The 55,392-nt window shown below is 70.4% G+C and carries 59 protein-coding genes and 2 tRNA genes (2 of these 61 running past the window's edge); 19 read left to right on the top strand and 42 right to left on the bottom strand.

What is annotated here, in order from left to right; translation table 11 throughout:
- The 3 genes from ettA to FS769_RS16905 form a co-directional block, all read right to left on the bottom strand.
- On the bottom strand, positions 1-1,622 hold the 5' portion of the coding sequence (gene ettA, locus FS769_RS15615; RefSeq protein ID WP_144835008.1) for an energy-dependent translational throttle protein EttA. Its footprint begins 58 nt before the window's first position; the window shows 1,622 of its 1,680 coding nt (coding positions 1-1,622); the start codon lies at positions 1,620-1,622; the stop codon falls past the left edge of the window.
- A 59-nt stretch (positions 1,623-1,681) separates the two neighbouring features.
- Positions 1,682-2,188 carry a DUF6993 domain-containing protein gene (locus FS769_RS16910; RefSeq protein WP_186325585.1) on the bottom strand — a complete coding sequence of 169 codons (507 nt, stop codon included), beginning with the start codon at positions 2,186-2,188 and terminating at the stop codon, positions 1,682-1,684.
- Positions 2,189-2,279: 91 nt separating this feature from the next.
- A complete protein-coding gene (locus FS769_RS16905; protein WP_186325584.1) occupies positions 2,280-2,798 on the bottom strand; it encodes a single-stranded DNA-binding protein in 519 nt (172 codons plus the stop codon).
- Positions 2,799-3,003: 205 nt separating this feature from the next.
- On the opposite strand from FS769_RS16905, the gene FS769_RS16900 reads away from it, so the two are divergent.
- Positions 3,004-3,261 carry a hypothetical protein gene (locus FS769_RS16900; protein WP_186325583.1) on the top strand — a complete coding sequence of 86 codons (258 nt, stop codon included), beginning with the start codon at positions 3,004-3,006 and terminating at the stop codon, positions 3,259-3,261.
- A 5-nt stretch (positions 3,262-3,266) separates the two neighbouring features.
- On the opposite strand, the gene FS769_RS15600 is transcribed toward FS769_RS16900, so the two are convergent.
- Positions 3,267-4,685 (bottom strand): PLP-dependent aminotransferase family protein, encoded by a 1,419-nt coding sequence (locus FS769_RS15600; protein WP_144835004.1) that lies wholly within the window; start codon positions 4,683-4,685, stop codon positions 3,267-3,269.
- Positions 4,686-4,746: 61 nt separating this feature from the next.
- Here FS769_RS15600 and FS769_RS15595 point away from each other — a divergent pair, with 61 nt between their 5' ends.
- Positions 4,747-5,355, top strand: coding sequence for a YitT family protein (locus FS769_RS15595; RefSeq protein WP_144835003.1), 609 nt, complete (start codon positions 4,747-4,749; stop codon positions 5,353-5,355).
- Positions 5,356-5,475: 120 nt separating this feature from the next.
- On the opposite strand, the gene FS769_RS15590 is transcribed toward FS769_RS15595, so the two are convergent.
- On the bottom strand, positions 5,476-5,685 hold the full coding sequence (locus tag FS769_RS15590; protein ID WP_144835001.1) for a methyltransferase: 210 nt from the start codon (positions 5,683-5,685) through the stop codon (positions 5,476-5,478).
- A gap of 104 nt (positions 5,686-5,789) precedes the next feature.
- On the opposite strand from FS769_RS15590, the gene FS769_RS15585 reads away from it, so the two are divergent.
- Positions 5,790-5,862: transfer RNA gene (locus FS769_RS15585), tRNA-Arg, on the top strand.
- 514 nt (positions 5,863-6,376) lie between these two features.
- On the opposite strand, the gene FS769_RS15580 is transcribed toward FS769_RS15585, so the two are convergent.
- Complete coding sequence (locus FS769_RS15580) at positions 6,377-6,712, bottom strand: hypothetical protein (RefSeq protein ID WP_144834999.1); 336 nt, start codon at positions 6,710-6,712, stop codon at positions 6,377-6,379.
- 61 nt (positions 6,713-6,773) lie between these two features.
- Between FS769_RS15580 and orn the strand changes: the two genes are divergently transcribed.
- The 3 genes from orn to FS769_RS15565 all read left to right on the top strand — a co-directional run bounded on the left by orn (position 6,774) and on the right by FS769_RS15565 (position 8,396).
- Entirely contained in the window at positions 6,774-7,400 is a 627-nt protein-coding gene (gene orn, locus FS769_RS15575; RefSeq protein WP_144834997.1) for an oligoribonuclease, read from the top strand.
- Between the two features lie 36 nt (positions 7,401-7,436).
- Positions 7,437-7,512, top strand: a tRNA-His gene (locus tag FS769_RS15570).
- Between the two features lie 194 nt (positions 7,513-7,706).
- Positions 7,707-8,396: an SDR family oxidoreductase gene (locus FS769_RS15565; protein WP_144834995.1), complete on the top strand. Its 690-nt coding sequence runs from the start codon at positions 7,707-7,709 to the stop codon at positions 8,394-8,396.
- Here the strand turns inward: FS769_RS15565 and FS769_RS15560 are convergent.
- Positions 8,377-8,823 (bottom strand): helix-turn-helix domain-containing protein, encoded by a 447-nt coding sequence (locus tag FS769_RS15560; RefSeq protein WP_144834994.1) that lies wholly within the window; start codon positions 8,821-8,823, stop codon positions 8,377-8,379. The genes FS769_RS15565 and FS769_RS15560 overlap by 20 nt on opposite strands.
- 197 nt (positions 8,824-9,020) lie before the next feature.
- Here FS769_RS15560 and FS769_RS15555 point away from each other — a divergent pair, with 197 nt between their 5' ends.
- From FS769_RS15555 to FS769_RS15545, 3 genes are read left to right on the top strand one after another with little or no spacing between them, the layout of a single operon-like run.
- Complete coding sequence (locus tag FS769_RS15555; protein WP_260979789.1) at positions 9,021-9,368, top strand: metallopeptidase family protein; 348 nt, start codon at positions 9,021-9,023, stop codon at positions 9,366-9,368.
- Positions 9,359-9,667, top strand: a complete 309-nt coding sequence (gene clpS / locus FS769_RS15550) for an ATP-dependent Clp protease adapter ClpS (protein ID WP_260979784.1) — start codon at positions 9,359-9,361, stop codon at positions 9,665-9,667. Before FS769_RS15555 ends, clpS begins: the two co-directional genes overlap by 10 nt.
- Positions 9,664-10,146, top strand: coding sequence for a DUF2017 domain-containing protein (locus FS769_RS15545; RefSeq protein ID WP_260979783.1), 483 nt, complete (start codon positions 9,664-9,666; stop codon positions 10,144-10,146). The genes clpS and FS769_RS15545 overlap by 4 nt, the downstream gene beginning before the upstream one ends.
- A 19-nt stretch (positions 10,147-10,165) precedes the next feature.
- Here the strand turns inward: FS769_RS15545 and FS769_RS15540 are convergent, their stop codons facing one another.
- The 6 genes from FS769_RS15540 to gatC all read right to left on the bottom strand — a co-directional run bounded on the left by FS769_RS15540 (position 10,166) and on the right by gatC (position 15,916).
- Positions 10,166-10,759 carry a hypothetical protein gene (locus FS769_RS15540; RefSeq protein ID WP_144834988.1) on the bottom strand — a complete coding sequence of 198 codons (594 nt, stop codon included), beginning with the start codon at positions 10,757-10,759 and terminating at the stop codon, positions 10,166-10,168.
- Positions 10,734-11,054, bottom strand: a complete 321-nt coding sequence (locus tag FS769_RS15535; RefSeq protein WP_076675934.1) for a hypothetical protein — start codon at positions 11,052-11,054, stop codon at positions 10,734-10,736. Before FS769_RS15535 ends, FS769_RS15540 begins: the two co-directional genes overlap by 26 nt.
- A 63-nt stretch (positions 11,055-11,117) precedes the next feature.
- Entirely contained in the window at positions 11,118-12,374 is a 1,257-nt protein-coding gene (locus FS769_RS15530) for a DNA polymerase IV (protein WP_144834986.1), read from the bottom strand.
- Positions 12,375-12,570: 196 nt separating this feature from the next.
- Entirely contained in the window at positions 12,571-14,088 is a 1,518-nt protein-coding gene (gene gatB, locus FS769_RS15525; RefSeq protein ID WP_144834984.1) for an Asp-tRNA(Asn)/Glu-tRNA(Gln) amidotransferase subunit GatB, read from the bottom strand.
- Positions 14,088-15,620 (bottom strand): Asp-tRNA(Asn)/Glu-tRNA(Gln) amidotransferase subunit GatA, encoded by a 1,533-nt coding sequence (gatA, locus tag FS769_RS15520; RefSeq protein WP_144834982.1) that lies wholly within the window; start codon positions 15,618-15,620, stop codon positions 14,088-14,090. The genes gatB and gatA overlap by 1 nt, the downstream gene beginning before the upstream one ends.
- Positions 15,617-15,916: an Asp-tRNA(Asn)/Glu-tRNA(Gln) amidotransferase subunit GatC gene (gatC, locus tag FS769_RS15515; RefSeq protein ID WP_058231460.1), complete on the bottom strand. Its 300-nt coding sequence runs from the start codon at positions 15,914-15,916 to the stop codon at positions 15,617-15,619. Before gatC ends, gatA begins: the two co-directional genes overlap by 4 nt.
- An 83-nt stretch (positions 15,917-15,999) precedes the next feature.
- On the opposite strand from gatC, the gene FS769_RS15510 reads away from it, so the two are divergent.
- On the top strand, positions 16,000-17,679 hold the full coding sequence (locus FS769_RS15510) for a long-chain-fatty-acid--CoA ligase (protein ID WP_144834980.1): 1,680 nt from the start codon (positions 16,000-16,002) through the stop codon (positions 17,677-17,679).
- A 131-nt stretch (positions 17,680-17,810) separates the two neighbouring features.
- Positions 17,811-18,308, top strand: coding sequence for a hypothetical protein (locus tag FS769_RS15505; RefSeq protein ID WP_144834978.1), 498 nt, complete (start codon positions 17,811-17,813; stop codon positions 18,306-18,308).
- Positions 18,309-18,442: 134 nt separating this feature from the next.
- Here FS769_RS15505 and ligA read toward each other — a convergent pair whose 3' ends face one another.
- From ligA to FS769_RS15490, 3 genes are all read right to left on the bottom strand, one after another.
- Positions 18,443-20,914, bottom strand: a complete 2,472-nt coding sequence (gene ligA, locus FS769_RS15500; RefSeq protein ID WP_260979782.1) for an NAD-dependent DNA ligase LigA — start codon at positions 20,912-20,914, stop codon at positions 18,443-18,445.
- A gap of 169 nt (positions 20,915-21,083) precedes the next feature.
- Positions 21,084-22,181, bottom strand: a complete 1,098-nt coding sequence (gene mnmA / locus FS769_RS15495; protein ID WP_144834977.1) for a tRNA 2-thiouridine(34) synthase MnmA — start codon at positions 22,179-22,181, stop codon at positions 21,084-21,086.
- A gap of 9 nt (positions 22,182-22,190) precedes the next feature.
- Positions 22,191-23,387: a cysteine desulfurase family protein gene (locus FS769_RS15490; RefSeq protein ID WP_144834975.1), complete on the bottom strand. Its 1,197-nt coding sequence runs from the start codon at positions 23,385-23,387 to the stop codon at positions 22,191-22,193.
- Positions 23,388-23,433: 46 nt separating this feature from the next.
- Here FS769_RS15490 and glgX point away from each other — a divergent pair, with 46 nt between their 5' ends.
- From glgX to glgB, 3 genes are all read left to right on the top strand, one after another.
- On the top strand, positions 23,434-25,524 hold the full coding sequence (glgX, locus tag FS769_RS15485; RefSeq protein WP_144834973.1) for a glycogen debranching protein GlgX: 2,091 nt from the start codon (positions 23,434-23,436) through the stop codon (positions 25,522-25,524).
- Positions 25,525-25,607: 83 nt separating this feature from the next.
- On the top strand, positions 25,608-27,677 hold the full coding sequence (locus FS769_RS15480; RefSeq protein ID WP_144835055.1) for an alpha-1,4-glucan--maltose-1-phosphate maltosyltransferase: 2,070 nt from the start codon (positions 25,608-25,610) through the stop codon (positions 27,675-27,677).
- Positions 27,674-29,812, top strand: coding sequence for a 1,4-alpha-glucan branching protein GlgB (glgB, locus tag FS769_RS15475; protein ID WP_144834971.1), 2,139 nt, complete (start codon positions 27,674-27,676; stop codon positions 29,810-29,812). Before FS769_RS15480 ends, glgB begins: the two co-directional genes overlap by 4 nt.
- 121 nt (positions 29,813-29,933) lie before the next feature.
- Here glgB and FS769_RS15470 read toward each other — a convergent pair whose 3' ends face one another.
- Together FS769_RS15470 and FS769_RS15465 are read right to left on the bottom strand one after the other, a co-directional pair.
- A complete protein-coding gene (locus FS769_RS15470; RefSeq protein ID WP_144834969.1) occupies positions 29,934-30,881 on the bottom strand; it encodes a tetratricopeptide repeat protein in 948 nt (315 codons plus the stop codon).
- The gene (locus tag FS769_RS15465) at positions 30,878-32,656 is read right to left on the bottom strand and encodes a glycosyl transferase (protein WP_144834968.1); all 1,779 of its coding nucleotides are present in this window, start codon (positions 32,654-32,656) and stop codon (positions 30,878-30,880) included. The genes FS769_RS15470 and FS769_RS15465 overlap by 4 nt, the downstream gene beginning before the upstream one ends.
- Before the next feature lie 171 nt (positions 32,657-32,827).
- Here FS769_RS15465 and FS769_RS15460 point away from each other — a divergent pair, with 171 nt between their 5' ends.
- Positions 32,828-33,901, top strand: coding sequence for an AI-2E family transporter (locus FS769_RS15460; protein WP_144834966.1), 1,074 nt, complete (start codon positions 32,828-32,830; stop codon positions 33,899-33,901).
- A 9-nt stretch (positions 33,902-33,910) separates the two neighbouring features.
- Here the strand turns inward: FS769_RS15460 and FS769_RS15455 are convergent, their stop codons facing one another.
- From FS769_RS15455 to rpsB, 9 genes are all read right to left on the bottom strand, one after another.
- A complete protein-coding gene (locus FS769_RS15455; RefSeq protein WP_144834964.1) occupies positions 33,911-34,633 on the bottom strand; it encodes an alpha/beta hydrolase in 723 nt (240 codons plus the stop codon).
- The gene (locus tag FS769_RS15450) at positions 34,633-34,920 is read right to left on the bottom strand and encodes a hypothetical protein (protein WP_144834962.1); all 288 of its coding nucleotides are present in this window, start codon (positions 34,918-34,920) and stop codon (positions 34,633-34,635) included. The genes FS769_RS15455 and FS769_RS15450 overlap by 1 nt, the downstream gene beginning before the upstream one ends.
- Before the next feature lie 9 nt (positions 34,921-34,929).
- Positions 34,930-35,658: a transglycosylase SLT domain-containing protein gene (locus FS769_RS15445; RefSeq protein WP_313959276.1), complete on the bottom strand. Its 729-nt coding sequence runs from the start codon at positions 35,656-35,658 to the stop codon at positions 34,930-34,932.
- Positions 35,659-35,707: 49 nt separating this feature from the next.
- Positions 35,708-36,283, bottom strand: coding sequence for a DivIVA domain-containing protein (locus FS769_RS15440; RefSeq protein WP_144834960.1), 576 nt, complete (start codon positions 36,281-36,283; stop codon positions 35,708-35,710).
- Complete coding sequence (locus FS769_RS15435) at positions 36,280-37,329, bottom strand: phosphatidate cytidylyltransferase (RefSeq protein WP_144834958.1); 1,050 nt, start codon at positions 37,327-37,329, stop codon at positions 36,280-36,282. The genes FS769_RS15440 and FS769_RS15435 overlap by 4 nt, the downstream gene beginning before the upstream one ends.
- Positions 37,330-37,334: 5 nt before the next feature.
- Positions 37,335-37,889, bottom strand: a complete 555-nt coding sequence (gene frr, locus FS769_RS15430) for a ribosome recycling factor (protein ID WP_144834956.1) — start codon at positions 37,887-37,889, stop codon at positions 37,335-37,337.
- Between the two features lie 77 nt (positions 37,890-37,966).
- Positions 37,967-38,683 (bottom strand): UMP kinase, encoded by a 717-nt coding sequence (gene pyrH / locus FS769_RS15425; protein ID WP_186325582.1) that lies wholly within the window; start codon positions 38,681-38,683, stop codon positions 37,967-37,969.
- Positions 38,684-38,831: 148 nt separating this feature from the next.
- The gene (tsf, locus tag FS769_RS15420; RefSeq protein ID WP_144834952.1) at positions 38,832-39,659 is read right to left on the bottom strand and encodes a translation elongation factor Ts; all 828 of its coding nucleotides are present in this window, start codon (positions 39,657-39,659) and stop codon (positions 38,832-38,834) included.
- Between the two features lie 153 nt (positions 39,660-39,812).
- Complete coding sequence (rpsB, locus tag FS769_RS15415; protein ID WP_144834950.1) at positions 39,813-40,715, bottom strand: 30S ribosomal protein S2; 903 nt, start codon at positions 40,713-40,715, stop codon at positions 39,813-39,815.
- Between the two features lie 314 nt (positions 40,716-41,029).
- Here rpsB and FS769_RS15410 point away from each other — a divergent pair, with 314 nt between their 5' ends.
- On the top strand, positions 41,030-41,527 hold the full coding sequence (locus FS769_RS15410; RefSeq protein WP_144834948.1) for a murein hydrolase activator EnvC: 498 nt from the start codon (positions 41,030-41,032) through the stop codon (positions 41,525-41,527).
- A gap of 23 nt (positions 41,528-41,550) precedes the next feature.
- On the opposite strand, the gene FS769_RS15405 is transcribed toward FS769_RS15410, so the two are convergent.
- The 10 genes from FS769_RS15405 to FS769_RS15360 form a co-directional block, all read right to left on the bottom strand.
- The gene (locus FS769_RS15405; protein WP_144834946.1) at positions 41,551-42,180 is read right to left on the bottom strand and encodes a DUF3060 domain-containing protein; all 630 of its coding nucleotides are present in this window, start codon (positions 42,178-42,180) and stop codon (positions 41,551-41,553) included.
- 55 nt (positions 42,181-42,235) lie between these two features.
- A complete protein-coding gene (locus FS769_RS15400) occupies positions 42,236-43,192 on the bottom strand; it encodes a tyrosine recombinase XerC (RefSeq protein ID WP_144834944.1) in 957 nt (318 codons plus the stop codon).
- A 75-nt stretch (positions 43,193-43,267) separates the two neighbouring features.
- Positions 43,268-44,425, bottom strand: coding sequence for a DNA-processing protein DprA (gene dprA, locus FS769_RS15395; RefSeq protein ID WP_144834942.1), 1,158 nt, complete (start codon positions 44,423-44,425; stop codon positions 43,268-43,270).
- Complete coding sequence (locus FS769_RS15390) at positions 44,422-45,945, bottom strand: YifB family Mg chelatase-like AAA ATPase (RefSeq protein WP_144834941.1); 1,524 nt, start codon at positions 45,943-45,945, stop codon at positions 44,422-44,424. Before FS769_RS15390 ends, dprA begins: the two co-directional genes overlap by 4 nt.
- Positions 45,942-46,304 carry a YraN family protein gene (locus FS769_RS15385; protein ID WP_144834939.1) on the bottom strand — a complete coding sequence of 121 codons (363 nt, stop codon included), beginning with the start codon at positions 46,302-46,304 and terminating at the stop codon, positions 45,942-45,944. Before FS769_RS15385 ends, FS769_RS15390 begins: the two co-directional genes overlap by 4 nt.
- Before the next feature lie 93 nt (positions 46,305-46,397).
- On the bottom strand, positions 46,398-46,721 hold the full coding sequence (locus FS769_RS15380) for a DUF2469 family protein (protein WP_055836674.1): 324 nt from the start codon (positions 46,719-46,721) through the stop codon (positions 46,398-46,400).
- Between the two features lie 89 nt (positions 46,722-46,810).
- Entirely contained in the window at positions 46,811-47,464 is a 654-nt protein-coding gene (locus FS769_RS15375; RefSeq protein WP_144834937.1) for a ribonuclease HII, read from the bottom strand.
- Positions 47,461-48,210, bottom strand: coding sequence for a signal peptidase I (lepB, locus tag FS769_RS15370; protein WP_144834935.1), 750 nt, complete (start codon positions 48,208-48,210; stop codon positions 47,461-47,463). The genes FS769_RS15375 and lepB overlap by 4 nt, the downstream gene beginning before the upstream one ends.
- 142 nt (positions 48,211-48,352) lie before the next feature.
- A complete protein-coding gene (gene rplS, locus FS769_RS15365; RefSeq protein ID WP_144835051.1) occupies positions 48,353-48,700 on the bottom strand; it encodes a 50S ribosomal protein L19 in 348 nt (115 codons plus the stop codon).
- 161 nt (positions 48,701-48,861) lie between these two features.
- On the bottom strand, positions 48,862-49,353 hold the full coding sequence (locus tag FS769_RS15360) for an MFS transporter permease (protein ID WP_230704745.1): 492 nt from the start codon (positions 49,351-49,353) through the stop codon (positions 48,862-48,864).
- 112 nt (positions 49,354-49,465) lie between these two features.
- On the opposite strand from FS769_RS15360, the gene map reads away from it, so the two are divergent.
- Entirely contained in the window at positions 49,466-50,248 is a 783-nt protein-coding gene (map, locus tag FS769_RS15355) for a type I methionyl aminopeptidase (RefSeq protein WP_144834933.1), read from the top strand.
- A gap of 173 nt (positions 50,249-50,421) precedes the next feature.
- On the opposite strand, the gene trmD is transcribed toward map, so the two are convergent.
- Genes trmD through rpsP form a run of 4 tightly spaced genes read right to left on the bottom strand, consistent with a single transcriptional unit; the run spans position 50,422 to position 52,406 of the window.
- Complete coding sequence (trmD, locus tag FS769_RS15350; protein ID WP_144834931.1) at positions 50,422-51,111, bottom strand: tRNA (guanosine(37)-N1)-methyltransferase TrmD; 690 nt, start codon at positions 51,109-51,111, stop codon at positions 50,422-50,424.
- A 1-nt stretch (position 51,112) separates the two neighbouring features.
- Positions 51,113-51,757 (bottom strand): ribosome maturation factor RimM, encoded by a 645-nt coding sequence (gene rimM / locus FS769_RS15345; RefSeq protein WP_144834929.1) that lies wholly within the window; start codon positions 51,755-51,757, stop codon positions 51,113-51,115.
- On the bottom strand, positions 51,757-51,987 hold the full coding sequence (locus FS769_RS15340; protein ID WP_144834927.1) for an RNA-binding protein: 231 nt from the start codon (positions 51,985-51,987) through the stop codon (positions 51,757-51,759). Before FS769_RS15340 ends, rimM begins: the two co-directional genes overlap by 1 nt.
- A 5-nt stretch (positions 51,988-51,992) precedes the next feature.
- Entirely contained in the window at positions 51,993-52,406 is a 414-nt protein-coding gene (gene rpsP, locus FS769_RS15335) for a 30S ribosomal protein S16 (RefSeq protein ID WP_144834926.1), read from the bottom strand.
- Between the two features lie 233 nt (positions 52,407-52,639).
- On the opposite strand from rpsP, the gene FS769_RS15330 reads away from it, so the two are divergent.
- Entirely contained in the window at positions 52,640-53,803 is a 1,164-nt protein-coding gene (locus tag FS769_RS15330) for a glutamate--cysteine ligase (protein WP_144834924.1), read from the top strand.
- A gap of 48 nt (positions 53,804-53,851) precedes the next feature.
- Complete coding sequence (locus tag FS769_RS15325) at positions 53,852-54,583, top strand: SGNH/GDSL hydrolase family protein (protein ID WP_144834923.1); 732 nt, start codon at positions 53,852-53,854, stop codon at positions 54,581-54,583.
- Positions 54,584-54,595: 12 nt separating this feature from the next.
- Here FS769_RS15325 and ffh read toward each other — a convergent pair whose 3' ends face one another.
- Positions 54,596-55,392, bottom strand: partial view of a signal recognition particle protein gene (gene ffh / locus FS769_RS15320; protein ID WP_144834921.1) — the 3' portion only. The gene runs 748 nt beyond the window's last position; only the last 797 of its 1,545 coding nucleotides appear in the window; its start codon lies off the right edge, out of view; the stop codon is at positions 54,596-54,598.

The following is a 55,392-nucleotide window of genomic DNA, read 5'->3' as shown; positions in this document are numbered from 1 at the left end:
AGACGCTCGACCTTGTTCGCCTCGTAGGCTTCGAAGTTGCCCTCGAACCAGTGCCACTGGTCGGGGTGCTCCTCGGTGCCCTCGTAGGCGAGGATGTGCGTCGCGATGCGGTCGAGGAACCACCGGTCGTGCGTGATGACTACGGCGCAACCGGGGAACTCGAGCAGCGCGTTCTCGAGCGAGCTCAGGGTCTCGACGTCGAGGTCGTTGGTGGGCTCGTCGAGCAGAAGGAGATTGCCGCCCTCTTTCAGCGTCATCGCCAGGTTCAGACGGTTGCGCTCACCACCGGAGAGCACGCCGGCCTTCTTCTGCTGGTCGGGTCCCTTGAAACCGAACTTCGAGACGTAGGCGCGCGAAGGGATCTCGGTCTTGCCGACGGTGATGATGTCGAGCCCGTCGGACACGACCTCCCACAGCGTCTTCTCGGGGTCGATGTTCGCGCGCGACTGGTCGACGTAGCTGATCTTCACGGTCTCGCCGATCTTCAGCGATCCGCCGTCAAGGGGCTCGAGGCCGACGATCGTCTTGAACAGTGTCGTCTTACCGACACCGTTGGGGCCGATCACACCGACGATGCCGTTCGGCGGCAAGTTGAAGCTCAGGTTGCTGATGAGCGAGCGGTCGCCGAAGCGCTTCTCGAGCTTCTTGGCGTCGATCACGATTCCGCCGAGACGCGGACCCGCGGGGATCTGGATCTCATCGAAGTCCAACTTGCGCGTGCGCTCGGCCTCGGCGGCCATCTCCTCGTAACGGGCGAGGCGGGCCTTCGACTTGACCTGTCGACCCTTGGCGTTGGAGCGCACCCACTCGAGTTCTTCCTTGAGGCGCTTGGCGAGCTTGGCGTCCTTCTTGCCCTGGACTTCGAGCCGCTGGCCCTTCTTCTCGAGGTAGGTCGAGTAGTTGCCCTCGTAGGGGTACAGGTGGCCGCGGTCGACCTCGGCGATCCATTCCGCGACGTTGTCGAGGAAGTACCGGTCGTGGGTGATCGCGATGACCGCACCCTTGTAGGCCTGCAGGTGCTGCTCGAGCCAGAGCACGCTCTCGGCGTCGAGGTGGTTGGTGGGCTCGTCGAGGAGTAGCAGGTCGGGCTTCTGCAGCAGCAGCTTCGCGAGTGCGACGCGGCGGCGCTCACCACCCGAGAGCGGCACGACCGAGGCGTCGCCCGGGGGCGTGCGCAGGGCGGCCATGGCCTGCTCGAGCTGGGAGTCGAGGTCCCATCCGTCGGCGGCGTCGATCTCCTCCTGCAGCGTGCCCATCTCGGCGAGCAGCGCGTCGAAGTCGGCGTCGGGGTCGGCCATGAGGGCGGAGATCTCGTTGAAACGATCGAGCTTGGGCTTGATCGCCACGCCGTCCTGGATGTTCTCGAGCACGGTCTTGCTGTCGTCGAGCTCGGGCTCCTGCATGAGGATGCCGACCGTGAAGCCGGGGCTCAGGCGGGCCTCGCCGTTGGAGGGGGTGTCGAGACCGGCCATGATCTTGAGGATCGTGGACTTACCGGCGCCGTTCGGGCCGACCATGCCGATCTTGGCACCGGGCAGGAACGACATCGTGACGTCGTCGAGGATCAGCTTGTCGCCCACAGCCTTGCGGGCGCGGACCATGGAGTAGATGTATTCGGCCATATCCGTTCCAGTCTAGGGGCGGTGACGCCGCGCACCGACGAGAGCGGGGGCCGCCCCGCTCACCAGTTGATGGCGCGCGTCTGTCCGATCAGGCATCCACCCGACGACAGGGCGGGCAGCACCGAGGTGACGGGGTTGCCGATCGACGGTCCGACCTGGCCGACCAGGCACTCGTCGCCCAGGCGCACCGAGAAGGTGATGCTCTCGGCGGGGTTGCCCACCGTCGTCGCGTCGGCGGTGACCTGCATCGCCGACTTGTCGAAGCCGGCAGCCACCAAAGCGTCGATGTAGGCACGACCCGAGACCTGATCGGGACCCGACCAGACCGACTGCACGGTCTGCGTGAACCGCGGCAGCTCGGCGGCGGCAGCGCTCGCGGACGTGGAGGCATCGGCCGAAGGAGCCGACGAGGACGTGCTCCCGTCGGTCGGTGCGGCGCTGGCGACCGGAGGTGCGGCGTCCGGCGTGGTCACGGCCTCGGGTGCGGGCGACGCGGTGCAGCCGGCGAGACCCAGCGCGGCCGCGAGGGCGAGGACGGCGACAGGACGAGCGAGAAGGCGAGCCACGCGGTCGAGTCTACGGATACGCCCGAGCGACCCCGTCCGTGCCTTCGTCGTCGCCGCCGCCTCGCCGCCGTCCCCGTCGCCGCCGCAGCCCTCAGAACGGGCCCGCACCCCCCTCCGCGCTCACGAGCGCCGGCTGCCTCGATTCGCCGGCATCGGACGGCGTGCTCTCCACCTCCGCGCCCGGAACCGCCCAGCCGTCGGCGTCGGTTGCGCCGGTCGGCGTGTGCGCCGACGGTTCGACCGCCGCTTGCGGGCGCGGCGTGCGCGTGAACTGGGAGGTCCCCCAGCGCAGGTCGTGGCCGATGGCATCGACGACGACGTCGGCGCTCACCCCTCGTTTGGTCTCGTTCTCCCACTCGCGCACCCGCAGTCTCCCCGTGAGGATCACCCGCTGCCCCTTGCGCAGAGAGGTGAGCGCGTGCGCGCCCAGGTCTCCGAAGACCGAGACGTTGTAGAAGTTGGTGTGGCCGTCCACCCACTCTCCGCGCTCCCGGTCGAGCTTTCGCTCGCCCACCGCCAGCCGGAACGCGGCGATGGTCTCGCCCCCGCGTGTCGCCCGCTGGTCCAACTCGCCCGTGATGTTCCCCACCAGGGTGATGTGATCGCTCATGCGTGTGTCCTCTCGTCGTGGTGTGCGCTCCGGCACCCGTGTGCCCGACGGGTGCCGGAGCCACGGCAAGACTGACGGGAACGACGAGGGCGCCGCCGAGGGAAACCGCCGATCTGTGGATAACCCGAACGATCCGTCCAGCGGGGAGAAGCGTCCATCGACCGCGCGACGAGCGATGTCGGAGGTCCGGTCTACCGTGACGGCCATGAGCACCGCACTCTGGAACGACCTCGCCCCGGCACCGCGCCCGGCCGGGTGGGGCGCGGCGACCCACGTCGCCGCGGGCCTGTGGCGCATCGCCGATCCGCGCGGCATCGTCGTGGGCCACATCCGCGCGATCGCGGCCGACGGCGGCTGGCGGTACGCGGCCGAGCGCTTCCACACGGCCTCGGGCAGCTTCCGCAGACTCGGCGAGTTCTGGTCGTCGAGCGACGCCGTCGAATGCCTGCGCTACGCGCGATGACCGCGTCAGACGACGGTGGCGAAGTCCTCGCGCGGAGCAGCCGTCCGTCCCCCGCGCACGTCGTCCCACGCGTCGCGCAGAATGCGCGCGGCCTGTTCGAGAGCGGCGGGGGCTGCGGTGAAGGGCACGCGCAGGTGGCGATCGTGGCCGCCCTCCACAGCGAACCGCGATCCCGTCGACAGTGCGAGCCCGCGGGCCCGGGCGTTCATCACGAGAGGGGTGCTCAGCGGGTCGCCGAGGCCGACCCACAGCGAGACGCCGCCGCTGACATCGGGCACCTGCCACTCCGGCAGCAGTGTCCGCAGCCCCGCCACCAAGGTGTCGCGTCCGGCGCGCAGCAGTTCTCCCCGTTGGCGAGCGATCTCGTCGAGTCGCGGCACGATGCGCGCCGCGATCGCCTGTTCGATCTCGGGAGTTCCCAAGTCGTGCACGGGTCTGCCGCTGGCCAGGCGGCGCACGATCTCGGGCGCCGCGCGCACCCATCCCACGCGCAGACCTCCCCACACCGTCTTGCCGAGGGATCCGACCCGCACGATCCGGTCATCGTCGCCGAACGGCGCGGATCCCGAGCTGCGGTCGATGTCGAGCTGGGCGGTGGTCTCATCGAGCACGAGCACGGTGCCCGCCGATCGCGCCCCCGCGAGGAAGGCGTCCGACTCCGAGGCGGTCATCGTCCGACCGGTCGGGTTCTGGAAGTCGGGCATGAGATAGGCGAGCGTGGGCAGCGCGCGGGCGAAGCTCTGTTCGGCGCGCTCGAGATCCCACCCCGACGCAGGGTCCACCGGCACACCGATCAGGCGAGCGCCGACGCGGCGGAACGCGTCGGCCGCGTGCGGGTAGGTCGGCGTCTCGAGCATGACCCGGTCGGCGCGGCCCACAAGGACCGACGCGATCAGGTGGATCGCGCTCTGCGCGCCCGTCGTCACGAGGATCTGGTCGGGTGTGGTCGCGAGCCCTCGTTGGGCGTAGTGGTCAGCGATCGCCTGTCGAAGACCGAGGTCACCCACGACGTCGTATCCGATGCGTGCGACCAGCGCCGGCGCATCCTGCATCACCTCCTGCACGATCGCCGGAAGGCCGGGCCACGCGGCAGGGCTGGCCTGTTGCAGGTCGATGGCCACGTCGTCGGTGTCGTGCCGACCGGGGTCCGTGCGCCGCAGGGGCAGGGTCACGCTCCCGCTTCCGCGCAGACTCTCGATGTGTCCGGAGTCGCGCAGACTGCGATACGCGGCCGCAACCGTCGTCCGGCTGAGGTGCAGGGCGGCGGCGAGCTCGCGTTCGGCGGGCAGCGCCGTCGAGGGAGCGAGCCTGTTGTCGAGGCAGAGCAGGCGGATGCTGTCCGCCAGCGCCTCGTACGCAGGACCATTTCCCCGCCACCCCCCGAGGGCGGATGCGAGGGTACGAGCCGAGATGCGCGAGTCCATGCGGCCAGATTATCGCAATTGGCCTTATGGCTTGTCTCCAATCGCGTGATTGGATCTCTTCATGGCATCCCGCATCACCCGTCTCTTCGTCGGCTTGGTCCTCTACGGCGTCGGCTGCGCCTTCACCATCGCCGCCGGCCTCGGGGTCGACCCGTGGACCGTGTTCGCCGAGGGTGTCTCCCGCGTGACGGGGATCGGCATCGGATGGGTGACCAACATCATCGGACTGTGCGTCCTGCTGCTCTGGATCCCGCTGCGTCAGAAGCCCGGGGTCGGCACGGTGGCCAACATTCTGTTGGTGGGCACGAGCATCCAGCTCGCCCTGGGGGTCCTCCCCCACCCCGACGTGCTGTGGCTGCAGGTGCTCATGCTCGTCGCCGGCGTCGTGATCGTGGCCTTCGCATCCGGTCTGTACATCGGAGCCCACTTCGGCCCCGGGCCGCGAGACGGACTGATGACCGGCATGCACGCGCGCTTCGGCTGGCCGATCTGGGCGTGCCGCCTGTCGGTCGAGGGCTCCGTCCTCGTGCTCGGATGGCTCCTGGGCGGCACCGTGGGCATCGGCACCGTCGTCTTCGCGCTTGGGATCGGCCCCCTCGTGCACATCGCGATGCCCTTGCTCGCCGCCCCGAAGCCCGCGCCCCGGGCGACCCGCGCGGCGCGAATCTGACGCGCGCACGAGGCGACACCGTCCGCACCCCACGCGGGCAGGCGGCGACACCTGCCGCGCCTGTCGCAGGCAGGGGTACGCCCCGCCCGGCGACAACGGCACGGACGGGGCGCCCGTCTCTCAGTGCTCCCGGAACTCCGGCCGGTCGCTGCCGGGCTTGAGGTGCGAGTGAAGGGCGCTCTTGGCGATCTCCATCGTGGGGTAGACGCCCAGCCGCTCGTTCTTGCCCGCCATGTGGACGCTGAAGCCCTCGGCATCTCGTTGGATCTTCCCGACGACGCCCGCCGGGCCGTAGGCCACCCAGAGGCGCTTGGTCACGGTGTCTGACATGAGTGCTCCTTTGCTCTCGTTGCCGGGAGGGTACGCCCGCCGCGGCGGTGTCCGCCAGGGGCTGGCGCACGCGCCGGAGCGCCGAGCGATATCCTGGTCGCCGACCCCCAGTAGCTCAGTGGATAGAGCAGCGGCCTTCTAATCCGCCGGTCACACGTTCGAATCGTGTCTGGGGGACGTTGTCCCACATCGAGCCTGAGGAGGCTCCGCGCGGTGAACAATCGTCGCACTCTCATCAAGCGCCTGTTGGTCACCTGCGGCATCGTCGCATGGGTCGGTGGCATGGTCCTCGGCTATCTGTCCGAAGGGCCGTGGCGCACGGTCGGGTTCGCGCTCCACATCGCCGGCCTCGCTGTGGTTTTCGCGACATGCTTCTAAAACCCGCCGGTCGTACCGCGCGAGGAGCAATCCAGCGCCCGTGGTGGCTGAGCGCTTCTCAGACGGGGTCAATCGGTGAGCTCTGACACCACGCGGTGCTTCAGAAGCTAGAGCCCCTGGTCATCCGCGCCATTGTCGTGCGGCATGCCTCGCTCCGCAGCAGCACGGCGCGACAGGAAAAGCACAGCCCGGCGGCAGCTCCGGCGCACAGCGCAGCCAGTCACCAACCTGCGCCCGCGAAGGCGATAGTGGCCGCTCCCAAGGGGATCACACCGGCGGTGAAGAGCAGCGACGCCTTGTCCATGGGCCGAGACTACTGTTCACGCCTGTCGACCTCGTGGTCGAGCCGCCGTCCCGGCGCGATCGCCCGGACGTCAACGATCCGGTCACCGGGCTGAGTCCGCCGGCCAATCTGTTGCAGCGCCCAGACGAACAGGACGAGCTCCATGATGACCAGGAAGCCACCCACGAAAACGACCGGGGTGACTGCATTTCCCGCCGCAATCCGGAAGATGAGGAGCGCCGTCATGATCGTGAATGCGAGGCCGTGGAAAACCGCCGACAGAACCAGAGACCGTCGTCGCCTTTTGGGCTCCACCTGCTGGGTGATATCGCGCACCATCGCAGCATAGGTCGCGACGCCGGTCACACGTTCGAATCGTGTCTGGGGGACCAGATCCGATGTCGTACCCCGTCAGTAGGATGTGGGGATGGTAAACGCCTCCGAGAACGACCGGCTCGTCTGGATCGACTGCGAGATGACAGGCCTCGACCTGGCCGTCGACGAACTGGTCGAGATCGCCGTCGTCATCACCGATTTCGAGCTGAACGTGCTCGACCCCGGGTTCCAAATCGTCATCAAGCCCGACGCCTCGGCCCTCGCCAACATGGGCGAGTTCGTCACCGAGATGCACCGTTCGTCGGGCCTGCTCGACGAGATCCCCCACGGCGTGAGCCTCGCAGACGCCGAGTTCCAGGTGCTCGAGTACATCCAGCGCTTCGCTCCGACCGAGGGCAAGGCGCCGCTGGCTGGCAACACGATCGGCACCGACCGCATGTTCCTCGCGAAGTACATGCCGCGCGTCGACCGCTGGCTGCACTACCGCAACGTCGACGTTTCGAGCATCAAAGAACTGTCGCGCCGCTGGTACCCGCGCGCCTACTTCCAGGCTCCGAAGAAGAACGGCGGGCACCGCGCCCTGGCCGACATCCTCGAGTCGATCCGCGAGCTCGCCTACTACCGCGCCGCGGTCTTCGTGCCGCAGCCGGGCCCCACGAGCGACGAAGCGAAGGCCGTCTCGGCCTCGGCCGTGTCGTCGTTCGCACTGGACGTATGACATAATCGTTCAGTTGTCTGCTGCGGCAGACACATGGTGGCTATAGCTCAGTTGGTAGAGCACCGCGTTGTGGTCGCGGGGGCCGCGGGTTCAAGTCCCGTTAGCCACCCCAACCCCACGAAGGCCCGGAGAGCATCGCTCCCGGGCCTTCGTCGTTCCCCGCCCATCGGCTTCTCCCCCCGACGGTGATCCGGGCGTCTCAGGTACCTCGATGTGCCTTTTGTACCCGTCCGCGCACCCGCGCACACTGGCTCCCGACACCTCCGGCGCCGCTACGCGGCGCCATCCACGAACGGGAGAACACGCATGCCCACCATCGCGATCATCGGCGCCGGACCCGGACTCGGGCTCGCCCTCGCGAGACGATTCGGAGCCGAAGGGTTCGACGTCGCCCTCATCGCCCGCAACGCCGCCAAGCTCGACGGTCTCGTCGCGCAGCTCGCGGCCGAGGGCGTCACGGCGGCGGGGTTCGCCGCCGATGTCCTCGACCGCCCGGCCCTGCGGTCGGCCCTCGCCGCGGCGCGCGACCGGTTCGGCGCCATCGACGTGCTCGAGTACTCCCCCGCCGACGCCTCGGCCGGCCCCCTCGCCCCGGTCGACATCCGCGCCACCACCGCGCAGAACGTGCAGCCGCAGATCGAGTACTACCTCTACGGCGCGATGACGGCGACCGACGAAGTGCTCCCCGAGATGCTGGCGACGGGCGCGGGCGCACTGTTCTTCACCACGGGAGCAGGTTCGCTCTACCCGGTGCCGCGGTACGGAAACGTGACGGTCGGCGGGGCGGCCCTCCGCAACTGGGCGCTCAACGTGGGCACCTCGCTGGCGGACTCGGGCGTCTTCGTCGCCCACGTGGCGATCGCGCTCATGATCGCCGACGAGCAGCCGTCGTTCGGAGGCCCCTTCCTCCCCGCGCGCGACATCGCGGAGCGCTACTGGGAGCTCTACGTCGACCGGTCGACGAACGAGCTGATCGTCACGACGCCGGAGCGATGACAGGCCCCGGCCGGGAGCGCGCACGCCGAGCGCCCTCTCGGCCGACGCCGCCCTCAGCGTGGGCTGCACGACTGGCCGCGACGGCCTCGTGATTCGTCGCAGCCCACACGGCCATCGCCCGGACGGCGGCACCCAGCGAGCGTCCGAGGTCGGTGAGTTCGTACTCCACGCGCGGCGGTACCTCGGCGTACGCCGTTCGGGTGAGCAGGCCGTCGCGCTCGAGGGCCTTCAGCGTCACGGTGAGCATGCGTTGCGAGATGCCCGGAATGCTCGCGTGCAGGTCGGAATAGCGCAGCGACTGCTCGCCGAGCGTGCTGACCACGAGCATCGTCCACTTGTCGCCGATGCGGTCCAACACCTCGCGGATGAACCCGCTCTCGGCGGGCCAATCACGGCAGATTCCGCTGATCGCCCGCTTCGCCGCCATGGCGACCCCCTCCGTCGTCGTCCCTCACGAGCCTAACCGCACGATCGGTGCGTAAGGCGGCCGATCTCCGGCGCATCGGCCTCCCGCGCCCGTAGAATCGAAGCCGGATGCCATGGCTCGCGCCCGCGGCATCCGCTGGAACGGCCGAAGACCCCGGGAGGCCCGCCGTGCACGACGACGTCGACGCGCCCGCGACTCTGCAGCTCGATGCTGACGCATTCGAGGCGCTGGTCGTCGACGAGCTCGATCGGCTTCCCGACGACATGGTCGACGGCCTCGACAACGTCGTGTTCGTCGTCGAGGACCGCCCGGAAGACGGATCGCTCGATCTGCTCGGGCTATATGACGGCTGGGCCCTCACCGAACGGGATCGTTACGGCGTCGGCGAGCTCCCCGACCGCATCATCCTGTACCGCGAACCGCATCTCGCGGTGTGCGACGACGAGACCGCGCTGCGCGACGAGATCCACACGACCCTCGCCCACGAGATCGCGCACTTCTACGGAATCGACGACGACCGATTGCACCAATTGGGGTGGGCGTGATGGCTCCGCTCGCGACGCCCGATCTCGACATCGAGCGCGATCGGCAGACGACCCCGGAGCCGCCGACGTCGTGGCAGACCGTCGTCTGGAACGACCCGGTGAACCTCATGAGCTACGTGAGCCACGTCTTCCGCACCTACTTCGGGTTCGACACTCCGACCGCCCACCGCCTCATGCTCGCTGTGCACCACGACGGTCATGCCGTCGTCGCACGCGGTCCGCGCGAGGTCATGGAGGCTCACGTGCAAGCCATGCACGACTTCGGCCTCTGGGCCACCGTCAGGAAGGACCCCTCGTGAGCGAGCGGATCGTCGTGCTCGAGATCAGCGGTCTCGAAGCCCTCCACCTCGCCGGGATCGTGGGCCAGTTCCGCGACCTGCTGGCCGACTCGCGGGCTGACGACGACCCCGCCGTCGCGCGGCTGCTCCCCGACGCCTACCCCGACGACGAGGCCGCGAGTCGCGAGTTCCGCCGGCTGACGGGAGGCGACCTGCTCGAGAGGCGGGCTCAGGATGCCGCGGTGCTCCTGCAGACGCTCGGCCTCGACGGCGGCGATCGCTCAGCCGAAGACGATCCCGACGCGACGATCACCATCGCGCTCGGCGAGACCGAGGCCCTCGCCTGGATGCGGACGCTGTCGGCGCTGCGCCTCGTGCTGGCCACGCGCCTCGGCATCCGGACCGAAGACGACCATCACCCCGACGACCCGCGCTTCGGGGTGTACGACTGGATCGGCTATCGCCTCGACGGGCTGATGACGGCGCTCGACCGACGCTGAGACGCTCCCCGGCGGGGCATCACGGCAGGCGCACCCGGAGCCCGGCGCGGGCCGCGGGGTCGTGCGCGGCGAGGTGCGCGTCTTCTTGCGCAGCCCACCGATCCCAATGCGGGCGGTAGGTCTCGCCATCACGTGCGAGTGCCCGCGTACGCCGGGAGTCGGTCGGGGCCTCGACCCACACGGTGAGGTCGGCCAACCGGGCGACCTCGGGAGTCAAGAGGCCCGACCCCTCGACGACCAGTGGGAGGGACGGGTCGATGGCGTATGCCTCGGCACGCTCGTCGAGCTCCCAATCCCATCGCTCCCACACGCCGAGCAGTCCACGCGCGTGCGGGAGCAGGATCGTCTCGCGAGCGTAGTCAGCGCCCGCGGCGAGGCCGTCCCACCCGGGATACACGTCGTCGAGGGCGACCATCTGCACGCGCCCGCGCCCCGGCCACGCGGCCACGAGGCGACGGGCGAGCGAACTCTTGCCGGCTCCGCTGCGACCGTCGATGACGACGACAGGGTTCGACGCGCCGATCTCGACGACGCGCGCCGACAACGCGGCCACGGCCGCGGTGAGAGCGTCGTCGAGGGGGTCCGCGTTACTTCTTGAGGGCGCGGATGACACGGCTGAGGGCGCGACCGGCCACCCACACGAACGGGATGCCGACGGCGAGCAGCGACACGAGGTTCGGGTCGAACCGCAGGTCGTCTCCGCGACGGATGTAGGCGCCGAGCGGAAGCGTGTATCCGCCGCCCCCGCCGCCACCGTTGCCCTGCTCGTCGGAGCCGCCGCCGTACCCGGCCCAGGTGAGGGCGACGGGGACGATGCGAACGCCGTCGACGTCCTGCTGCTCGCCGTAGGCGGAGGTGACGCCGAAGCTGGTGGCCTGCTTGCCGAGTTCCAAAGCGATGTTGGGCATGGCTCCACCGTAGCGGCCCGGCGTCGGAGCGCCGAGGGGCGTTGCGCGACCGCGGTCCGCGTGTCAGTGGTCGTACGAGGGCCGGGGGTTGGTGGGGAGGGCTCCCCCGCCGCGCGACGGCCCGAGCAGCGAACCGCGAGTGACGGCGCCCCGGCCGAAGCGCGTCGTGGCGTCGTCGAGTGCCCCCTCGACGCGGCGCCACTCGGCGTCGTCGTCCCACAGGGTGGCGGCCATCGCCGCCGGCTTGAGCTTCTCTCCGCGCACACCGACCAGGCGCACGGCCTGGCGTCGGTCGATCGCGTCGAACAACTCGATGGCGGCGTCGCCGATGCGCTGGCCGACCGAGGTGGGTTCGGGCAGCGTGCGTGAGCGGCTCAGGGTGGTGAAGTCGGAGAAGCGCACCTTGATCGAGATCGTCGCCGCCTCGTACTGCTGCGTGCGCAGGCGCGCGCCCACGCGATCGGCGAGCCGGCGGAGTTCGACGTGCAGCGTGCGGGTGTCGGAGATGTCGGTGTGGAACGTCTCTTCGTGGCCGACGCTCTTCTCGGAGCGCCCCGTGTGCACCTCGCGGGCGTCGATACCGCGCGAGAGGTGCCAGATGCGCTCGCCCATCGCGGGACCGAGAACCCGATCGAGCGCGGGACGCGGGGTGTCGAGGATGTCGGAGATGAGCCGGATGCCGCGGGACTCCAGCGCCTCGGCGGCCTTGGGCCCCACCCCCCACAGCGCGCGCACCGAACGTGGGCGCAGGAACGCCTCGGTGTCGGCCTCGGCCACCACGAGCAGCCCGTCGGGTTTGGAGATCGTGGAGGCCATCTTGGCGACGTGCTTGGTCGCCGCGACGCCGATGCTGCAGGTCAGCCCCGTCTCGGCCTTCACCCGGGCGCGCAGGTCGCGGGCGATGGTCCCCGGGCTCCCCCACAGCCGCCGCGCACCGCGGACGTCGAGGAAGGCCTCGTCGATCGAGAGCGGTTCGACCAGCGGGGTGACGTCGTGGAAGATCGCCATGACCTGCCGAGACATCTCGGTGTAGCGGTGGTACGGCGGGTTGACGACGATGGCGGTGGGACACATGCGCAGCGCGATCGCCACCGGCATGGCCGACTTCACGCCGTAACGGCGGGCCTCGTACGAGGCGCTCGAGACGACACCACGCCCCTCCGACCCGCCGATGATGAGCGGCTTGCCGGCGAGCGACGGATCGTCGAGCACGGCGACCGAGGCGAAGAACGCGTCCATGTCGACGTGCAGGATGCCGGTGCCCGTGTCATCGGCGTCGGGGCGCGAGACGATGCGCCCCGTTCCGTCACCTCGTCCCATGGCATCCATTCTCCCCCGGACCTCCGACATCGGCCCCGCGGCGCGAGCTCAGCGATCCGCACGAGCTCAGCCCGCGTCGCGCGAAACCGACTGAGCGTGCGCGGATCACCGAGGTTGTGACCCACCTCGGACCGGAAACGACGGATGCCACGGCCCCACCCCTCGCGGGGCGCGGTGCCGTGGCATCCGGTGTCGATTACAGAGCGGCGGCGCGCTCCAGCACGAGTTCGCGCACGCGCGCGGCGTCGGCCTGGCCCTTCATGGCCTTCATGACCGCGCCGATCACGGCACCGGCGGCCTGCACCTTGCCGTCGCGGATCTTCGCGAGCACGTCGGGCTGGGCGACGAGGGCTTCGTCGATCGCCGCGATGAGCGCCCCGTCGTCGGAGACCACGGCCAGACCGCGGGCGTCGACGACCTCTTGGGGGGTGCCCTCTCCGGCGATGACGCCCTCGAGCACCTGGCGCGCGAGCTTGTCGGTGAGGGTGCCGGCGTCGATCAGCTTCTGCAGAGCGGCGACGTTCTCGGGCGACACGAGGTCGGCGGCGTCGCGCTCCTGCGCGTTGGCGACGCGGGTGATCTCACCCGTCCACCACTTGCGGGCCGAGGCCGGAGCGGCTCCTGCGGCGATCGTGTCGGCCACCGCGTCGAGCAGGCCGCCGTTGGCGACGTCCTGGAACTCGAGGTCGGTGAAGCCCCACTCGCCCTTCAGACGGCGACGGCGCGCAGCGGGCGGCTCGGGGAGCGCGGCGCGCAGCTCCTCGATCAGCTCGGGTGCGGGCACGACCGGCAGCAGGTCGGGCTCGGGGAAGTAGCGGTAGTCGTCGGCATCCGACTTCGGACGGCCCGGAGAGGTGCGACCGGTGTCCTCGTGCCAGTGACGGGTCTCTTGCGTGATCGTCCCGCCCTTGGCGAGGATCGCGGCCTGACGCTGGATCTCGTAGCGCACCGCGCGCTCGACCGAACGCATGGAGTTCACGTTCTTGGTCTCGGTGCGGGTGCCGAGCTTCTCCTGGCCGCGGGGGCGCAGCGACACGTTCGCGTCGCAGCGGAGGTTTCCGCGCTCGAGCTTGGCCTCCGAGATGCCGAGGCCGCGCACGATGTCGCGGATGGTCGCGACGTACGCCTTCGCCAGTGCGGGGGCGGAGTGCTCCGCACCGAAGATCGGCTTCGTGACGATCTCGACGAGCGGCACGCCTGCGCGGTTGTAGTCGACCAGCGAGTACTCCGCGCCCTGGATGCGACCGGTCGCCCCGCCCATGTGGGTGAGCTTGCCGGCGTCTTCTTCCATGTGCGCGCGCTCGATCGGCACGGTCACAAGGGTGCCGTCTTCGAGCTCGACCTCGACCGAGCCCTCGAAGGCGATCGGCTCGTCGTACTGCGAGATCTGGTAGTTCTTGCCGAGGTCGGGGTAGAAGTAGTTCTTCCGCGCGAAGCGGCTCGACGGCGCGATCGAGCAACCGAGGGCGAGGCCCAGGCTGATCGACGAGCGGATCGCCTCGGCGTTCACTACGGGCAGGGCACCGGGAAGACCCATGTCGACGGGAGCGACGAGCGTGTTCGGCTCGGCACCGTGGTGGGCCTCGTTCGCCGGGTTGGGCGCGGCCGAGAACATCTTGGTCGCGGTGTTGAGCTCGACGTGCACCTCGAAGCCGAGGACGGGCTCGAACATTCCGAGTGCCTCGTCGAAGTCCATGAGTGCGTCTTTCGCCATCAGAGCGTTCCTTCCGGTCCCTGAGCCTGTCGAAGGGAGGGAGCCTTGTCGAGCAGCGGGCCGCCCCACTGGTCGACGAGCAGCGCTTCGAGGGCTGCGCCGACGCGGTAGAGGCGGGCGTCCTCGCGGGCGGGGGCGAGGAATTGGATGCCGACGGGCAGGCCGTCTTCCTCGGCGAGACCGCTCGGCACCGAGATGCCGGGCACGCCCGCGAGGTTCGCGGGGATCGTGGTCACGTCGTTGAGGTACATCTGCAGCGGGTCGTCGATCTTCTCGCCGAGGCGGAAGGCCGTGGTCGGCGCCGAGGGCGTCGCGATGACGTCGACCTGCGAGAACGCGGCGTCGAAGTCGTGCTGGATGAGCGTGCGGACCTTCTGCGCGCTGCCGTAGTAGGCGTCGTAGTATCCCGCCGACAGGGCGTAGGTGCCGAGGATGATGCGGCGCTTGACCTCGGGACCGAAGCCCGCGTCGCGCGTCGCCGCCATCACGTTCTCGACCGTCGCGGCCCCCTGCGGGTTCACGCGCATGCCGAAGCGCACCGAGTCGAACTTCGCGAGGTTGCTCGAGGCCTCGGCGGGGAGGATCAGGTAGTACGCGGCGACGCCGTACTCGAAGTGCGGGGCGCTGATCTCGATGATCTCGGCGCCCTGCGCCTCCATGGCTGCCAGCGATGCGCGGAACGAGTCCGACACGCCCTTCTGGAAGCCGCGGTCGTCGAGCTCGCGGATGACGCCGACCTTGAGTCCCTTGAGGACCTCGCCGGTCGCGCCCTCGCGGGCGGCGGCGGCGAACGAGGGCCACGCGTCGGACAGCGAGGTCGAGTCGTTCGCGTCGTGACCGCCGATGACGTCGTGAAGAAGACCCGCGTCGAGCACGGTGCGCGTGACCGGGCCGACCTGATCGAGGCTGGATGCCAAGGCGATCGCGCCATAACGGCTCACGCCGCCGTACGTGGGCTTGACGCCGACCGTGCCGGTGACGTGCGCGGGCTGACGGATCGAGCCACCCGTGTCGGAGCCGAGGGCGAGCGGCGCCTCGAACGCGGCGACGGCCGCGGCCGATCCACCACCGGAGCCGCCGGGGATGCGGTCGAGGGCCCACGGGTTGCGGGTGGGGCCGTAGGCGGAGAACTCGGTGGAGGAGCCCATCGCGAACTCGTCCATGTTGGTCTTGCCCAGCGGCACGAGGCCCGCGGCGCGCGAGCGCGCGACGACCGTGGCGTCGTAGGGCGACATGTAGCCCTCGAGGATCTTTGACCCGCTGGTGGAGGGCATATCGGTGGTGACGAGCACGTCCTTGACCGCGAGCGGAACGCCGGCGAGCTCGTGCAGCTGCTCTCCCGCCGCGCGGCGGCGGTCGATGTCGGCCGCGACCTCGAGGGCATGGTCGCTCACGTGCAGGAACGCGTGCACGTCGCCGTCGACGGCGGCGATGCGGTCGAGGTGGGCCTGCGTGGCCTCGACGCTCGAGACCTCGGACGAGGCGAGCTTGGCGGCGAGATCCGCCGCTGTCAGGCGGGTGAGGTCGGTCACTGCTCTTCTCCCAGGATCGCGGTCACGCGGAATCGGCCGTCGGCCTGGTCAGGGGCGTTCTGCAGCACCTGCTCGCGCGTGAGCTGCTGCTGCACGACGTCGGGGCGGAAGACGTTCTCGAGCGGGATCGGGTGGCTCGTGGCGACGACGTCGGGCGTGGCCACCTCGGACACCTTCGCGATGTTGTCGACGATGGCATCCAGCTGGCCGGTGAGGCTCTGGACCTCCTCGTCGCTCAACTGGATCCGGGCGAGCACACCGAGATGGCGCACGAGATCAGGAGTGATTTCAGACACCCCCCGAGTCTAGTTCGCGCCGTCACCCGCTCCCGTCGCGCACCCACCCTCGATGAGCGGTCCGGGCGTCTTAGGCTGACGGGGTGACGAGCTTCGATCCCCCGCGGCCCTGGACCTCGAGTTATGCACCGGGAGTCCCCGAAGACCTGGAACCCCAGAGCGGATCGCTCGTCGACATCGTCGACGCGTCGGTGCGCGACTACCCCGACGCCCCCGCCCTGCAGTTCTTCGGCCGTGAGACGACGTATGCCGAGATGACGGCCGACATCGTGCGCGTCGCGGCCGCGCTGAAGGAACGCGGCGTGGAGGCGGGCGACCCGGTGGCCATCGTGCTGCCCAACTGCCCGCAGCACATCGTGGCCTTCTACGCGGTGCTGCGTTTGGGCGCCGTGGTCGTCGAGCACAACCCGCTCTACACCCCGCGGGAGCTGCGCAAGCAGTTCGAGGACCACGGCGCGAAGCACGCGATCGTGTGGAGCAAGGTCGTCGCCACCGTGCAGGAGTTCCCCGCCGATCTGCGCGTCGACACGCTCGTCTCAGTCGACGTGACCACGGCCATGCCTCTGCGCACGCGTCTCGCCCTGCGCCTGCCGGTGGCGAAGGCCCGCGAGGCGCGCGCAGCGCTGACCGAGAAGACGAAGAACGCCGTCGAGTGGTCCGACCTGGTGCGCCACGCTCCCCTGCCCGAGAGCCACCCCCGCCCGGCCGCCGATGACCTCGCGATCATCCAGTACACGAGCGGCACGACCGGCACACCCAAGGGTGCGATGCTCACGCATGCCAACCTGCTGGCGAACGCGGCGCAGGCGCGCGCCTGGGTGCCTTCGATCGTGCGCGGCGAGGGCTGCGTCGTCTACGCCGTGCTGCCGATGTTCCACGCGTACGGGCTGACCCTGTGCCTGACGTTCGCGATGTCGATGGGCGCGCGTCTCGTGCTCTTCCCCAAGTTCGACCCCGACCTCGTGCTGGCGGTCACCAAGAAGCACCCGGCGACGTTCCTCCCGCTCGTGCCGCCCATCGCCGAACGCCTGTTGGCGGCGGCCACGGCGCAGGGCGTGTCGCTCGCGGGCACCGACGTCGCCATCTCGGGTGCGATGGCCCTGCCGCACGATCTCGTCGTGCCCTTCGAGGAGGCCACCGGCGGCTACCTGGTCGAGGGCTACGGGCTGAGCGAGTGCTCCCCCGTGCTCATGGCCAACCCCGTCGCCGACAACCGCGTCGCGGGAACCGTGGGCCTGCCCCTGCCGGGGACCGAGTGCCGCGTGGTCGACCCCGACGATCCCACGACCGACGTGGAACGCGGCGAACTGGTGGTGCGCGGGCCGCAGGTGTTCTCGGGGTACTACGGCAAGCCCGAAGAAACCGCGTCGGTGTTCGTCGACGGCTGGTTCCGCACCGGAGACATCGTCACGATCGACGACGCCGGTTTCGTGCGCATCGTGGACCGCATCAAAGAGCTGATCATCACGGGCGGCTTCAACGTCGCGCCGACCGAGGTCGAGAACGTGCTGCGCCAGCATCCCTCGGTCGCCGAGGTGGCCGTGGTCGGCCTCCCGGATGAGCACTCGGGCGAAGAGGTCGTGGCCGCGGTCGTGCCGACGACGCCGGGCGAGTTCGACGCCGAGGCCGTGCGGGCATTCGCCCGCGGCATCCTGACGCCCTACAAGGTGCCGAAGCGTCTCATCGTGGTCGACGAATTGCCGCGCTCGTTGATCGGGAAGGTCCTCCGGCGGCAGGTGCGCGATCAGCTGCTGAGCGACTGAGCCGACGCCCTGCACCGAATCCCTCCCCTGACGCAAGGGGCAGGGGTCGAATGGCGGGGGGCCGACGGATGTCACTACGGTGGGGCCATTCCGGACTGACTCGCGCCCGGAAGTGACCTTGGGGGAATCACATGATCAAAACGCGTACGTCTTTCGCGCTCGTCGCCGCATCGGCGTTGCTGCTGCTGACCGGGTGCTCGGGTGGCGGCGACTCGAACGCCAACGAGGCCGACACCAACGACACCGCCGGAACGAGCGAGGCCAGCTCGTCGGCACAGGCGTCGAGCGCTCCCGCTCCCGCCGGCGACCAGTCGAAGGCCGATGCCTGCCAGATCGTGCAGGAGCAGTTCCAGGCGGTCAGCCAGGCCGGAAGCTCGATCGACACGTCCGACCCGCAGGCCACGCTGACGCAGTTCCGCGAGCTCGCGACGCAGGTCGACACCGAGTTCGGCGGGATCACCAACGAAGAGGTCGCCCCGGCGGCCCAGAAGGCGAGCGGCGCGCTCAACGAGTACGCCACGTTCCTCGAGGGCCTCATCGCCGATCCCAACACGGCGAGCGGCCTCAGCGACCAGGTGACCGCTCTGCAGGAGAGCTTCACCGACGCGGCGACGGTGTGCGCCGGCTGACCAGCTGACGACACCGAGGGCGGGGCAGGAGAGCGATCTCCTGTCCCGCCCTCGTTCTCTGTTCCGGGCTGTGAGTCGCCGCGGGCCGGTTCGTCGGTGGCCCGCCGCCGTCGGTCGTCACGGCGCGTCGGTCGTCACGGCGCGTCGGTCGTCGCGGCCCCGTCGGTTTCCGTCGCGTCGTCGGCCGCTACGTCGTCCACCACTCCGGCGTCGGAGTCTGGCGCACCACCGTCGAGCGCCGCCGGCCCCTGCTCCACCAGGATGCGGAACTGCGCGGCGTCGAGGATGCGCAGACCCAGCTCCTCAGCCTTCGCGAGCTTCGAGCCGGCACCCGGACCCGCCGCGACGAAGTCGGTCTTCTTCGACACGCTCGAGGCCGCCTTGCCGCCGGCGGAGATGATGGCCTCCTGCGCTCCCTCGCGGGTGTAGCCGTCGAGCGATCCGGTCGCCACCACGGTGAGTCCGGCGAGGACTCCCCCGGCCGCTGCCGCCGCCCCGGGCCCGGGGTGACCGGGGATGGAGAACCGCACGCCCGCCGCGGTCCATCGCTCGACGATGTCGCGGTGCCAGTCCACCTCAAACCAGTCGATGACGGCGTCTGCGATGATGCCGCCCACGCCCTCGACCGCGGCGAGCTCTTCGCGCGAGGCCGCCCGGATCGCGTCGAGCGAGCCGAACCACTGCGCGAGCGCCCGCGCGGCCACCGGACCGACGTGGCGGATATTCAACGAGACGAGCAGGCGCCACAGGTCTTTGGTCTTGGCCTTCTCGAGCTCGGCGACGAGCTTGATCGCCTGCTCCGACGGCAGCACCTCGCGGTGGGATTTGCGGATGCCGCGTCGGCGCCGCTCCGCCGGGTCGAGCTCTTCGCTGCCCGGGGGGTAGGTCGCGGCGCCGAGCTTCTGGAAGGGGGCGCGGCGCACCGGTTCGCCCGAGTCGGGATCGACCTTGCGTTCTCCGGTCTCGGAGTCGCGCACCACGACCTCGATGGGCACGAGCTCGTCGACCGTGAGGTCGAACAGCCCCGCCTCGGTGTCGAGCGGGGGACGTTCGGGAACCTCGGGCTGCGTCAGCGCCGCCGCCGTCACCTCGCCGAGGGCCTCGATGTCGAGCGCGCCGCGCGAGCCGATGTGCTCGACCCGACCGCGCACCTGCGCGGGGCACGACCGGGCGTTGGGGCAGCGCAGGTCGATGTCGCCTTCTTTCGCCGGTCGCAGCGGCGTGCCGCACTCGGGGCAGTCGGTGGGCATGACGAAGGCGCGTTCGCTTCCGTCGCGCAGCTCGACGACGGGCCCGAGCACCTCGGGGATGACGTCGCCCGCCTTGCGGAGTACGACGGTGTCGCCGATCAGCACGCCCTTGACCTTCACGACGTCTTGGTTGTGCAGGGTCGCCTGGCGCACGACGCTCCCGGCCACGCGCGCGGGCTCCATCACGGCGAAGGGCGTGGCGCGGCCCGTGCGCCCGACCGAGACGACGATGTCGAGCAGCTTCGTGTTGACCTGCTCGGGCGGGTACTTGTAGGCGATCGCCCACCGCGGAGCGCGGCTGGTCGCGCCGAGTTCGTCGTGCAGGGCGAGTTCGTCGATCTTGACCACGACCCCGTCGATCTCGTGCTCGACGTCGTGGCGGTGCTCGCCGTGGTGGGCGACGAACGACAGCACGCCGTCGATCGAGTCTTCGACGCGGAAGTACGGCGAGGTGGGCAGCCCCCACGACGCCAGCAAGGCGTAGATCTCGCTCTGGGCGGCCACGGGAGGGTCGGGCCAGGCGCCGATGCCGTGGACGTAGAGCGCAAGCGAGTCGATGCGCGCGAGTCCGGCCTCGAGCTCGAGGCCCGACTTTTTCTCGATCTGCTGACGGAGGCCTCCGCTCGCGGCGTTGCGGGGGTTGGCGAAGGCCGGGAACCGACGGGCGGCGGCGATCTCGGCCTTCTCCTCGTCGAAGACCCGGCCGCCACGACGGCTCGACGCCCGCTCGCGCGCCTCGGCGACCGCACGCTCGCGGAACTCGCCTTGGAGCCGGTTGAGGTTCTCGAACTTCGCGACCGGGATGAAGACCTCGCCGCGCACCTCGACCAGAGCGGGGTGGCCCTCTCCGGTCAGCTCGCGCGGGATGCCTGCGACGCGCAGCGCGTTATCGGTCACGATCTCGCCGACCCGCCCGTCGCCGCGGGTGGCGGCCGAGGTCAGCACCCCGTTCTCGTACCGCAGGTTGATGGCCAACCCGTCGATTTTCAGCTCGCTGAGCCAGTGGACTGAACGCCCCGCCGCGGCCTCGGCCTTGACCGCCCAGTCGCGCAGCTCGTCGGGCGAGAAGACGTTGTCGAGGCTCAGCATGCGCTCGGCGTGCTCGATCGTCGCGAGGTCGGTCGCCTCGGCGGCACCCACCGACTGGGTCGGGCTGTCTTGCCCCTGCAGCTCGGGATACAGCCGCTCGATCGCCTCGAGGCGGTGCATCCACCCGTCGTAGGTGGCGTCGTCGACCAGCTCGGCGTCGCGCCCGTAATAGGCGTCGCGGGCGCCCAGGATGCGCTGCGACAGATCGCCCGCCTCGGCGCGCGCCTGGTCGAGGGTCAGGTCGGGAAGCTGATCGTGCTCGGTCACGTCTCCAGCTTAGGGAGGGGGTACGACATCGCCCCGGGCCTTGCCCGCCGCGTCGCGCGACGATCGCGAGGTGTGGCTGAGCGGAGGCGATTCGGGGAAGAGAAGGAAACAGAACGCGTCAGCGCCCTCCCTCCGCGAGACTCCTCCCGTCGCCCAGGCTGCGGCCGACTCAGACCTCGACCGGAACCGCCGACACCGTGCGGTCGATCGTGAACTGACCGATCACGCGCGTCCCGTCGTAGAGCACGGCGGTCTGTCCGGGCGCGACACCGTCGAACGGCGTTGCGGGACGCACCGTCAGCAGACCCTCGGACATCGATGCGAACGCCGGCACCGGGTCGGCGTGGGCGCGGATCTGCACGTCGCACGCGAAGGAGTCGGCATCCGGAGCCCGACCTGCCCAGGTGAAGCGCTCCCCCGCGATCTCGGAGCACGCGAGCGCCTCCTTCGGCCCGACCACGACGGTGTTGTTGATCGGGCGCACCTCGAGCACGAAGCGGGGCTTGCCGTCGGCGGCGGGCACGCCGAGCTGCAGGCCGCGGCGCTGCCCCACGGTGAAGGCGTGCGCACCCTCGTGCGTGCCCACCACGGCTCCGGTGCGGTCGAGGATCTCGCCGCGCTCCGCGCCCACCTTGTCGGCGAGCCAGCCGCGCGTGTCGCCGTCGGGGATGAAGCAGATGTCGTGGCTGTCGGGCTTCTGCGCGACCGAGAGTCCGCGCTCCTCCGCCTCGGCGCGCACGAGCGCCTTCGAGGGGGTGGAGCCGAGCGGGAAGTACGTGTGCGCGAGCTGCTCGGCGGTGAGCACTCCCAGCACGTACGACTGGTCTTTGGCGTTGTCGGAGGCGCGGTGCAGCTCGCGTCCCTCGGGCGTGTCGACGAGCGTGGCGTAGTGGCCCGTGCACACGGCGTCGAAGCCGAGCTCGACGGCGCGCTCGAGGAGGGCGGCGAACTTGATCTTCTCGTTGCAGCGCATGCAGGGGTTGGGTGTGCGACCGGCGCGGTATTCCGACACGAAGTCGTCGATCACGTCGTCGCGGAAGCGCTCCGAGAAGTCCCACACGTAGAAGGGCATGCCGAGCTTGTCGGCGGCGCGGCGGGCGTCCATCGCGTCTTCGATCGTGCAGCAGCCGCGGCTGCCGGCCCGGAGCGTGCCTCCGGCGCGCGAGAGCGCCAGATGCACGCCGACCACGTCGTGACCCGCCTCGACCGCGCGGGCCGCAGCCACCGCGGAGTCGACTCCACCGCTCATCGCCGCAAGAACTCGCATGCAGCCAGTCTACGAAGCCCGGTCTGAACGGGCGCCGGATGGGGCTCCGGATGCCACGGCCCGGGCGTACACCTCGGGCAGGCGGGCGAGGAGAGCGTCGACATCTTCGGCGGTCGAGGTGCGCCCGAGGGTGAAACGCAGCACCGACCGCGCCGCGCGCTCGTCGAGACCGAGCGCGAGCACGACGTGCGACGGCTCGGCGACCCCGGCCTGGCACGCCGACCCGGTGGAGACGGCGAAGCCGTGCATGTCGAGCAGGAACAGCAGGGTTTCGCCCGCGGCATCCGGGAACAGCACGTGCGCGTTGCCGGGCAGGCGATCCGTCGGGTCGCCGAGCAGCCGTGCTGCCGGGACGCCCGCGCGGATTCCGGCGATCAGGCGATCGCGCAGCCCGCGCAGACGCTCGGATTCGGCCTCGCGCTCGATCTCGGCGACGGTGGCCGCCGCGGCGAAGGCGGCCGCCCCCGCGACGTCCTGGGTCCCCGCGCGCAGGCTCCGCTGCTGTCCGCCGCCGTGGACGAGAGGAGTGAGGCGGGCGTGTCGCGACACCACGGCCGCACCGACGCCCACGGGTCCGCCGACCTTGTGGGCCGACACCGACATGGTCACGAGTCCGGATGCCGCGGACCCGGCGCCGCGCCACGCCGCGAAGTCCGCGGGGATCTGGCCGAGGGCCGACACCGCGTCGAGGTGCAGCGGGACTCCCGCCGCAGCGGCCGCCGAGGCCAGGCCCGCGGCATCCTGGATCGTTCCGACCTCGTTGTTGGCCACGAGCGCCGTCGCCAGCGCCGCTCCGGGAAGGGCTTCTGCGAAGACCTCGGGCCTGATCCGCCCACCGTCGTCGAGCGAGACGGGTCGAACCGTCGCTCCCTCGGCCGACGCGAGCCACTGCACCACGTCGAGGGTCGCGTGATGCTCTCCGTCGGGCAGCACCACCGCGTCTTCACCCTCGGCCCGCGACCACCACAGCCCCTTCAGCGCGAGGTTGGCGGCCTCGGTCCCGCCCGAGGTGAAGACGACCTCGATCGGCTGGCAACCGAGCACCCCGGCCAGGCTCTCGCGGGCGTCCTCGAGCAGGCGGCGGGCCTGCTGCCCCGCGCCGTGGATCGACGACGGATTGCCGAGCACCTCGTGCGCCGCGAGCCACGCATCGCGCGCCTCGGGCCGCAGCGGGGTCGTCGCCGCGTGATCGAGATATACCCGCATCCACGCCCTCCCGATTTCGCCTGCCGCGGTGACTAGCCTATGACGCATGGTCCGACCCGAGACTGCCCTGCCCGCCCGCGCCTCCGCCCGCCCCGGGCTGCTGAGCCCGACCCTCGACGACCTGGGCGTGCGCCTGGGTCCCGACGGCGGCACGCTCCGCGTCTGGTCGGGAGCGGCGGATGCCATGCAGTTGCTGATCTTCGACGAGGTCGACCTCGACTGGGCGACCGAGACCATCACCATGACCCCCGTCGGCGCGGGCGTGTTCGAGGCGTCCTCCGCCCTCCTGCGTCCCGGCGCGCGGTACGCCATCCGCGTGGGCGGCCCGCACGGGCCCGGGCACACCTTCAACCCGCAGTCGCTGCTCGTCGAGCCCTACTCGCGCGGTCTCGTCTCGGGAAGCTACGGCGACTGGCGCTCGGTGGTCGTCGACGGCTCGTTCGACTGGGGCTCGTCGCAGAAGCCGCGGATCCCCCTCGACCGCACGGTCATCTACGAGGGCCACGTCAAAGGCCTGACCAAGCGGCATCCGTTCATCCCCCCGGCCCTGCACGGCACCTACGCCGGCCTCGCGCACCCCGCGATGATCGACCACCTGCTCTCGCTCGGCGTCACCAGCGTCGAGCTGCTGCCGGTGCACGCGTTCGCGACCGAGCCGCGCCTGCTGCAGCTGGGACTCGCGAACTACTGGGGTTACAACTCGCTCAACTTCTTCACCCCGCACGCGCCGTACGCGACCGCCGCGAGCCGCGCCGAGGGGCCCGAGGCGGTGCTGCGCGAGTTCAAGGGCATGGTGAAGCTCCTGCACGAGGCCGGGCTCGAGGTGCTGCTCGACGTCGTCTACAACCACACCGCCGAGGAGGGCATCGGCGGCCCGCGCACGAGCCTGCGCGGCATCGACAACCGCGCGTACTACCGCCAGACCGACGAGGGCGTCTACATCGACGAGACCGGATGCGGCAACGCGGTGAACACGTCGACGGATGCCGCTGCGCGCCTCGTTCTGGACTCGTTGCGGTACTGGAGCGACGAGGTGCAGGTCGACGGGTTCCGCTTCGACCTCGCCGTCACGCTGGGGCGCGACGCCCGCCACTCGTTCGATCCGGCACATCCGCTTCTGACCGCGATCCGCGACGATCCGTCGCTGGCGGACGCGAAGCTCATCGCCGAGCCGTGGGACGTCGGCATGGGCGGCTGGCAGACCGGCAACTTCGGCGAAGGCTGGCTGGAGTGGAACGACCGCTACCGCGACCGCGTGCGCAACTTCTGGCTCAGCGACATCGACTACGCGCGCCGCGCCGACACCGCCCCCGTCGGCGTGGGCGGCTTCGCCACGCGCCTGGCGGGGTCGTCGAACACGTTCAGCGAAGAGCGCGGGCCACTCGCGAGCGTCAACTTCGTCACCGCGCACGACGGGTTCACCCTGCGCGACCTCGTGTCGTACGACGTCAAGCACAACCTCGGCAACGGCGAGCAGAACCGCGATGGCGCCGACACCAACCGCTCGTTCAACCACGGCGCCGAGGGGAGCACCACCGACGAACGCGTGCTCGCCACCCGCCGCAAGGCCATGCGCAACCTGCTCGGCACGCTGCTGCTGTCGGCGGGGGTCCCGATGATCACGGCGGGCGACGAGATGGGCCGCACGCAGCGCGGCAACAACAACGCCTACTGCCACGACTCCGCCCTCACCTGGTTGTCGTGGAACCTCGCTCCGTGGCAGGAGCACCTGTTCGCGCACGCCCAACGGCTGCTGCGCCTGCGCCGCGACAACCCGGCGCTGCGCCCCCAGCGGTTCGCGCGCCTCGGCGAAGTGATCCCCTCGGCGTCGGTGATGGCGTGGTTCGACGAGCGGGGCGAGACGATGTCGAGCGAGCGCTGGAACGACCCGGCGCACCGCACTCTGCAGTACCTCGCCACCTCGACCCCCCAAGACGAGGAGCCCAACCGGGTGCTGCTCGTCGTGCACGGCATCGAGGCCGACACCGAGATCACGCTCCCCGACATCGACGGCGCGGTGTACGTCCCGCTGTGGTCGAGCGCCGATGAGACGCCGGTCGAGACCGCGGAGCGCTACGCCCCCGGCGACGTGGTCCCCGTGACGGGAGCGTCGATGCTGCTGTTCCGCGTCGACTGAACCGGGCCCGCTGTCAAGGCCGGAGCAAACCGTACGGCGATGTCGGCGGCCCGCGATAGGTTCGGACCGTGGCCACCACGACGATGCCTTCGCCCGAGCTGCCCTGGCGCAGCGCCGCCTCGATCCCGGTGCGTCCGGTCAAGCCGACGCCGACCACGCGCAGCGTCGTCACACCGCGCATCCCGATGGCGCTGCCGCACCCCAGCGTCCCCGGGGGGCGTTTCCGCCCCTCCGCCTACGTCGGCGAAGCGGTGCCCTTCACCGTCACCGCCTTCCGCGAGGGCCACGACCGCATCGGCGTGCAGGTGCGGCTGTTCTCGCCTTCCGGCGACGAGTCACTGCACCGACTGAGCCCGCTCAACGACGGATTCGACCGGTGGTCGACCCTCGTCGCGCCCCTCGAACAGGGCGTCTGGCGCTTCCGCTTCGAGTCGTTCGCCGACGACTTCGCCACGTGGGAGCACGCCGCCGATCTCAAGATCGCCGCGGGTGTCGACTCCGCGCTCATGCGCGAGATGGGCGCCCAGCTCTTCGACCGAGCGCGCGGCGAGAAGAAGCGACCCGGCAGCGACAAAGACCTGCTGTACGACGCGGCGCGCTCGCTGCGCGACCCCGACGTGCACGACGACACCGCGCTGCAGATCGTGCGCGACCCCGCCATCGCCGCGCTGTTCGACGCGCGCCCGATGATGGGCCTCGTCTCCGTCGGCAAAGACGCCGAGCTCCTCGTCGAGCGCGAGCGCGCCGGAGTCGGCGCCTGGTACGAGTTCTTCCCCCGCTCCGAGGGGGCACGCCGCGCCGACGACGGCAGCGTCATCAGCGGCACGTTCCGCACCGCCGCCGAACGCCTGCCCGGGGTGGCCGGCATGGGCTTCGACGTGCTGTACCTGCCCCCGATCCACCCGATCGGCCAGACCAACCGCAAGGGCCCCAACAACACCCTGGTCACCGAGCCCGGAGACCCCGGTTCGCCGTGGGCCATCGGCGGCGCAGCGGGCGGACACGACACCGTGCACCCCGACCTCGGCACGCTCGACGACTTCCGTGCGTTCGTCGCCGCCGCGCGCGACAACGGCATCGAGGTCGCGCTCGACCTGGCGCTGCAGGCCTCACCCGACCACCCCTGGGTCGCCGAGCACCCGGAGTGGTTCACGACCCTTCCCGACGGCTCGATCGCGTTCGCCGAGAACCCGCCGAAGAAGTACCAGGACATCTACCCGGTCAACTTCGACAACGACCCCGAGGGCATCCGCGCCGAGGTCCTGCGGGTCGTGCGGCACTGGATCGCGCAGGGCGTCACGATCTTCCGCGTCGACAACCCGCACACCAAGCCCCTGCAGTTCTGGGAGTGGCTCATCGCCACCGTCAGCGCCGAAGAGCCCGGCGCGGTCTTCCTCGCCGAGGCCTTCACGCGCCCCGCTCCCCTGCAGGGTCTCGCGATGGCCGGGTTCCAGCAGAGCTACACCTACTTCACGTGGCGCAACACGAAGGAAGAACTCGAGGAGTTCCTGGGCGGTCTCGCGCACGACACCGCCGACTTCCTGCGTCCGAACCTGTTCGTCAACACGCCCGACATCCTCACCGAGTACCTGCAGTTCGGCGGGCGCCCCGGCTATAAGATCCGCGCCGCGATCGCGGCGACGGCCGCGCCCACCTACGGCGTGTACGCGGGCTACGAGCTGTTCGAGAACGTCGCCCGACCGGGGTCGGAAGAGAACATCGACAACGAGAAGTACGAGTACAAGTTCCGCGACTGGGAGGCGGCCGAGGCCGCGGGCGACTCGCTCGCCCCCTACCTGCGCATGCTCAACGCCGCCCGACGCGCGCACCCGGCGCTGCGTCAACTGCGCAACCTCGACATCCACTGGAGTGACGACGAGGCCATCCTCGTCTACTCCAAGCACCTCGATGCCGCCCTCTCCCCCACGGGTGAGACCGACACGATCATCGTCGTGGCCAATGTCGACCCGCACTCCGCGCGCGAGACGACGGTGCACCTCGACACCACCGTGTTCGGGATCGAGCCCGGAACGTCGTACGACGTCGAAGACCTCGTGACCGGCCAGGTCTGGACCTGGGCCGACCACAACTTCGTGCGTCTCGACGCCTTCGCCGAGCCCGTGCACATCCTGCACGTCAAGGAGAACCGATGAGCACCCTTCCCCCCGAGATCCTCGACGCCGTGGCCCACGGCGCGCACCACGACCCGCACAGCGTGCTGGGCGTGCATGAGAGCAGCGACGGGTGGGTCATCCGCTCCCGCCGCCCGCTGGCGCACGACGTCCACGCGGTCCTCGCCGACGGCTCGACCGTGCCGCTCGCGCACGTGCGCGGCGGCGTCTGGGAGGCCACCGTCGACGCCCATCCCGGCGCCTACACGGTGCGCGCGTCGTACGACGGAAGCGAGCACGTCGCCGACGACGGCTATCGTCACGCCCCCTCGATCGGCGAACTCGACCTGCACCTGATCACCGAGGGGCGCCACGAGGAGCTGTGGCGCGTGCTCGGCGCCCACCCGCGCGTACTCGACGGCTCGAGCGGCACCGCGTTCACCGTCTGGGCGCCCGACGCACGGGCCCTCCGCGTGATCGGCGACTTCAACGGCTGGGACGGCACCGGCCACGCGATGCGCTCGATGGGCGGCAGCGGCGTCTGGGAGCTGTTCGTCCCGGGTGTCGGCGTCGGCACCCGGTACAAGTTCGAGATCCTCACGCGCGGCGGACAGTGGATCGAAAAGGCCGATCCGATGGCGCGTCTGGCGGAGGTTCCTCCCGCCACGGCATCCGTCGTGACCGATTCGACGTACGCCTGGGCGGACGACGAATGGATCGACGAGCGCTCGCGCACCGCGCCGATCGACCGACCGATGTCGATCTACGAGCTGCACCTCGGGTCGTGGAAGCAGGGCCTGTCGTACCGCGACGCGGCCGACGAGATCATCGACTACGTCGGCGCTCAGGGGTTCACCCACGTCGAGTTCCTGCCCTTGTCCGAGCACCCCTTCGGCGGCTCCTGGGGCTACCAGGTGTCGGGCTACTACGCCCCGACGAGCCGCTTCGGCGACCCCGACGACCTGCGCTACCTGATCGACCGGCTCCACCAGGCCGGCATCGGCGTCATCATGGACTGGGTTCCCGGCCACTTCCCGAAGGATGACTTCGCTCTCGCGCGCTTCGACGGCGAGCCCCTCTACGAGCACCCCGACCCCCGCCGAGGCGAGCACAAGGACTGGGGCACGCTCATCTTCGACTACGGCCGCAACGAGGTGCGCAACTTCCTCGTCGCGAACGCGCTGTACTGGTTCGAGGAGTTCCACGTCGACGGTCTGCGCGTGGATGCCGTGGCCTCCATGCTCTACCTCGATTACTCCCGCAACGACGGCGAGTGGGCGCCCAACCAGTTCGGCGGCCGCGAGAACCTCGAGGCGATCCGCTTCCTGCAGGAGGTCAACGCCACCTCGTACAAGCGCTACCCCGGCATCGCGCTGATCGCCGAAGAATCGACCAGCTTCCCCGGCGTCACCGCCCCCACCTCCGCCGCGGGCCTCGGCTTCGGCTTCAAGTGGAACATGGGCTGGATGAACGACTCGCTGCAGTACATCGGGCGCGATCCGATGTATCGCTCGCACCACGAGGGTGAGCTGTCGTTCTCGTTCGTCTACGCCTTCAGCGAAAACTTCATCCTGCCGATCAGCCACGACGAGGTCGTGCACGGCAAGGGCAGTCTCTTCGGCCGCATGCCCGGTGACCACTGGCAGAAGCTCGCCAACATGCGGGCCTTCCTCGCCTACATGTGGGGCCACCCTGGCAAGCAGCTGCTGTTCATGGGCCAGGAGTTCGGCCAGATGTCCGAGTGGTCGGAATCGCGCAGCATCGACTGGTGGATGCTCGACCAGCCCTCGCACGCGCAGCTGCACGACTTCGTCGCCGAGCTCAACCGCGTGTACAAGGACCAGGCTCCGCTGTGGTCGCGCGACCACGACGGAGCAGCGTTCTCCCGTCTGGGCGCGCCCGCGTGGAACCCCAACGTGCTCGCGTTCGCGCGCCGCGACCACCACGGCAACACGGTCGCGGTCGTGTGTAACTTCTCGGGAGTGCCGCTCGGCGACTTCCCGCTCGACCTGCCCGAGGCCGGAACCTGGACCGAGGTGCTCAACAGCGACGCGGAGGCTTTCGGCGGTTCGGGTCAGGGCAACCTGGGCGCTGTCGTGACCGACGCGCGGGGCAGCGCCACGCTGACCATCCCGCCGCTGGGTGTGCTCTGGTTGCACCACCGCGCCGGCAGCTGACAACCCATCGCGTGAAGGCCCCGATCCGCTTCTGCGGGTCGGGGCCTTCGCATGCCCGCAGGCGGCCGAAGCAAACGGCCCCGCCCCTCGAAGGAGGGACGGGGCCGACGGCGTCTCGCGATCAGAACAGCAGCGACGCCAGACGGGCGCGGGCCCGGATGACGCGCGCGTCGTCGTCACCGACGAGACCGAACAGCTCGAGCAGGCGCTCGCGCACCGAAGCGCGGTCGTCGGCCGGCAGCGCCTGGAAGAGGTCGAGCAGACGACCGAACGCGTCGTCGACATGACCGCCGACCACATCGAGGTCGGCCACGAGGAACTGCGCGTCGAGACCGGTCGGCTCCGCGGCCGCCGCGTCGCGCGCGGCCTGCAGGTCAGCGCCCTGCACCCGATCGAGCAGGCGCACCTGGCCGAGGCCGGCGCGGGCGTCGGCGTCGCGCGGGTTCTCGGCGAGGGCCTTCTCGTACGCGGTGATCGCGCGGGCGTAGTCGCCCTCCTCGATCGCGGCGAAGGCCTCGGCGTGCAGCGGGGGCAGCGGCGGCTCCTCGGGCGCGACGTCGTCGGTGACGCCGTCGACGGGCACCGTTCCGGTCACGCCGTGCTGCGCGGCCAGCTGCAGCAGTTGGGCGAACACGTCGCGCACCTGCTGCTCGGGCACCGCACCGGTGAACAGCGGAACGGGCTGACCGGCGACGAGGGCCAGCACCATCGGAATCGACTGCGCACGGAAGCCCTGCGCCAACTGCGGGTTGGCGTCGACGTCGACCTTGGCGAGCACCAGGCGGCCGCCGAGTTCGATGACGACCTTCTCGAGCACGGGGCTCAGCTGCTTGCAGGGACCGCACCACTCGGCCCAGAGGTCGATGACGACCGGCACGGTGCGCGAGAGCTCGAGCACCTCACCGAACGACGCGTCGGTGACGTCGAACACGAGCGGGCTCGCTCCCCCCGCGGGCGCCGGTGCGGCCGGGGCTCCGGCGGCGGGCGCAGCGGAAGGCTGCGGGCGGTTGCGCAGCGACGAGAGGTCGACGGCACCGCGCATGACGGAACCGGGGGCGGGAGTGCTCACGGGGACACCTTCGCTTCGAGGAGGCTGGAACGGTAACCGAGCAGGCGGATCTGATCATCGGAGCCCTGGCTGGGCACGTAGAAGAACACCTGATCGGAGTAGGTCGTGGTGAAGCCGGTCGCCGACTGGTCGACGCCGGTCAGAGCCTTGACCGCGGGGTTGTTGTCGAGCTTGATCACGGCGTCGGGGTTGGTGGGCTTGGCCGTGTCGCTCTCGTACACGTTGACGGCGACGATCGCACCGGTGTCGAGCGTGGCGAGGGCGATCGGCGTCGCCGGACCCGCGGAGGCCGAGAAGCTGATCTGCGCGGTGCCGGCACCGGTCTGATTGAGCTCGTCGGTGCGCTGCGTCTTGTTCGCCTGGATCGCGCTGAGCAGCAGGTCGTTGGCGGTGTCGAACGTGGTGTACGACGCGCTCTTGTCACCGTTGTTGATGATGTCGGCGTAGGCCGCGGCGACCTTGTCCGGAGCGAGCACGAGGAACGACGAGTCCGGCGGCACCTGGGTCGCGCCCACGTACGGGGCGGCGAGCTCGGGGAGGTTGGTCGAGGCCTCGAGGTTGCCGACGTACGACGCCTTGTACTCGTCCCAGGGCGAGTCCTGCGTCAGCATCATGATGGTCGTGGTGGGCGTCGCGGCATCCGCCGACTCCACCACCGTCATCACGGTGCGCGGCCAGGCGGCAGTGGTCTGCGGCAGCACGATCTGCACGGGCTCCGCCGGGATCGCCGGAAGGGCGGGGCGATCGCTCAGCGCGGCGCGCAGCGTGTAGTTGGTCTGACGCTCGGCGAGAGCGGGACCGGCCAGACGCTGGCTCGCCGCGTTCGCATCGAGGGCGGCGTCGGCTTCGGCGACCGTGCTCGACACGCGCGAGACGATGCGCTGAGCCTGCGCCTCGGTCACGGCCGGCGGGAACTGCCCCTCGGGAACGATCACCGTGGGCGACGGGCTCGGCGTCTCGGTCGCGGCCAGCTGGGGCCAGGCGTCGGCCGAGCACCCCGCCATCAGCGCCACCGAGACTCCGAGCGCGGGCACGGCGATCAGGGCACGGCGGGCGCCGCCGCGGCGCGATCGGCTGATCACGCCCTTGGCCTCGGCATCCGCGTCGACGGTCGAGATGGGCTCGGTGACCGGCAGCGGCAGACCCTTGCGGCGCGGGCGACGACGACGGCGGACGTGCAGAATGCCGAGCACGTACAGCACGACGCCGATGAACAGCACGACGCCGCCGCCGACGATGAGGGGGCCGGCCCACGGGGTCGAGTTGTCGATGGGCCAGGTCACGCTGATGTTCGAAGGGGCGGGAGCGGTGCCGTCGGATGCCACGAGCACGCTCATGTCGGAGGGCAGCTGCAGCGTCGTGGAGAGCGACCCGGTCTGCTCGTACTCGTCGAGCCACAGGTCGGAGTCGACGGGACTGCGTCCGGCGGCGGCGTCGGACGCGGGCGTCACCGTCGGCTCGACCGTCGCGGTCTGCACCGTGCCCTCACCGTCGACGGTCACCGCGGTGTACGGCACATCGGCCAGCCACGCCTTCATGTCGGCGGTGCGGCCGTACGAGGCGAAGACCTCGCCGTCGCCCTCGACACGCAGGGTCTGCGCGCCGGGGACGCTCGTCAGAACCGAGCCGTCGATGAGCGTGTAGGCCTCGCTCCCGTCGGTCTGCACGTTCGCCGACGCCTCGGACGGACCCTGGAAAACCGTGCGCTGGGCGATGCCCGCACCGATCATGGCGGCGGCGATGACGAACGCCACCACGGCCCAGACGAATCTCACGCTTCACACCATCCCCACCGGTGGCTCGGACGCCACCGAAGAATCGACGTTTCAGACTATCCGAGGGCGTCTGAAAGTTCTCGGCGAGGCCCGTCGTACGCTCCGAAGGCGCCGTGCTCAGTATCCTGACCACACGGGCACGACCGCCCGGCTGAGGCGGGAGCCGTTCCCATGAAGATCCACAACCCGTTCCGGGTCGCGTTGCTCGCGACGCTCGGCGTCGGCGTCGGCCTGCTCGTCATCGGCAGTGTGCAGAGCCTGTCGACGATCCTGCTCTACGTCGGCACGGCCCTGTTCCTCTCGCTCGGACTCGATCCGCTGGTGTCGTTCCTCGAGCGCCGCGGACTCCCCCGCTGGGCCGCCGTCCTGGTGACGATCCTCGGGGTGCTCGGCGTCTTCACCGGGATCGTCTTCATGGTCGTGCCGATCATCGTCGGCCAGATCGCTCAGCTCGTCGGGCAGATCGAACAGTTGCTGCAGCCCGGGGCGTGGAACGAGATCGTTCTGAACGTGCAGACGTGGGTGTCGCAGACCCTCCCCTGGCTCAAGATCGACGACGTCTGGGCCAGCGTGCAGCAGTGGCTCTCGACCCTCGATGTCGGATCGATCTCCACGATCGTCGGAAACAGCCTGCTCACGGGCGCCGGCGCGGTCGCCGCGGGCCTGGGCGGCGCGTTCATCGTGCTCATCCTCACGATCTACTTCACGGCATCCACCCCCTCGCTGAAGTCGGCCGTCTACCAGCTCGTCCCGGCGTCGAAGCGCGCCCGGTTCATCGAACTGGCCGAGAAGATCACCGACTCCGTGGGCTACTACGTCATGGGGCAGGTCAGCCTCGGTGTGATCAACGGCGTGCTCAGCGCGATCTTCCTGTCGATCATCGGCGCCCCCTTCCCCGCGGTGCTGGCCGTGGTGGCGTTCTTCTTCTCGCTCATCCCGCTGGTGGGCACCCTGACCGGCTCGACGATCATCGTGCTGACGTGTCTGCTGCCGGGGCTCGGGTCGCCGAGTCTGGCGTTGATCGCGCTGATCTACTACCTCATCTACATGCAGATCGAGGCGTACGTGATCTCGCCGCGCATCATGAACCGCGCGGTGTCGGTGCCCGGTTCGGTCGTCGTCATCGCCGCCCTCGCCGGTGGCGCGCTGCTCAACCTTCTCGGCGCGCTCATCGCGATCCCGGTCGCCGCGAGCGTGCTGATCATCTACCGCGAGGTCATCATCCCGCGGCAGAACGAGCGCTGAGCCGCCGTCTCAGTCGGCGAGCGGGCCGTCCCACTCGACCGGCAGAGGGAGCGCGTCGGGATTCACCGCGGCGACGATCTCGGTGAGGACGCGTCGCGTCTGGGTCTCACCGACCCACAGGTGCTTTCCGCCCTCGACCGCGATGAGCGTGGCATCCGGAACCGATGCGAAGCGCTCGCGGGCCTCGTCCGGCCGCAGGTAGTCGTCGAACTCCGGAACGAGCACGACCATGCGCCGCGCATCGCCCGCCCACGCCGCCACCTCGTCGGCCGTGGCGCGGTGCAGGGGCGGCGAGAGCAGGATGACGCCCTCGATGTCGTGATCGCGGCCGTACTTCAGCGCGAGCTCGGTGCCGAACGACCAGCCGACGAGCCAGGGTCGCGGGAGCCCTCGCTCGCGCGCGAAGTCGACCGCGGCGGCCACGTCGAAGCACTCGGCCGCGCCTCCGTCGAACGAGCCCTCGCTCGTCCCGCGCGGCGAGGTCGTGCCGCGGGTGTTGAACCGCAGGACCGCCAGATCGGCCAGGGCCGGCAGACGGCCCGCCGCCTTGCGCAGGATGTGCGAGTCCATGAAGCCGCCGGCCGTGGGGAGCGGATGCAGGGTCACCAGCGTCGCGACCGGGTCGCGGTCCGCGGGCAGGGCGAGTTCACCGACGAGGGTGAGCTCGTCGACCGTGCGCAGTTCGATGTCCTCGCGTCGAGCGGGGAGAAGGACGGGTCCGCGAATCTCCATCAGGCGATCCTCCAACAGTGCGTGTGCCAATGTCTGCGTGCGGCGAGGTCGGCGGCGTCGCCGAGCACGCCGTCGGCACGCCAGACGACGAGGTGAGCCGTTCCGACGGTCACGGTGCGTCCACACCCGGGGCAGAGGTACTCCTTCTGCGCCTGCGGGGCCGAGATCGGTTGGACGGTCCACTCGACGCCACGCTTGACCTCGATGCGCTTCCAGCCGGCGATGAGGCGATCGAGCGACGCGTCGCCGCGGCCCGGATCGGGACGCCGCTTACGGGAGCGGGGCATGGGCGCCGCTCACCACCAGTGGTTGCTGGTCCAGAAGGCGTACGCTTTCGCCCAGCTGCCGTAGCGGCCCACGGCGTAGCCCGTGCCCCAGCGGAGGTTGTCGACCGGGTCGTAGCCGTTCCCTGGCACCTTGCTGCAGGGCAGCGCCTGCACGAGACCGCATGCGCCCGAGGAACGGTTGGTCGCGTTGGGGTTCCACCCGCTCTCGCGGCTCACGATGTAGTCGACGTAGCCCATGTCGGCCTCGGAGATGCCGGCCGCGGCCATCCAGTCGGCGGGAGCGCCGCCGCCGCTGTACTTCACCGGGCCGCCCCCGCCCGAGGACGAGCCGGAACCCGAACCGGAGCCCGACTTCTTCGAGCCCGACGACGTCGGTGTGGGGGTCGGCGTCGGCTTCGGCTTCACGTACACGTTGTAGCTGGAGCGCTCGAGAGACGGGGCTTGCTTCTCGCCCGTGGTCGACACCGACTGCACGTCGTCGAGACCCTGGGCGTACAGAGTGACCGTCTTGGGTCCCTCGGCCTGGGCGGGCTGCAGAGCGGCGCCCATAGGGCCGACGTACGCAGCGGCGAACAGCACCGCGGCGCAGGCGCCGAACACACCGACGACGCCGCGACGACGCGACCACCGCGGGGCGGTGCGCCGCGGGAGGGCCGGCGGCACGACGTCACCGGCCGAGCCGCCCCGACGGGCGACGCGGCGAGACGATGCGCGCGAGAGTTCCGAACCAGAAGTCACAGTGACGCCGATTCTACCGACGCATTGCGGCGGCTGCCATCCGCGCGGCTCATCCGACAGCGAGCATGACTTCGACGACGGCATCGAGCACGGCGTCGACCTGGGTCTCGCGGTACCCGCCGCGCTGCAGACGGAAGGCGACGGCGCGCACCTGCTCCGCCGTCACGGGATCACCCGCGGCGAGATAGCGGGCCACGCGATCGGCGACGACGTCGACCTCGTCGACGCGGTACCCGAAGTGCATCCAGCCGACGCGCTCGAAGCGTTCACCGCGCGGGCGCTGCAACCTGTCGAGCACCACCTGCGCCGTGTCGCGGGTCTCGGCGACCCAGGCGCGCGCGCCCAAGCGCGACAACGCGTGCTCCCGCTCCCGCGCGGCGAAGGCGTCTTCGACGCGACCGAGGGCCGCATCGACGGCGTGCACGGCGTACCCGCCCTTCACGAGGGGAAAGGCGACGGCGCGGATCTCGGAGGAGCGGAGAGTTCCGGTCTCGTCCTGCTCGAAGGCCTCGCGGGCCTTGGCGAGGAAGGCGTCGACGGCGCGCTTCTCGTAGCCCTGCGCCCGCCCGGTCACGGTGGGGAACGGCGTCGCGGCCGCACGGTCGTGGATCGGGGTATCGCTCATGACACTCCCAACGGGGCGAGCAGGTAGTACAGGGCCAAGGCGGCCGTGGCCGACGGCAGGATCGAGTCGAGACGGTCGAGCACCCCGCCGTGGCCGGGCAGCCACGAGCTCATGTCTTTGATGCCGAGGTCGCGCTTGACCATCGACTCCCCGAGGTCGCCCACCGTCGCTGTCGCGAGAACCACGGCGCCGAAGATCAACCCGGCCCACCAGGGCACCTGCAACATGAACACCGCGAGCAGCGCACCGGCGATGAGAGCCGCAGCACACGCGCCCGCGAAGCCTTCCCAGGTCTTCTTCGGGCTGATGCGAGGGGCCATCGGATGCCGTCCGCCCCGGCCGAACGTCAGGCCCGAGACGTAGGCGCCGGTGTCGGCGGCCACTGCGAGAATGAGGAACGCCAGCACCCACCATTCTCCGCGCGGCTGCGCGAGCAGGATCGTCGCGAGCGAGGTGAGGAACGGCACGTAGAGCTGCACGAACGAGGCGACGAGCACGTCGCCGATGACCTCGATGTGCGCGCGCCCGTCGTCGGCGAACATCTGGGCGGTGAGACGCCAGACGATGACGACCGCGATGGCCACCAGCAGGGCGATCCAGTGCACCCACGGCCCGAGGAAGAACCCGCTGAGCAGCAGCAGGAAACCCATCGCGAGCTGCGGGACGACGTCGACCTTGCGTCCGGCGACCTGCAGGGCGCGGGAGAACTCCAGCACGCCCAACACCATCGCGGTCGCCGCGAACAGCACGAACAGCCACTTCACGAAGATCAGCGAAGCGACGACGATCACGCCGATCGCGACACCGATGAGCGTGGCGACGATGAGGTCGCGGCCGGTGCGCTGCTTCAGACGCTCGTTGGCCTGATCGAACTCCGCACGGGCGTGGGCGATGTTGCGCTCCGCGTCGGTGCGCATCGCGCGCAGCTGCGCTTCGATGGCGGTGGCGTTCTCGCCCGTGACCGGCGCGCGCCGAGCCGACTCGGCACGACGGGTCCCGCGCTTGTCGAGGGGTCCGGTGTCGCCAATCTCAGGGGCGTCGGGCATGGGGGTCAGACCTCGAGCAGCTCGGCCTCTTTGCGCTTGAGAGCCTCGTCGATCTGGTCGACGTGGGTGCGCGTGACGGTGTCGAGCTCCTTCTCGGCGCGGACGAGTTCGTCTTCGCCGACGTCGCTCTTGAGGGCGTCGAGGTCGTCCTTGGCCTTGCGGCGGAGGTTGCGCACCTGCACCTTGGCGTCTTCGCCCTTGCCTCGCACGATCTTGACGTACTCCTTGCGGCGGTCCTGGGTGAGCTCGGGCATGGTGACGCGCACGATGGTGCCGTCGTTGGTGGGGTTCACCCCGAGGTTCGGCATGTCGCGGATGGCCTGTTCGATGGCCTTCAACGCGGACTTGTCGTAGGGGTTGATGACGAGGGTGCGAGCCTCGGGGTTGTTCAGCGACGCGAGCTGCGCCAGCGGGGTCGGCGAGCCGTAGTAGTCGACCAAGACCTTCTGAAACATCTGGGGGTTCGCGCGTCCGGTGCGGACGGTCGCGAAGTCCTCCTTGGCGGCCTCGACGGCGCGATCCATGCGCGCTCCGGCTTCGGCGAGGACATCGGCGATCACGGTGACTCCATTCGTTGGAACTGGCTTCTCAGTCTAGTCGCGCGCGGGCCCGGCTCCCCGGGCCCGCGCGCGGCGCGTCACGCGGTGACGAGGGTGCCCATCGTCTCGCCGAGCAGCGCCTGGGTGACGTTACCGGCCGGCTCCATGCCGAACACCCGCATGTCCATTCCGTTGTCCATGCAGAGGCTGAACGCGGTCGAGTCGACGACCTTGAGGCCCTTCTGCAGGGCGTCTCCGTAGGTCACGTGGTCGAGCTTGGTGGCCGAGGGGTCGGTGCGCGGGTCGGCGGTGTAGACGCCGTCCACACCGTTCTTCGCCACGAGCACCTCGGTCGCGCCGATCTCGAGCGCGCGCTGGGCGGCCACGGTGTCGGTGGAGAAGTAGGGCAGGCCCGCGCCGGCGCCGAAGATCACGACGCGGCCCTTCTCGAGGTGGCGCATCGCGCGGCGCGGAATGTAGGGCTCGGCGACCTGGGTCATCGAGATGGCCGACTGCACGCGCGTGGCGGCGCCGGCCTGCTCGAGGAAGTCCTGCAGGGCGAGGGCGTTCATGACCGTGCCCAGCATTCCCATGTAGTCGGCGCGCCCGCGGTCCATGCCGCGCTGGCTGAGCTCGGCTCCGCGGAAGAAGTTGCCTCCGCCCACGACGATCGCGATCTCGACGCGATCCGTCGCCTCGGCGATCTCTCGGGCGATCTGGCTGACGACGTCGGGGTTCACGCCCAACTGGCCTCCGCCGAACGCCTCCCCCGACAGCTTCAGCAGTACTCGGCGGCGCTTGGTGGCTGCATCCATCACGTGATGTGTCCTCTCGTCTTGAACAAACTATCCCCCTGCCCGTCGCGACCGATACGGCGGGTCACCGACGGAGCGCGGGCAGGGAAAAGGCCCGGGATGCCGTGGCATCCCGGGCCTTCTGACGGGCCGTGAGCCTGTCTCGGGGTTACGCGCCGACCTTGAAGCGCGCGAAGTCGGTCAGCGTGAGACCGGCGTCGGACGCGACCTTGGCGACGGACAGCTTGTTGTCCTTCGCGTAGTCCTGGTCGAGCAGGGCGACCTGCTTGAAGAACGCGTTGACGCGGCCTTCGACGATCTTGGGCAGGGCGGCCTCGGGCTTGCCCTCGTTGCGGGAGATCTCGGTGACGATCTCGCGCTCCTTGTCGACGTCGGCCTCGGGCACGGCGTCGCGGGTGAGGTACGAGGGGTTCGCGAACGAGATGTGCTGCGCGATCGAGCGAGCGGTCTCGGCGTCGTCACCGGTGTAGGCGAGCACCACGCCGACCTGCGGGGGCAGGTCCTTGCTGGTCTTGTGCAGGTAAACCTCGAACTTGTCGCCCGAGATGGTGCGCACGCGACGGAGCTCGACCTTCTCGCCGATGATCGCGGCCTCGTCCGAGATGAGCTGCTCGACGGTCTTGCCGTCGACGTCGGCGGCCAGGGCGGCCTCGACGGAGTCGGCACCGACGGCGGCGGCCGCGTCGACGACCTTGTCGGCCAGAGCGATGAAGCGCTCGTTCTTGGCGACGAAGTCGGTCTCGCAGGCGAGCTCGAGCAGGGTGACCGAGCCGTTGTTCTCGCGCGCGGCGACGAGGCCCTCGCTGGTCGAACGGTCGGCACGCTTGGCGTTGCCCTTGGCACCCTTGAGGCGCAGGATCTCGACGGCCTTCTCGACGTCGCCGTCAGCCTCTTCGAGCGCCTTCTTGGTGTCGACCATGCCCGTGCCGAGCTGCTCGCGCAGCGCCTTGATGTCGGCGATCGTGAAGTTTGCCATGGTGTGGCGTCTCCTTGTCGTTTGCGTTCTGTATGTGAGCCCGGCGGGGCCGTGTCGCCGCCCTCCGAAGAGGGGGCTGTCACGACCCCGCCGGATCGTAGCCTGTGCGGGTGGCGCACCGTTCACGCGGAGGCGAACAGAGTGCCTCGCGGCTTACTTGCTGTCGGTGGCCTCGGCGTCGGCGTCGGCGTCGGCGGCCGGAACCTCGGTCGACTCGGCGGCGGGGGCCTCGTCGGTCGCCTCAGCGGCAGGAGCCTCATCGGTCGACTCGGCGGCGGGCGCCTCGGTCGACTCGGCGGGGGTCTCGAGCAGCTCGCGCTCCCACTCGGCGAGGGGCTCAGCGGTCTCTTCTTCGCCGGCGGGCTGGTGACGCTGGATGAGGCCCTCGGCGGCGGCGTCGGCGATGATGCGCGTGAGCAGGCTCACCGAGCGGATCGCGTCGTCGTTGCCGGGGATCGGGTACTGGAACTCGTCGGGGTCGGCGTTCGTGTCGAGGATGCCGATGACGGGGATACCGAGCTTCTTGGCCTCGTCGACCGCGAGGTGCTCGCGCTTGGCGTCGACGACCCAGATGGCCGAGGGGGTCTTCTGCAGGTTGCGGATACCACCGAGCGACTTGTGCAGCTTGTCGAGCTCGCGCTTCTTGAGCAGGAGCTCCTTCTTGGTGAAGCCGCTCTCAGCCGGGTTCTCGTAGTCGAGCTCCTCGAGCTCCTTCATGCGGGCGAGGCGCTTCGACACCGTCTGGAAGTTGGTGAGGAGGCCACCGAGCCAGCGCTGGTTGACGTAGGGCTGGCCCACGCGGGTCGCCTGCTCGGCGAGGACTTCCTGCGCCTGCTTCTTGGTGCCGACGAAGAGGATGGTGCCGCCGTGCGCGACGGTCTCCTTGACGAACTCGTACGCCTTGTCGATGTACCCGAGCGACTGCTGCAGGTCGATGATGTGGATGCCGCTGCGCTCGGTGAGGATGAAGCGCTTGACCTTCGGGTTCCACCGGCGGGTCTGGTGTCCGAAGTGAACGCCGCTGTCGAGCAGCTGGCGGATGGTGACGACGGCCATGGTCGTACTCCTGTTTCTGGGCGCTTTCGCGCCGTGGTTGTGGTTGTTCGCGTCAGACGGTCCGTCTGACGAGCCTGGTGCCCGGCGCACACCCGCCGACCGCCGAAGCGGTGGACCATGGGGTGTGGATGCCGCGCGGTGCGCTACCCGTGAGGGCGACGCGATGCGCTGTGGGCACGCGGAGTCATCCCGACATGCGAGATGCACCCCCCAGCATACAGGACGCCTCCTCCCCACAGCGCCTTCCGCCGCGCGCGTGCACCGAGGCGGCGATGGAGCCCGCGCGGCCTCACGAAGGCGGTGAGACTGCCGGCATGTCTCCCGTTCGGCTCCGTCTCGCCCGCGCTCTGGTCGTGCTCACCGCGATCGTCCTGGTCTGCGGGGCGGCCGGTCCGGGGAACCCCCTCTCGACGAAGGGATGGGTCTGGCCGACCGACCCGGTACAGGTCGTCCGCCCCTTCGAGGCTCCCGCGCACGCGTACGGCCCGGGTCATCGCGGCCTCGACCTGATGGCGTCGGGTAGCGTGCGCTCCCCCGCTGACGGCCGGATCGCGTTCGCGGGCGAGGTCGCCGGGCGCGCGGTGGTCACGATCGACCACGGCGACGGGCTGGTGACGACGCTCGAACCGGTCGCGACGGAGCTCGCGGTGGGCGATGCCGTCGCGCGGGGAGCCCCCGTGGGGGTCGTGTCGACGGGCGGGCACACGAGCCGCGGCGAGGTGCATTTCGGCGTGCGCCTCGACGGCGTCTACGTCAATCCGCTGCGCTTGCTCGGAGGAGTGCCGCGTGCGGTCCTCCTCCCCTGCTGTTGACCGCGGAGGGCGGGCGGATTCCGTCACCCGACCTGGTTGCCGCGCCCCTCGACCGTGGTGGAGCCGACTCCGCCGTCTGCGCGGACGACGTTGTCCTGACCGCGCACCGTGACCGACGAGACCGTCCCGCCCGACTGCACGGTCGTCCGGTCGCCGCTGAGGTCGGCGCTGCCGATCGCTCCGGCGGAGGTGACGGAACCGTCGTTCCCCTGCACCACGAGCGAGTCGACGGATGCGACGGTCACCCGCGCGCGATCGCCCGAGATGCGCAGGGTCTGCACCGTGGCGCCCGACGCGTCGACGGTGAGCGCCGAGCCCGAGACGTCCAGCTCGGAGCAGGTGCCGACGATCCGCACTGTCTGTTCGGCGCCCGACACGCTCTGCGAGCCGCCGTCACCGCACGAGAGGGCACCGGGGTCGTCGCTGGGTGCCGAGGGCGCGGTCGTGGGGGCAGGCGCGACGCTCGTCGACGGTGCCGGCGAGAGGGTGACGACCGAGGGCGAGGGCACCGACACGGTCGGGGCGGGGGCGGATGCCGACATGCCGGGCGGGAGGCGCGTCTCGACGGGCTGCGGGACCGGTGCGCACGCCGCGAGAGCGGCCGCCAACGCGAGGGCACCTGTCAGCAGGGCGGGTGTTCGGGCTCTTCGCACTCCCCCACGCTAGGACGCGGGCGTGCGTGGCGCCACCGCGGCGCGCGGAGCCGGGTCAGGCTCGGGGGTGCGCGAGCCGGTAGGCCTCGCGCAGCCGTTCGGCCGAGACGTGGGTGTAGATCTGCGTCGTCCCGAGGCTCGCGTGTCCCAGGATCTCCTGCACCGAGCGGAGGTCCGCGCCGCCGTCGAGCAGGTGGGTGGCCGCGGAGTGCCGGAGGGCGTGCGGGCCCAGCACCTCGGCTCCGACGCTCGGGGCGACGGTGGCGGAGACGAGCGCGTGCACCGCGCGCGGGCCGAGACGGCCGCCCTTCGCACCGAGGAACACGGCGCGCGGCGCTCGCTCGACGACACGGCCGCGCGAGACGGCCGGCTCGGAGGCATCGGCAGCCGCAGCCGAGGCACGCGTCAGGAGCACGGGTCGACCGCGCACGAGATAGGCCTGCAGAGCCTGTTCGGCGGGCAGGCCGAACGGGACGACCCGCTCTTTGTCGCCCTTCCCGCGCACGCGGAGGGTGCGACGCTCGTGGTCCATGTCGTCGAGGTCGAGCCCGCAGATCTCCGACACGCGGGCGCCGGAGCCGTAGAGCACCTCGAGCACGGCGTGGTCGCGCAGAGCGAGAGGGTCACCGTCCGCGGCGCGCACGCGGGCGGCCTCGAGAACGCCGTCCAGCGCCTCCGCCGTCGCCACGGTCGGCAAGGTGCGGCCCCGCTTGGGCGTCACCAGACGCTGCGACGGGTCGAGCGCGATGATCTCCTCCTCCACCGCCCACGAGAACAGGCCGCGCACGCTCGAGGTGCGCCGCGCAGACGTCGCCTTCGACTGCCCCGCCTTGGTGGCCCGCCACTGCCACTCCCGCAGGTCGTCGACGCTCAACGACTCGATGGCACCGTCGCCCACCGCGCCGACGAGATCGGTCAGATCCGATCGGTAGGCACGGACCGTCGCGGGCGACAGCCGCCGCACCTCGGCGAGGTGGGTCAGATACCCCTCGACGGCTTCGGACAGACGCATGGCTTCAGCCTGCCCGTGCCCGCCAAACCCGTGTGCACGCCACGCGCAGAGCGGGGAAGCACGGCACGCCCCTGCTCATCGCCCCTCCCCAGCGCTCGTCGCGCGCCACAGCCCGGCGTCGTCGCGCGCGACGCGGCCCTCGAGCTCGGCGAACCCCAGCAACACGCCCGCCTCGTCAGGGGCCAGACCGCTGCGCCGAGCCACTTCGGTGGTCGACCGGGGCGAGCGTGCCGACAGCGCATCGAAGAGGCGCACGACCTCGGGAGCGGGGCGGTCGTCGGCGACCGATGGCTCACCTCTCGCGCCCAACATGTCCCAGACATCCGACGCCGAGGTGATGCAAACGCCGCCGTATTCGCGCAGAACCCGATGGCACCCGGCCGAGGCGGCGCTGGTGACCGGACCGGGCACCGCCCCGAGCGGCCGACCGAGGCTCGCCGCGTGCGCCGCGGTGTTGAGCGAGCCACTGCGCCACCCCGCCTCGACGACCACCACCGCGTCGGCCAACGCGGCGATGAGTCTGTTGCGCGCCAAAAACCTCCACTTGGTCGGCGCCGCTCCGCACGGGGTCTCGCTCCACACCGCGCCTCGGGCGGCGATCTGCCCCAGCAGGGCCTCGTGTCCGCGGGGGTACGGGCGGTCGACCCCTCCGGCCAGCACGGCGATCGTCGCTCCCCCGGCGGCCAGAGCGGCGCGATGGCACGCGCCGTCGACCCCGTACGCGGCTCCCGACACGACGGCGGCTCCCGCAGCGGAAAGATCCCCCGCGAGGTCGGCGGCGACCCCCTCGCCGTACGCTGTCGCCGCACGCGCTCCGACGAGGGCGATCGTCGGGGCGGCGGCCGTCTCGTGTCCGCCGCGACGCCAGAGCGCGAGCGGGGCATGGTCATCGAGGTCGTCGAGCCGCGTCGGCCATGCGGGATCGCCGGGGACGACGAACCGCGCCTCCGCACGTCGGGCCGATGCGAGAGCCGCCTCGATCGCCGTGGGCTGCAGACGCGGCATCCACCGCGCGCGTGCCGGGGCCAGCTCGGGCGCCTCGTCACTCGTCGCGATGCGCAGCGCCTCCCGCGCGCCATAGGTGCGGATGAGCGCGCCCGCCACCCCGTCTCCGGGTTCGACCAGCACGTTCCACACGACGCGGGCGTAGACGTCGCTCGGGTCGGTGGAGTCACCGGGCCGCACCGCCGCCAGGTCCGCGGCGGCGCGCGGCGAGGGATCGAGGGCGGTCACGTGCGGGATCCCTGCCGAAGGAAGAGCGCTCGGCCGACGTCGTCGGCACGCAGGTCGTCGTGCCCGGCGAGGTCGGCCACCGTCCACGCGACCCGGACCAGACGGTCGTAGCCGCGCAGGGTGAGGGCGCCGCGGCGCAGGGCCGTGTCGAGCGGGCGCAGCACGTCGGCCGCGGGCGCTGCGGGTCCGCGGAGCCAGGTGCCGGGCACGTCGGCGTTGCGCCGCCAGGGGGTCTGCGCCCACCGGTGCGCCGCGCGGGCGCGGGCGGATGCCACGACCTCGCGCGCCTGGGCGGTGCTGGTGGGCTGCACATCCTTGGCCTGTCGCGCCGACGACACCCGCTGCAGGCGCAGATCGATGTCGATGCGGTCGAGAAGGGGACCCGACAGTCGACGGGTGTACCGGCGGATCGCCTGCGGCGCGCACTCGCAGGATCCGCCCGCGACCCCGTACTGGCCGCACGGACACGGGTTCGTCGCGATGACGAGCTGGAACCGGGCCGGATAGGTGGCGGACACCCCCGACCGGTGCACCTGGATGACGCCGCTCTCGAGCGGTTGCCGCAGGGCGTCGAGCACGGCGGCGGAGAATTCTCCTCCTTCATCGAGGAAGAGCACGCCTTCGCTTGCACGCGCGATGGCACCCGGACGCACGATGCCCGATCCGCCCCCGATCAAGGCCGCGGCGGTCGCTCCGTGGTGCGGGCTCTCGAAGGGAGGCGTCCGAGAGAGCCGCGTCACCGTCTCGCCCGCGAGCGATCGCACCGAAGCGACCGACAGCGCCGCCTCGTCGTCGAGCGGAGGCAGGATGCCGGGCAAGCGTCGGGCGAGCATCGTCTTGCCCGCACCGGGCGGACCGCTCATGAGGATGTGGTGCCCGCCCGCTGCCGCCACCACGAGCGCATCGACCGCCTCGGACTGCCCGACCACGTCGGCGAGCTCGAGCGGCGCATCGTCGGCGGCCGCGGCGGTGGGAGCATCGACGGGGGCGAGATCGGGCGCATCGCAGGATCCGCCGTGCCAGCGCACCACCTCCGCGAGGCACACCGCGGCGAAGACCTCGATGCCCTCGACCAGCCGCGCCTCCGCGGCGTTGGCGACGGGCACGACGACCCGCCGCACTCCCCCGCGGTGCGCGGCGACCACCGCCGGCAGCACGCCCGGAACGGGACGCAGCCGCCCGTCGAGACCGAGTTCGCCGAGGTGCACCGTTTGCGCGACGTGATCGGCATCCATCCGCACGCTCGTGGCGAGGGCGGCCACGGCGATCGCCACGTCGAACCCCGAGCCGCGCTTGGGCAGGCTCGCCGGTGAGAGGTTCACCGTCACACGGCGTTTGGGAAGGTCGAGGCCGCGGTTGGCGCAGGCGTTGCGCACGCGTCGGCCGGCTTCGCCGAGCGCCTTGTCGGCCAGCCCGATGATGGCGAACTCCGGCATCTGCGGCGATACGTCGGCCTCGACCTCGACGAGGTCGCCCCGCAGGCCCGAGAGGGCGATGGCCCAGGTGCGCGCGACGGTCACAGCGCGTCTTCGAGGTGCTCGAGGCGTGCCGTCGCGGGGTCTTCGCCGATGAGTCCGATCGCGTCGATGCGCAGGGCGCGCCCGCGGGCTTCGTCGGGGTGCGCGGCGAGCCACGCCATGGCCAGTCGCCACAGCCGCTCGGCCTTGCGGCGGTCGATCGCCTCGAACGGGTGACCGAACGCCTCGCTGCGGCGCGTCTTCACCTCGATCACCACGAGGGTGTCGTCGCGCTCGGCGACGATGTCGATCTCGCCCTGCGGGCACCGCCAATTGCGGTCGATGATGCGGTAGCCGTCGTCGCTCAGGAAGGCGACGGCGCGCTCTTCTCCGGCTCGGCCGAGGTCGTCTTTCGCTGCCATGCCCGAGAGCGTGGCATCCGGATGATCCCTCGCGCGGGGAGGACGGCGCCATCTGTGGACAAGCCCCGCAGACGGCCCGCTGGGGAGGAGGCGTCAGTTGTCGAGCGAGAGCTCGTCGGGCAGCTGGAAGTCGTGCCGCGACAGCTCTTCGACGTTGACGTCTTTGAAGGTCAGCACGCGCACCGACTTGACGAAGCGGTCGGCGCGGTAGATGTCCCACACCCAGACGTCGGTCATCGAGATCTCGAAGTAGAAGTCGTGCTCGGTGTCGCGACGCACGACGTTGACGTCGTTGGCGAGGTAGAACCGACGCTCAGTCTCGATCACGTAGGTGAATTGGCGCACGACATCGCGGTACTCGCGGTACAGGGCCAGTTCGAGTTCGCGGTCGTAGTCCTCGAAGACGTCGTCATCCATGGTGACTCCATCCTAGGCGCGCCCCGCCGCCACGGCCGCACGGTGACGGCGCCCCGGGCGCGTCCGAACGGCGTGGGCGCAGCGCCCGGTCAGAACAGGGTCGGCGCGGCCGCGATCGCCCACGAGTGACGGTGGTGCACGCTCACGCCGTGGGCGGCGATCGCGTCGCGGTGGTCGAGGCTGGCGTAGCCCTTGTTGCGCGCCCAGCCGTACGCGGGCAGGTCGTCGTGCAGGCCGGTCATGAGGGTGTCGCGGGCGACCTTGGCGATGACGGATGCCGCGGCGGCGCTCGCGCAGTCGCGGTCGGCCTTCACGATGGGCTGCACGCGCAGCCCGGACTCCCCCGCGGGCGTGATGTAGTCGTGGTTGCCGTCGAGGATGACGAGCGCGTCTTCGGGCACGACCCCGTGCGCGCGCAGATCGGCGATCGCGCGCACCGCGGCGAGGCCCAGGGCGCGGATGATGCCGATCTCGTCGACCTCGACCGAGCTCGCCCACCCCACGGCGCTGTGCTGCACGAAGGCGGCCGCACGCGCCGCGACCTCGGGGCGCCGCGCCTCGGGCACGAGCTTCGAGTCGCGCAGACCCGCCGGCACGCGCTTGCGCGAACGCGCGGGGTCGATCACGGCCGCCCCGACGGCCACCGGGCCGGCCAGGGCACCGCGCCCGACCTCGTCGCACGCAATGATCAGCGCGTGCTCTTTCAGCAGGCGCCGCTCGAGGGTGAGGGTGGGCTCGATCACTGCGCTCCCGGTGCGGGAACCCCCGCGAACACCTCGTGGTGGAAGTCGATCAGCCCGAACCGGTCGAACGGCCACGTGATGAGGAACGCGCGTCCGACGACGTTGTCGACCGGAACGAAGCCGCGACCGGGCTGATCCTGGTTGAAGCGGGAGTCGCGGGAGCTGTTGCGGTTGTCGCCGAGCACCCACAGCGAACCGTCCGGGACGGTGACGTCGTACGGGACGGGCGTGGGGGCGGTCGCCCCGGGCGCGAGGCGCACGTAGGGCTCGTCGATCGGCACGCCGTTGACCTCGGTCTGGCCGAGCGCGTTGCAGCACACCACGTGGTCGCCGGCGACGCCGATCACGCGCTTGATGAGGTGGTCGTCGCTGTCGGGAGCAGACAGGCCGAAGAGCGAGAGGACCCAGTCCACGCCCTCGACGAACGGCGATCGCGCCGGTGCCGGGGTCTGATCGAGCCAGCCGCCGGGATCGCGGAAGACGACGACGTCGCCGCGCGAGTACTCCCCGAAGCGGGGGGTCAGCTCGTCGACGAGGATGCGGTCCTTGATCATCAAGGTGTTTTCCATCGAGGCCGACGGGATGTAGAACGAGCGCACGACGAAGGTCTTCACCAGGAACGACACGAGCAGGGCGATCACGACGATGACCAGCAGGTCGCGGAAGAACGCCCCCCATCCACGGCGCCGGGGTGCGGCGGAACGGGATGCCACGGCATCCGAGGTCGAGGCGGTCTGGTCGCTCATGTGATCCTTCACCGGGTCCACCGCCCGTCGGGGAACCGCACAGACCAGGTTCGCATATCCGAGCCGCCGCCCGTGACCGGCTCACCCGCGAAAACGCCGAACGCCCCGTGGGCGGACCCACGGGGCGTTCGAGAGAGCGGACTCAGCGGTCGCGCTTCTCCTTGATCTTGGCCTTCTTGCCACGCAGGCTGCGCAGGTAGTACAGCTTGGCGCGACGCACGTCCCCGCGCGTGACGACCTCGATGTGGTCGATCACGGGGCTGTGGACCGGGAAGGTGCGCTCGACGCCGACCTGGAAGCTGACCTTGCGGACGCAGAAGGTCTCGCGCACGCCGTCGCCGGAGCGGCCGATGACGACGCCCTGGAACACCTGGATACGCGAGCGGGTGCCTTCGGTGATGTTGACGTGCACCTTGACGGTGTCGCCGGGGGCGAAGACGGGGATGTCGGAGCGCAGCGAAGCCGCGTCGACGGAGTCGAGGATCTGCATGATCATCACTTCCTGCGACCGCCACAGGTCGATCGCACGATTAAAGGGGAAAAGGTGAGGCGTGCCCGAGGCCGCGGGATGCGGCGGACTCCCCTGAGGCAGAGTCTGTCAGGGCACAATCGTCTATTCTGCCACGCCGCGACCACCCGGCCAAACCGGCCTCAGTCGGGCCGCCGCGTCTCGGACACGACGATGACCTCGCCGTCGACCGGCGCCGCCGGACGCTCGCGCACGGGCGGGATGTAGGCGGTTCCGTCGCTGGTGTGCATGACGGTCGCCACTCCGCGCGCCTCGTTCCACAGCTGGGCGAGCGACGACCAGAACAGCAGCAGAGCGCCGAGCACCGAGAGCACGAGCAGCGGGAAGAAGATCCGCGAGTCGAAGAGCCCGAGCGCCACGATCGCGACGTGCCACACGCCGATGCCGGCCGCATCACGCCACGACACGGCGCGCGACTCGCGCACGGAGGCGCGCGCCCGCACGACCAGGGTCAGGATCAGCTGCGACACGAAGACCGCGGGGGCGGCCATGAACAGCCAGAGCAGAGCCCAGCCGCTTCCGCCCGAGAACACGATCCACCCGATGAACAACCACAGCGGCAGCACGAAGGCCGCGGGGAACAGCCAGCGGAAGAAGATTCGGCGCAGCACCATGAACCGATGCTATGGCCGATCCATGTGCGGTGGCTTTGAGATGCCTCTGTCTCCGGAGCGGGTACGAGCCCCGCATCGGGGACAATGGGAGTTCGACGGAAGGAAGACCCCCATGATCGAACTGCGCACCCCGGCTGAGATCGACGCGATGCGTCCGGCCGGGCGATTCGTCGCCGAAGTGCTGGCGACCCTGCGCGACGAGACGAAGGTCGGCACCAACCTGCTGCAGCTCGACCGTCGCGCTCACGACATGATCCGCGCCGCGGGAGCCGAGTCCTGCTACATCGACTACCACCCCTCGTTCGGCGCGAGCCCCTTCGGCAAGGTGCTGTGCACCTCGATCAACGACGCGGTGCTGCACGGCCTCCCCCACGACTACGCGCTGCGCGACGGCGACCTCGTCTCGCTCGACTTCGCGGCCTCGGTCGACGGCTGGGTCGCCGACTCGGCGGTCTCGTTCGTGGTGGGCACCGCTCGCGACGAGGACCTCGCCCTCATCGACACCTCGCAGCGCGCGCTGGCCGCGGCGATCGAGGCCGCGACGGTGGGCCACAAGATCGGCGACATTTCCGCCGCGATCGCCGCCGTCGCGCACGCCGAGGGCCTCAGCATCAACACCGACTTCGGCGGTCACGGCGTCGGGCGCACGATGCACGGCGACCCGCACGTCGCCAACGACGGCAAGGCCGGGCGCGGCTACCCGCTGCGCGACGGCCTCGTGCTGGCGCTCGAGCCGTGGTTCCTGCAGACCACCGACGAGCTGGTCACCGACCCCGACGGGTGGACGCTGCGCAGCGTCGACGGCTCGCGCGGAGCGCACTCCGAGCACACCGTCGCCATCACCACCGCGGGCCCGATCGTGCTGACCGATCGCTCGTTCCTCGGCGTCGACTGACGATTGTTTCCGGATGCCGCGGCCTCGGGGTCGCGGCATCCGTCATGTCCGGCCCTGCCGGTGTCGTCCGCGAGGCGCGGAGACGCTGCACCCGCGGCGCCGAACGACCGCTCGAGCGCTGTCGGACGACCGGATGCCGCGGCATCCGGAGTCGCACGCGAAGGCGGTGACGCTCAGTCGGCGAGGAGGTCGGGCCGACGCTCGCGCGTGCGCTCGATCTGCTGCTCGCGGCGCCACGAGGCCACGGCGCCGTGGTTGCCGCTCAGGAGCACCGGCGGCACCTCGCGCTCGCGCCACACGGCGGGCTTGGTGAACGACGGGTACTCGAGGAGGCCGTCTTCGTGCGACTCCTCGACGAGGCTCTCGGGGTTGCCGACCACGCCGGGCACGAGACGCCCGATGGCCTCGATCATCGCCATCACGGCGACTTCACCGCCGTTCAGCACGTAGTCGCCGAGGCTGATCAGGCGCACCTCGCCGAGCTCGGACGCGTAGTCGAACACGCGCTCGTCGATGCCCTCGTAGCGCCCACACCCGAAGACGAGGTGCGGGGCCTGAGACAGCTCGCGAGCTGTGGCCTGGGTGAAGCGCTCCCCGGCAGGAGAGGGGAAGACGATGACCGGTCGCGGGTCGACGCCGCCGGCGATGTCGTCGAGCGCGAGGCCCCACGGCTCCGGCTTCATGACCATGCCGGCTCCGCCGCCGTACGGGGTGTCGTCGACGGTTCGGTGTCGATCGTGCGTGTAGTCGCGCAGATCGTGCACGCGCACGTCGAGGAGTCCGCTCTGCCGGGCCTTGCCCAACAGCGACACCTCGAGAGCGTCGAAGATCGTCGGGAAGATCGAGACGACGTCGATGCGCACGTCAGTCCTCGCGGGAGTCGGGGTTCTCGTCGGCCTCGACCGCGGCATCCGCGGGCTCCGGCTCGTCGTCGACGTCGGCCGGGAGGTCTTCGAACAGACCGGTCGGCGGGGTGATGACGACGCGGCCGCCGGCGATGTCGACCTCGGGGACGATCGCGCTCACGAAGGGCACGAGCACCTCGCGCTCGTCGCCGGAGGGCTTGACGATCAGCAGGTCTTGAGCGGGGAAATGGTCGACCCGCACGACGCGGCCGATGACTGCGCCGTCGCGCACCACGTCGAGACCGACGAGCTGGTGGTCGTACCAGGCGTCGTCTTCGGTGGAGGCGGCCTCGGTGTCCTGGTCGATCCAGAGGATCGCCTTGACCAGCTCTTCGGCGGCGTTGCGGTCGTCGACCCCCTGGAAGAAGACCACGGGGTGGGAGTTCATCCAGCGGAACTCGCGGACCGTCAGCTCGCGGCCGTGCCACGGCGAGGACTCCGGAACCTGCAGGGTGAACGTGCTCCCGGGGGTGAAACGCCCGTCGGGATCGTCGGTGTACAGCTCGATCTTGAAGGCGCCCTTGAGGCCGTGGGCCTTGACGAGGCGTCCGACGCGGAGCTGGGTCTTGGCGGGCTGCTCGCCCGCGGTGTCGCCGGTCGACATCAGTCGTCGGCGACGTCGACGCGCACGCGACGGCCGTCGGCCAGAGCGGCCACGACCGTACGCAGTGCTTTGGCGGTGCGACCGCCGCGCCCGATCACGCGACCCCGGTCATCGGGGTGCACGCGAACCTCCAGCACGTCGCCACGCGGGGACGAGCTGGAGCGGATGGTCACGGCGTCGGGGTGATCGACGATCCCCTTGACGACGTGTTCGAGCGCGGCGGACAGCACGGGAATTACTCGGCCGAGGTCTCGGCGGCGGCGTCAGCGGGCGCCTCCGCGGGAGCGTCGGCCTTCTTCTCGGCCTTGGGCTTGACGACCGACTTCTTCGAGGCGTCGGCCTCGAACGGAGCCTTGGGCTCGCGGACCTTGACGGTCGAGACGGCGTTCTTGTCGCCCTTGAACGTGCCCCAGTCGCCCGTGAGCTTGAGGATGGCGGCGACCTGCTCGGTGGGCTGGGCGCCGACCGACAGCCAGTACTGCGCGCGCTCCGAGTCGACCTCGATGAACGAGGGCTCCTCGGTCGGGTGGTACTTGCCGATCTCCTCGATGACACGACCATCGCGCTTGGTACGCGAGTCGGCGACGACGATGCGGTAGTAGGGCGCGCGGATCTTTCCGAGGCGCTTGAGACGGATCTTGACAGCCACGATGACTCCTGATGATGAAAAACGAACGAACCGGTCGCCTGGAGAGTGGGGTGCACACCCGGCGGAAGCTCAAAAGGGTGGACCGATACTGGATAGAGGGTCGAGTAGCGGGTCCAGCCCTCTATTCTGCCAGATCCCCGGGCCGCCGCGTGACAGGCGACGCGAAACGACACGCGCCGTCGCGCAGGGTAGCGGAGCAGCCCACCCCGCGGGCCCCGTGTCAGACTGACCGCATGAGGCTGCCGTTCGCTGCATCGACGCGCTCGTCCGTGGGGTTGGAGTGGGAGCTCATGCTCGCCGACCGTGGCACGGGCGACCTCGCACCCCGGGCCCCCGAGATCCTCGAAGAGCTCGAGGAGCGCACGGCCCTCGAGCGCTTCACCGTCACCGGAGAGCTGCTGACCAACACCGTCGAGGTGACCAGCGGCGTCGGACACACCGTCGCGGAGGCCGTCGACGACATCGCCGACGCCATCGGCGCGCTGCGCGAAGAGACCGAGCCGCGCGGCGTCGAACTGCTCTGCGCCGGCAGTCACCCGTTCGCGCAGTGGTACGACCAGCAGGTCACCGACAAGACGCGCTACCACACGCTCATCGAGCGCACCCAGTGGTGGGGGCGCAACATGATGATCTGGGGCATCCACGTGCACATCGGCGTCGACGACGTCGAGAAGGTCGTGCCGATCGTCAACGCGCTCACCGTCTTCCTCCCCCACCTGCAGGCACTGTCGGCGTCGAGCCCGTTCTGGGCGGGTGAGCGCACGGGGTACGCCTCGAACCGCGCGCTGGTGTTCCAACAGCTCCCGACCGCGGGTCTCCCCTGGCAGCTCGAGACCTGGGGCGAGTTCGAGGACTACCTCGACGACATGGTCCGCACCGGGGTGATGGCGGATGCCAGCGAGGTGCGGTGGGACATCCGTCCGGCGCCCAAGTGGGGCACCGTCGAGATCCGCGCGTGCGACGGCATGTCGACCCTGCCGGAACTGGCCGCGGTGGCCGCCCTCGCGCAGACGCTCGTGGAGCACTTCTCGCGCTTGATCGACGACGGCAAGCCGCTGCCGGGGATTCCGGCCTGGTACGCCCGCGAGAACAAGTGGCGCGCGGCGCGCTACGGCCTCGATGCGCGCGTGATCGTCGACCGCGAGGGCACGCAGCGTCCGGTGGTGGAGCACCTCCGCGAGACCATGGAGGAGCTGGCCGGCGTGGCCCTGGAGCTGCACTGCGCGAAGGAGTTCGCGAGCCTCGAGACCATCCTCGCCACGGGCGGCAGCTCGGCGCGTCAGATCGCGGTGGCCGAGGCCGCCGACGGCGATCTGCGCGAGGTCGTTCAGCACCTGATCCGCGAGTTCCGTGGAGGTCCCACGCTGCGCGAACACCTCGCGGCCTTGCGTGTCTGAGAAGCGACTCCGCGCTGGTTCATAGGCGCGCGCTCCTAGGATCGCCCCATGGTCTCCGCGCGCCCCCGGTCGACGCCGTCGCTGGTCGTCGTCGCGGTGGGCCTCGTGCTGGCCCTCAGCGCGTGCGCGCCCGAGCCCACGGCATCCGCCCCCTCTCCGACCTTCGCGGCTCCCGAGCTGGAGGCGTCGGCGAGCCCGGCGCCGTCTCCTGACTCGACGCGGCCGCTGCGGGTCGTCACGATCGGCGATTCGCTCATGTCCGGATACAACCTGCCGCCCGAAGAGGCATGGCCGGTGCTGCTCGGCGATCGCGCGCATCTCGCGCTGACCAACCTCGCCTGCCCCGGCATGGGCTTCGTCGTGCAGGGCGGGTGCGGAACGACCTACGCCGGATTCGTGCCCGCGGTGGCGGCTCTGCAGCCCCAGTTGGTGATCGTGGAGTCCTCGAGCAACGATTTCTGGGAGGACGGCGACGAGATCCGCAGCGACACCTCCGACACCGTGTCGCAGATCCACGACGCCGCCCCCGACGCGCGCATCGTCGGGTTGAGCACGATCTGGAACGACGACCCCGACGTGCCCGACGACACCGCCGTCACCTCCGACGCCCTGCGCGACGCCGTCGACGAGGTCGGGGGAACGTTCGTCGACGTCGGTCAGCCGCTTGTGGGCCACCCCGAGTGGATGCAGGACGACGACGTGCACCCGACCGCCCGCGGTCAGCGGGCGATCGAGCAGACGGTCATGTCGGCGTTGCAGGACGCCGACGTGCTGCCGTAGAAGAGCCGGGGCTCAGCCGCGGCCGAGCATCTTCTGCAGCTCGGCGAGATCGGCCTCGCTCGGCGCCTTCTGCCCGCCCAGGCCGAAGCCCGAGCCGGTGGCGGGGGCGGATGCCGCGATGCCGGCGTTCTCTGCGGCGCGCTTGGCCGGGTTGCCCGAACGCGAGCCCTTGGCCTTCTGCTGCTTGCCGCGCTTGGACGAGGCGCCGGGCTTGCCGCCGACGGGGCCCATGCCGGGGATGTTGGGCACACCGCCGCGCGCGACGGTCTTCATCATCTTGGCGGCCTGGTCGAAGCGCTGCACGAGCTGATTGACGTCGGTGACGGTCATACCCGAACCGCGCGCGATGCGCAGGCGGCGGGAGCCGTTGAGGATCTTGGGGTTGCGACGCTCGACGAGGGTCATCGAGCGGATGATCGCCTCGGTGCGGTCGATCTCGCGCTCGTCGAAGTCTTCGAGCTGTTGCTTCATGTTTCCCATGCCCGGGAGCATCCCGAGCATCTTCTTCATGGAGCCCATCTTCTTCATCTGCTGCATCTGCTCGAGGAAGTCCTCGAGGGTGAAGGTCTCGGTCGCGAGCTTCTCGGCGACCTTCATCGCCTCGGCCTCGTCGAAGGCCGACTGCGCCTGCTCGATCAGGGTGAGGATGTCACCGAGGTCGAGGATGCGGGATGCCATGCGATCGGGGTGGAAGGGCTCGACGTCGTCGAGGCCCTCACCGGTCGACGCGAAGATGATGGGGCGGCCGGTGACCGAGGCGACCGAGAGGGCGGCTCCACCGCGGGCGTCACCGTCGAGCTTCGACAGCA

Origin of the sequence: Microbacterium sp. BH-3-3-3 (assembly GCF_007679045.1) — a bacterium.
GTDB lineage: Bacteria > Actinomycetota > Actinomycetes > Actinomycetales > Microbacteriaceae > Microbacterium > Microbacterium algihabitans.
The sequence above is the reverse complement of the archived record's forward strand: the minus strand, read 5'-3'. Positions and strand labels throughout refer to the sequence as shown.

Bases quoted from the DNA above. Each gene is read 5' to 3' on its own strand.
- FS769_RS16905 (WP_186325584.1), bottom strand. From the start codon at position 2,798: ATGAGCGATCACATCACCCTGGTGGGGAACATCACGGGCGAGTTGGAC.
- FS769_RS16900 (WP_186325583.1), top strand. From the start codon at position 3,004: ATGAGCACCGCACTCTGGAACGACCTCGCCCCGGCACCGCGCCCGGCC.
- FS769_RS15600 (WP_144835004.1), bottom strand. From the start codon at position 4,685: ATGGACTCGCGCATCTCGGCTCGTACCCTCGCATCCGCCCTCGGGGGG.
- FS769_RS15595 (WP_144835003.1), top strand. From the start codon at position 4,747: ATGGCATCCCGCATCACCCGTCTCTTCGTCGGCTTGGTCCTCTACGGC.
- FS769_RS15590 (WP_144835001.1), bottom strand. From the start codon at position 5,685: ATGTCAGACACCGTGACCAAGCGCCTCTGGGTGGCCTACGGCCCGGCG.
- orn (WP_144834997.1), top strand. From the start codon at position 6,774: ATGGTAAACGCCTCCGAGAACGACCGGCTCGTCTGGATCGACTGCGAG.
- FS769_RS15565 (WP_144834995.1), top strand. From the start codon at position 7,707: ATGCCCACCATCGCGATCATCGGCGCCGGACCCGGACTCGGGCTCGCC.
- FS769_RS15560 (WP_144834994.1), bottom strand. From the start codon at position 8,823: ATGGCGGCGAAGCGGGCGATCAGCGGAATCTGCCGTGATTGGCCCGCC.
- FS769_RS15535 (WP_076675934.1), bottom strand. From the start codon at position 11,054: ATGCCCAACATCGCTTTGGAACTCGGCAAGCAGGCCACCAGCTTCGGC.
- FS769_RS15530 (WP_144834986.1), bottom strand. From the start codon at position 12,374: ATGGGACGAGGTGACGGAACGGGGCGCATCGTCTCGCGCCCCGACGCC.
- gatB (WP_144834984.1), bottom strand. From the start codon at position 14,088: ATGGCGAAAGACGCACTCATGGACTTCGACGAGGCACTCGGAATGTTC.
- FS769_RS15505 (WP_144834978.1), top strand. From the start codon at position 17,811: ATGATCAAAACGCGTACGTCTTTCGCGCTCGTCGCCGCATCGGCGTTG.
- mnmA (WP_144834977.1), bottom strand. From the start codon at position 22,181: ATGCGAGTTCTTGCGGCGATGAGCGGTGGAGTCGACTCCGCGGTGGCT.
- FS769_RS15490 (WP_144834975.1), bottom strand. From the start codon at position 23,387: ATGCGGGTATATCTCGATCACGCGGCGACGACCCCGCTGCGGCCCGAG.
- glgX (WP_144834973.1), top strand. From the start codon at position 23,434: ATGGTCCGACCCGAGACTGCCCTGCCCGCCCGCGCCTCCGCCCGCCCC.
- FS769_RS15480 (WP_144835055.1), top strand. From the start codon at position 25,608: ATGCCTTCGCCCGAGCTGCCCTGGCGCAGCGCCGCCTCGATCCCGGTG.
- glgB (WP_144834971.1), top strand. From the start codon at position 27,674: ATGAGCACCCTTCCCCCCGAGATCCTCGACGCCGTGGCCCACGGCGCG.
- FS769_RS15460 (WP_144834966.1), top strand. From the start codon at position 32,828: ATGAAGATCCACAACCCGTTCCGGGTCGCGTTGCTCGCGACGCTCGGC.
- FS769_RS15455 (WP_144834964.1), bottom strand. From the start codon at position 34,633: ATGGAGATTCGCGGACCCGTCCTTCTCCCCGCTCGACGCGAGGACATC.
- FS769_RS15450 (WP_144834962.1), bottom strand. From the start codon at position 34,920: ATGCCCCGCTCCCGTAAGCGGCGTCCCGATCCGGGCCGCGGCGACGCG.
- FS769_RS15440 (WP_144834960.1), bottom strand. From the start codon at position 36,283: ATGAGCGATACCCCGATCCACGACCGTGCGGCCGCGACGCCGTTCCCC.
- FS769_RS15435 (WP_144834958.1), bottom strand. From the start codon at position 37,329: ATGCCCGACGCCCCTGAGATTGGCGACACCGGACCCCTCGACAAGCGC.
- pyrH (WP_186325582.1), bottom strand. From the start codon at position 38,683: ATGGATGCAGCCACCAAGCGCCGCCGAGTACTGCTGAAGCTGTCGGGG.
- tsf (WP_144834952.1), bottom strand. From the start codon at position 39,659: ATGGCAAACTTCACGATCGCCGACATCAAGGCGCTGCGCGAGCAGCTC.
- rpsB (WP_144834950.1), bottom strand. From the start codon at position 40,715: ATGGCCGTCGTCACCATCCGCCAGCTGCTCGACAGCGGCGTTCACTTC.
- FS769_RS15410 (WP_144834948.1), top strand. From the start codon at position 41,030: ATGTCTCCCGTTCGGCTCCGTCTCGCCCGCGCTCTGGTCGTGCTCACC.
- FS769_RS15400 (WP_144834944.1), bottom strand. From the start codon at position 43,192: ATGCGTCTGTCCGAAGCCGTCGAGGGGTATCTGACCCACCTCGCCGAG.
- FS769_RS15385 (WP_144834939.1), bottom strand. From the start codon at position 46,304: ATGGCAGCGAAAGACGACCTCGGCCGAGCCGGAGAAGAGCGCGCCGTC.
- FS769_RS15380 (WP_055836674.1), bottom strand. From the start codon at position 46,721: ATGGATGACGACGTCTTCGAGGACTACGACCGCGAACTCGAACTGGCC.
- lepB (WP_144834935.1), bottom strand. From the start codon at position 48,210: ATGAGCGACCAGACCGCCTCGACCTCGGATGCCGTGGCATCCCGTTCC.
- rplS (WP_144835051.1), bottom strand. From the start codon at position 48,700: ATGCAGATCCTCGACTCCGTCGACGCGGCTTCGCTGCGCTCCGACATC.
- FS769_RS15360 (WP_230704745.1), bottom strand. From the start codon at position 49,353: ATGGTGCTGCGCCGAATCTTCTTCCGCTGGCTGTTCCCCGCGGCCTTC.
- map (WP_144834933.1), top strand. From the start codon at position 49,466: ATGATCGAACTGCGCACCCCGGCTGAGATCGACGCGATGCGTCCGGCC.
- rimM (WP_144834929.1), bottom strand. From the start codon at position 51,757: ATGTCGACCGGCGACACCGCGGGCGAGCAGCCCGCCAAGACCCAGCTC.
- FS769_RS15330 (WP_144834924.1), top strand. From the start codon at position 52,640: ATGAGGCTGCCGTTCGCTGCATCGACGCGCTCGTCCGTGGGGTTGGAG.
- FS769_RS15325 (WP_144834923.1), top strand. From the start codon at position 53,852: ATGGTCTCCGCGCGCCCCCGGTCGACGCCGTCGCTGGTCGTCGTCGCG.